The organism is Sulfitobacter sp. OXR-159 (genome assembly GCF_034377145.1).
Classification (GTDB): domain Bacteria; phylum Pseudomonadota; class Alphaproteobacteria; order Rhodobacterales; family Rhodobacteraceae; genus Sulfitobacter.
In genome coordinates this window covers 1-56397 of sequence record NZ_CP139712.1, presented here as the reverse complement: position 1 = coordinate 56397, position 56397 = coordinate 1, and the positions used below count along the sequence as shown (strand labels likewise).

Sequence of the window (56397 nt, the reverse complement as noted above, 5' to 3'; positions counted from 1 at the left end):
ACAATCAGCTGGAGGCTGTTTTCGGACCCTATGTCAGGCTCGAGACGTCGCGATCACAGGATACCGGCGGTCATGGCCTGGGGCTGTCGATTGCGCGCAGCATCATCCTTGAGCACGGTGGTTCTATCGAACTGAAAAACCGCACTGATGGGGGTCTGCGCGCTGAAATCACGCTGCCCGTCAAACAAAGCGCCGAGTCAGCCCCGAAAGAGGAAGGCTCGCCACATATGGCGCGGGTTGTTCGTCACCTCAAACCCGACTAGTTTAGTGAGGCAAGTATATGAAACGAAGATATTTCCTGACTTCTGTTGCAGCTCTTTCGGTGAGTGGAAAAACAGCATTCGCGCATAGTGACGCAGAGCACGACCGGCGCGTCGGGCCATCTGTGGTGCCCCCGGAGCAGTTGCCGCGCCAGGTTCCGTTCACCGAGGCAGACAAACCGGGAGAAATACATGTCGATCCGAACCAGTTCGCTTTATTTTGGACTTTGCCGAACAATCGGGCAATCAGGTATACCGTCGGAATTGGCCGGGAGGGGCTCTATGAATCCGGCGAGTTCTATGTCGCGCGCAAGCAAAAGTGGCCGCGGTGGACGCCCACACCCGCCATGATAGCCAGAGATCCTGACCGATATCTTCGTTTTGCGGGCGGTGTGCCCGGTGGGCTGAACAATCCACTCGGTGCCCGCGCCTTGTATCTTTACCAGCCAGGGCGTGGGGACACCTACCTGAGAATTCACGGCACAACGGATCCGAAGACGATTGGTCGACGTGTCTCAAACGGCTGTGCAAGGCTTACCAATAATCAGATCATCGAACTCTATGAGAAGGTCCCGCTCGACACGCGTGTTGTCCTGAAACCCATCGAGGTTTGAGGCAGCAGCGCGAAGACGTGTCCGTTGGCCGGGATACATATCGTTACATAATATCAGGCCCCGGACTGTTCATGAAATGCGACCAGGCGGGTAGTCTAGTGGATAGGCAGACAACAACATGAGGCCATATGATGACCCGCAAGCAAACACGTGTAACGCGTCGAGCATTCACGGCAGGTGCCGCATCGGCAGCTTTCGCGGCCCCGTCCATCCTGCGTGCGCAGGTGGATCAAACCAGTGTCCGAAGGAATATCTCATCGTTTCGTACACACGCTTGGCAAGACCACTTTGACGCTTTGGACAAGGGTATCATCATCGCAGACACCGTTACCCGCGTGATGCAACACTGGACGGCCGATGGCGAAATGCGCATTTATCCGACATCGGTTCCCTTGTCTGACGAGCTGACAAAGCGCGGCTACACGACAGTCACGTTCAAGGACCCCGAACCTGACTGGACCCCTACACCCTCCATGCGCGAACGTGACCCGTCTTTGCCAGCCTATATGCCGCCCGGGCCGGATAACCCGTTGGGCGTCCGTGCCCTGCACCTGAGTTGGACGTACTACAGGATTCACGGCACCCATGATACGCGCAAGATCGGAAGACGCTCTTCAAGCGGGTGTATCGGTCTCTACAACGAGCAAATCATCGAGGTGTTCGAAAGGACACCGGTCGGCACGCAGGTACGATTAATCTGATGTCGAAGTCCGGCATCCTGATTGCGGCGTTTTTTGTCGTCGGTGGCGCGGTTGTGATCTGGCAGCAATTGCAGCCATCGTCTTCGATGCCCGGCCACACAATGACAACGCCTGATCTTTCGCAGACGGAAGAGGGCGCGCCGATTGCAGACGTGGTTGTGCCTGCTGAATTCTCAGCAAATGCCCAATTGGGAAAGCGTGTTTTCGATGGCGCTTGCGCCGCTTGTCACGGTGCGAATGCTGCCGGACAGAATGGCGTGGCACCGCCGCTTGTCCACAAGATCTATGAACCGAGCCATCACGGTGACGCCGCTTTTTTGCTTGCCGCGAAACAAGGTGTCAGAGCGCACCATTGGAAGTTTGGCAATATGCCGCCAGTTGAAGGCGTCACGCCCGGCGATGTGAAGATGGTTGTTGCATATGTGCGGGAACTTCAGCGCGCCAACGGGATCAATTGACAGGAATGACCAACTTGAACATGAAGATATGGATTACTGCCATTGCGATCGGGACGACCGGCGTTGCTGCCTTGGCGCATTCCGGAGCAACCGGCGTGGTGCTGGAGCGGATGCAGGGCATGTCCGCGATGGCCAAAACACTCAAGACGCTATCACCCATGATGCGGGGTCAGGTACCTTATGACGCCGATGTCGTCCGCAGGGAAGCTGGCGCGATGATCGGCCATGCCGGTGAGCAAATGACGCGACTGTTTCCTGAAGGCTCGGGTGGCGGAGTGTCCAAGGCGTTGCCGTCGGTCTGGGAAAACAGCGAAGAGTTCGCGGCCCTTGCGCAAGAGTTGAGAACAGCCGCCGAAGGATTGAAGTTGAGCGCAGGCAATGGGTTGGCCGCAGCACAGGGCAACGGTAGCGAATCAATGATGGGCGGCGCCACTGACGGGATGATGGGTGGCGGGTCCGCGCCTGCAATGGGAGGGGGCATGATGGGATCGGACCTTCCCATGACGACCGAGATGTTTGCGGACATGCCGACCGACCGTGCGTTCGCGATGGTCGCCCAGACCTGTTCGGCCTGCCACCAGAAGTTCCGCAAAGAGGACAAGTGATCAGATGCGGTGGTGGCGTTGGATCATCGGTGCGGGGGTCGTCGGCGGCATCGGCGTTGTCGCGGCAACGATAGCCTGGCCGATCGGTGCGCCAGTCTCGGACCTGACCCTGCAAGGCGATGCCCAGCGGGGGTCGTATCTGGCGCGCGCCAGTGGATGCATTGCGTGCCACACCAACTTTGAAGCTGGCGGGGCGCCATTGGCAGGAGGAGCGCCGCTCCGGACCGATTTCGGGACATTCTATCCGCCAAATCTGACCACCGATGTCGAATTCGGGATTGGCGGCTGGACAGTAGAAGAGTTTGCACTCCCGGTAAGGCAGGGAATTTCCCCGGACGGAGACCCCTATTATCCCACCTTCACCTACCCGTTTTATGCAAATTACACGGATCAGGACATTGCCGATCTGTGGGCCGCGTTCCAGACCGTGCCAGCCGTGAATGTGCCGACCCCGTCCCATGAGGTGCCTTTTCCGTTCGATCAGCGATGGGGGATGAAACTTTGGCGGGCGGCTTTTCTGACAAAGCCTGACACCGCACCAGAGGCGGACCGAAGCGATGCTTGGAACAGGGGCAAGCTGCTGGTCAACGGGGCGGCACATTGTGCTGCCTGCCACACAACGCGGAACTTTGCAGGCGCACGCATAGTATCGAAGAGGTTTTCCGGCAACGACGCCTTGCCGGGAGGTGGCAAAGCACCTTCGATCCGGACGCGCGATCTTGTGTCCGAAGGCTGGACAACAGACGATATGGCTTATGCATTGCGATCTGGCATAACGCCGTCTGGCGACGTATTTGGTGGATCAATGGCCGAAGTCGTGCGCTATGGCACGGGCTTTCTGAGCGACGCAGACCTGAATGCGATGGCCACCTACCTGCTGGACAACAAATCATAATCTTGGGAACCCACGAATGATCACGCTCAATCGCCGCCAATTTCTGGCAACATCTGCTGCGTTCAGTGGTCTGTCGGCCAGCACTGGATTTGCGGGCACGCCATTCGCGACCCTGACAGCCCAGCAAAGCGACGTGCAGCTGCTGCCCGGCAACTATGGCAAGACATCGCTTTGGTGCTTTGACGGCGGCTCACCCGGTCCGGAGATTCGCGTGGCGCAGGGGGGGCGTGTCCAGCGCAGATTGGTCAACCGGTTTTCTCAGGGAACGTCGACGCATTGGCACGGCATCCGCATCGACAATGCGATGGATGGCGTTTCCGGCCTGACACAGGATGTGGTCCAGCCGGAGGAAACATTCGACTATGACTTTACTGTCCCGGATGCCGGGACCTATTGGTACCATGCCCATAATAGGTCGTTTGAGCAGGTGGGCAGAGGGCTTTACGGTGCACTGATCGTGGAAGAGGCCGAGCCTCTCGACATTGATCGCGAGGAAGTCCTGATCCTGGATGATTGGCTTATTGACCCCGAAACCGCGCAGATCAAAGACGACTTCGGAGCGCCTCATGATCTCAGCCACGCAGGGCGCATCGGCAACCTGCTGACGACCAATGGAACCTTCAATCTGGGCCTGAGTGCACGCAAGAACGAAAGACTGCGCTTGCGGCTGATCAATGCTGCCAATGCGCGCAATTTCCAACTGGGGCTGGAAGGCCTTGACGGTTGGGCGGTTGCTTTGGACGGCATGCCCCTGGCTGCACCCATTAAGGTGACGGAGCCGATGATCCTCGCTCCGGCTCAACGGATCGACCTGATCGTCGATGTGGTCGCGGATGTTGGTGAAACGGCTCATATTCTTCAGTTCGGCCGGGAAGAGGCCTTCAGCCAGGTTACATTCGAGGTCGTTGAGTGGGGCTCGAAAAATCGTCGAGACGCGCCTTTGGCCTTGCCGCCGAACGACCACAGGATGGTCGACTTGAGTGAAGCCACGATGCTCAGCCTGAGTATGGAAGGCGGTGCCATGGGGCGGATGAGGTCCGCTTCCCTTGGGGGCGAACTCAAGCCGATCGGCGAGATCGTCGAGGCCGGGTATTTCTGGTCGTTCAACGGCAAAGTGGACGGGATCAACGGTGATCCCCTTGCGCGGCTGGACCGCGGCCAGAATGTACGATTGAAGATCGTGAACGACACGGCGTTTCCGCACGCGATGCACCTGCATGGCATTCACTTCCACGAGGTCGCCGAAAACGGCACCCTCGGACCGCTGCGTGACACGACCCTTCTTGAACGGGGTCAGACGCGCGAGATTGCCTTTGTGGCGGACAACCCGGGCCAATGGCTGCTACATTGCCACATGCTGTCGCATGCGGCTTCGGGCATGATGACCAAGATCGTCGTTGGATGACCCCGCGATCCGTCTATCTTGCGTTGGGCGTAGTTACCGTTGCGGTGGCTACCATATTCCTGTGGACCCGGTCCGGCGGAACCGACCATACGGCGGAAAACCTCATCAACTCCTCAGCCGATGTGGCCGCGGGCGAAGTCCTCTATGCCGAAAATTGCGCCGCGTGCCATGGCGCAAATCTGGAAGGTGAAGAAAACTGGCGCAGTCCGCGTGATGACGGAAGCCTGCCCGCACCGCCGCATGATGCAAGCGGCCACACTTGGCACCACGCGGACAGCATGCTGTTCGCCTACACCAAGCTGGGGGGCGCCGAGGTTCTCGCGGCGCAAGGCGTTGACTTCAACAGCGGCATGCCCGGTTTCGGCGACCAACTGAGCGACGGGGAAATCTGGGACATCCTCGCATACATCAAGTCAACATGGCCGGAGCGTGAACGCGCCACGCAAGCCGAGCGCACGGCCCAGGATATTGCCTCACAAGGAGACGGATAATGAAAAGATTCTTGGCTACCACCGCACTGTTAATGCTTCCGATCGCTGCGATTGCAGACGGCATGGACGAAGACCGGATCAAGGAACTGGTGCTGGAAGCCATCCGCGAGAATCCGGGCATCGTGTTCGAGGCCGCGCAGTTGTTCGAACAGCAACAGCAGGCGTTGCAGGCGCAAGCCGCAGCGCAGGTTTTCGATACGGAAAAAGCCACGCTTGAAAATGATCCCAATGCGCCCGTTCTGGGCAATCCGGATGGCGATGTCACGGTTGTCGAATTCTTCGACTACAACTGCCCCTATTGCCGCCGGGTTAAACCTGAAATGGAGGCCCTGCTCGCTGCTGATCCCAACGTCAGGGTCGTTTACCGGGAATGGCCCATTCTGGGGGACGGGTCGGTTTTTGCCGCCCGCGCGGCGCTGGCGTCCCGAAACCAGGGCAAATATGAAGAGTTTCATTGGGCCATGATGCAACTGAAGGAACGCGCAGAGGAAGCATCGATTCTCCGCACTGCGGAAGACATCGGCCTCGATGTTGCACAGTTGCGTCGCGACATGAACGGACCGGAAATCGAAGAACACATACAGACTTCCATGCGGCTTGCGCAATCTCTGGGGTTCAGTGGCACACCTTCATTTGTGATCGGCGACAGTCTTGCGCCGGGCCTGATCCAGGCGGACCAGATGATCGAGCTTGTCGATCAGGCACGGGCCGCCGAATAAGGACAATCCTACGCGGCTGAAGCGTCGTAGCCAGCGTCAGCGATGGCTTGCCGCACGGTCGCCTGTTCCAATGTGCTTTGGACAGTGACAAGGCGAAGGTCCAGATCGGCCGTGACAACGGCTGATGGATCCTTTGCCTTGATGCCGCTTTCTATAGCGGATGTGCAGTGTCCACAGCTCATTTTCGGGACGGAAAAAATCATGAAGGCCTCCATTTTTGGTACAACCTCAGACTTGGTCGTTCCATCGGGAGGAAGGTCAAGCAAATATCAAAAAAAATTAGATACTCTCTTGAGCTTCCAGCAACTGGAAGCCCTATATCAGGGTAAGTTCAACCGAGGAGGCCCTCATGACCGACCCCAATACGATACGTCTATCCGTTTCCGGCATGAACTGTGCGTCTTGTGTGGGCAGGGTTGAGAAGGCTTTGAACGAGGTTCCGGGCCTTTCGAACGTCAGTGTCAACCTTGTGAACGAAACGGCTCAATTTCAGATGGATAATCCGGCCACCACGGGCGTGGCGGTCACGGCCCTCTCGAACGCCGGATACCCGGCACGGACGGGGCGCGTAACATTGAACGTAGACGCCATGTCCTGCGCGTCCTGTGTCGGTCGGGTTGAAAAGGCGCTTGTACGGACACCCGGCGTATTGAATGCGGCGGTCAATCTGGCAACCGAAACGGCTGTGGTAGAGTATCTGCCAGATGCCATCACCCCGGAAAAGATTGCCCGGATCAGTACGGAGGCGGGGTACCCGGCCGAGATTGCGCAGAGCGATGCGCACGAGGACCGATCGGACCGCAAGGCAGAAGAAGCCGACGCGCTGGCGCGCCGTGTCATCCTTGCCGCGATCCTGACCGTGCCGGTGTTCGTTCTGGAAATGGGAAAACATACCATACCCGGCTTTGAGGGCCTGATTGAGAGCACAATCGGCATTCAAACGTCATGGCTGATCCAATTCGCGCTTGCCACGGTGGTTCTTTTCGGACCGGGTTGGGGGTTCTTTGCGAAGGGCATTCCGGCGTTGATCAAGCGTGCCCCGGATATGAACAGCCTTGTCGCACTGGGAACCGGGGCGGCGTGGACTTATTCCGTAGTCGCGACCTTCCTGCCTCAGGTGCTGCCTGACGGTGTGCGCGCCGTCTATTTCGAAGCAGCGGCGGTTATTGTCGTTCTGATCTTGTTGGGTCGCTGGCTTGAAGCGCGGGCCAAGGGCAAGACCGGTGCAGCCATTCAGGCCCTTCTTGGTCTGCAGGCAAAGACAGCCAGGGTCCTGCGTGACGGGCAGGCGACCGAGGTTGACATCAAGGAACTGCGGATCGGCGATCAGATCCTCGTGCGTCCCGGTGAAAGGCTGCCTGTCGATGGCGAGGTCACAGAAGGATCAAGCAACGTCGATGAAAGCATGATCACCGGTGAACCCCTCGCCGTGCCAAAGGCTGCTGGCGAACCGGTGACCGGCGGCACGGTGAACGGCACCGGGAGCCTGACCATAACGGCGACGCGAGTCGGGGCGGATACCACGCTGGCGCAGATTATCCGCATGGTCGAAGATGCTCAGGGGGCCAAGCTGCCGATCCAAGGCCTAGTGGATCGCGTGACCATGTGGTTCGTGCCTGCCGTTCTGGTTCTGGCGCTTGCGACTGTGGTTGTCTGGCTGCTGGTCGGTCCCGATCCGGCTCTGACCTTTGCGCTTGTGGCGGGTGTCTCCGTTCTGATCATTGCGTGCCCCTGCGCCATGGGGTTGGCCACGCCCACCTCGATCATGGTGGGGACAGGACGCGCGGCTGAGATGGGGGTGTTCTTCCGCAAGGGAGATGCGCTGCAACATCTGGATGAAGTTGGCGTTGTCGCATTGGACAAGACCGGGACGGTCACGCAAGGGCAACCCAGTTTGACAGACCTCATCACGGCCGACGGCTTTGACCGGGCAGAGACACTCGCCCTCATCGCATCTGTCGAGGCGCAGTCTGAGCACCCGGTGGCAGAGGCCATTGTGCAGTCCGCAAAGAGCGAAGGCCTGTCCTGGCCCGATGCGACGGAATTCCGGTCCGTGACCGGCTACGGTGTCGAGGCGCTTGTCCAGGGCCGCAAGGTTCATGTCGGTGCGGATCGCTTCATGGTGCAGCAGGGCATTGACACCAGCCCGCTGGAAGACCGCGAAAGGGCCTTGGCCGAAAAGGGACGCACCGCGCTTTATGCTGCGGTGGACGGATCCCTGGCGGCCGTGATTGCCGTGGCAGACCCGGTCAAATCCTCCAGCGCCGAAGTGATCGCAGCTCTGCATGATCGAGGGATCAAGGTCGCGATGATCACCGGAGACAAGAAGGCCACGGCAGATGCCATCGCCCGCGAGGTCGGGATCGACCATGTCATTGCAGGGGTGTTGCCGGATGGAAAAGTCGCCGCCCTGGACGAATTGCGGCAAGGGAACAGCAAGATCGCCTTTGTCGGAGACGGCATCAACGACGCGCCAGCGCTGGCCCATGCCGATGTCGGCATCGCCATCGGAACCGGCACGGATGTCGCAATCGAAAGCGCCGACGTGGTGTTGATGTCGGGCGACCTGCGCGGCGTGGTGAATGCCATCGACGTGTCGCGCAAGACCATGCGCAACATACGGCAGAACCTTATCTGGGCCTTTGGCTATAACGTCGCGCTGATCCCTGTGGCGGCGGGCGCGCTTTACCCGGCCTTTGGATTGCTCCTGTCGCCGGTGTTTGCCGCCGGGGCCATGGCGCTGTCCTCCGTGTCGGTTCTGACCAACGCGCTGCGGCTGCGACGGATCAAGGCGACGATGTCGGAACAGGATCCGCCCCACGACGCGGAGACGAAATTCGCAACGCAGCCCGCAGAATAGGAGACAGGTGTGAACATCGGAGAAGTATCAGAACGCGCGGGTTTGCCAGCGAAGACAATCCGCTACTACGAAGACATCGGCCTTGTCCGGCCTTTGCGCAGCGACAACGGCTATCGCGCCTTTCGCGACAGCGACATCCACAAGCTCGCATTTCTCGGTCGCGCCAGGACGTTCGGGTTCTCGATCGAAGACTGCCGCACGCTGCTTGATCTCTATGAAGATGAGACGCGGGAAAGTGCACAGGTCAAGGCTGTCGCTCAAGAGCATCTGGCCGCCGTTGACGAAAAAATCGCCCAGCTCAAGTCGATGCGAGAGACCCTGGCTCACCTCGTTGACGCCTGCCAGGGCGATCACCGCCCCGATTGTCCAATCCTGAAAGATCTGGCCAAAGACCCGTAACGCACGATGCCTGGGCCAGACATTTATGGGGTTTCATGCCGTTTCGATATATCGTCTTGAAACCCTCCAGCGCTGGAATGTTGTTCCTCCACAAATAGAATCCATGATGGAGAGATCAGATGTCTGAAGATGCGATCGGGAAATCTCGTGGCGGGTCCGACACCCGTTCAAGTGAAGGTGCAGCACATTCGGGAGGCCATTCAGGTTCATCCTATGGCCGGTTTCTGGCGATGGTCGGCACATCGACTGCGATCATGTTCGGCCTGATGTACATCAACTCGTACTCCTTCGAACATGTCTACTGGAGCGAAACCCGATTTTACATGACGTTCATCATGGGCGCGACGATGGCGACCGTGATGCTCCTTTTCATGTTGAACATGTACAAGAACAAGGGCGTCAACGCCGCGATCATTCTCGGGTCTGTCGTGATGTTCGCCGGCGCGCTCTGGCTCGTGAGAAGCCAGGAGACCATTCAGGACGAAAGCTGGATGAGCGCGATGATTCCGCACCACTCCATTGCGATCATGACAAGCGAACGGGCCGAGCTGACAGATCCAAGGGTCGAGGCGCTGGCTTCGGAAATTGTGACGGCGCAAAACCGCGAAATTTCCGAAATGCGTTTCCTCATAGATGACATTGAGGCAAATGGCGAAGCCGGTCCTGAATGGCCACTTGGTGAAGCGGACGGTCCGGCTGAAATGGAGGGGCTTCAAGAAGCGATTGCAACCCCGGTGATTGCCGGAATCCGTCCTGCACCGCTCAAAGCCGAAGAAATAACACGCGCACTGGGGTCCGACGGACAATGCCGTTTCATTCGCGCCGTGAACGCCGATCCCATTCTGGTCACGGACGGGGCGGGGAACGGCGTCGCCAAGATATCCGGATCGCTGGTCAACTTCACGTCGCAAGACACAGTGACGTCCGGTGGCGTCCTGTCTGCCGATGGTGGCCAATTCACGCTGGCGCCGGGTGACGCGGACGGTGAAGACGCCACCCTGCTGTTTGAATTGACGGGAGAGACGCCTCTGACTGTCGGATTTACCGGGTATTGGACCTGCAACGGTTAAAGGATTTAAAGGAACGCGTCATGACGAGAGAGGCAAAATCCACCCCGAAGACGGCGGTTTTGTACCGAATGGTGATGGAGGAGCATGTTTGTCCCTATGGGCTGAAAATCGAAGGACCTGCTTGAGCGGGAGGGGTATTCGATTGAGGACCGGCCTCTGAACACCCGCGAGGAAACGGATGCTTTCATGGAAGAACACGGTGTCGAAACGACTCCGCAGACCTTTATCGGCAATGAAAGAATTGGTGGCTATGACGCGCTGAGGGAATTTTTCGGCCAGGACGTAAAGGATGACGACGAGACGACTTATCAACCCGTCATTGCGATATTCGCGGTCGCATTCCTTATGGCGCTTGGTCTCAGTTGGGCGTTTTACGGTTCGATCCTGACGCTGCGGGCATTCGAGTGGTTCATCGCGATCTCGATGAGCTTTCTTGCTGTTCAAAAACTGCAGGACGTCGAGACGTTTTCCACGATGTTTCTGAACTACGATCTGCTTGCCCAGAAATGGGTGCGCTATGGCTATGTCTATCCCTTCGGCGAAGCACTTGCCGGTATTCTCATGGTCGCCGGTGCCTTGGTCTGGATCAGCGCGCCTGTTGCACTGTTCATCGGTACGGTCGGAGCGGCTTCAGTTTTCAAGGCCGTCTACATCGATAAGCGCGAGATCAAGTGCGCCTGCGTGGGCGGCGGTTCAAACGTGCCGCTGGGTTTCGTGTCCCTGACCGAAAACCTGATGATGATATTCATGGGCGTCTGGATGTCGGCGCGTGCGATGGGCCTCTTTTAGGCCTAACCATCCGTTTTCAAAGCGGTCACAGGGTCGCCAAGTGCAGCCCTGCTCAGCGCGTCGAGAACGGCTTCGGACGTCAGAACCTCGGACAGGATGATCCCGTCTGGCGCGTTTGGCCCGTAGACGATGTTGAACGGGATGCCAAACCTGTTGTGGCTTTCCAGATACCGGGAAATGTCAGTGCTGGGCCTAGTCCAGTCTGCCCGCATCGCAACGACATTATCACCCCGCAGTTGGTCGACCACGGGCGCACGGTCCAGCACCAGCGTCTTGTTGGCCTTGCACGTCAGGCACCAGTCTGCGGTCACGTCGACAAAGACGGTTTTTCCCTGCGACACCAGTTTCGGTATCTCGGAGCGATCGAACGCGACCCAGTCCTGGCCCACCGCTCTCGTCTGCGGCGGGATTGTCAGCGCCGTCGGCACCAGAAGGCTGAGAACAGCAACCACCACCAGCGCTGTCGGGCGCGTCAATCTGCCCGGCAAACGTATTGTTGCGAGAAGAATGAAAAGGCTCGTCATAAGCAGCACGGTCATGGCCACCCGGCCACCCGCCACCCCTATCAGTACCCAGAGCAGCCAGATCGCGGTCCCGGCCAGAAGACCGGCAAGCACCCATTTGACGACAACCATCCAACGTCCCGGCCTGGGCAACAACCGGACCAGACCAGGCTTCCCCGCCAGAACCAGATAGGGCAGGGAGAGCCCAAGCCCCAGAGCCGTGAAAACGAGAATGACATCAATCGGGCGCCCGGACAGGGCAAAGGCAACCGCTGTCCCCAAAAACGGGGCCGAGCAGGGCGTGGCCAGCACCGCCGCGAAGGCGCCTGTTGCAAAATCTCCGCCATACCCGTCGCGACCGCTTGATCTGGCCAGCCGTGACTGCAACCCGGAGGGCAATGAAACTTCGAACACCCCGAACAGATTGGCAGAGAACACGGCAAGCACCAGAAACATGACGGTCAGGAAAACAGGGCTTTGGAATTGCAGGCCCCATCCAACGGTGACGCCGACGGATTGCAGAACCAGAATGATTGCGGCGAGGGCCCACATGAACACCAGAACGCCAAGCGCCGACATCAGGAACCCATTCCGGACCTCGTGCGCTGGCTTGTTTCCATGATTGAGAACCGATGTCAGCTTGATGGACAGGACAGGCAGAACACAGGGCATGACATTCAGGATCAGACCGCCAAGAAAGGCAAAGGCCGCAATCGCCAGGATTTGCGTCAGATCCGGCAGGTTCGCCATAACCTCGAATGGTGCACCCGGGATGCGGTCTGACCAAGCGGGCTGCGCTGTCACCGCGCGTGATCCATCGGTCAAAGTCAGTTGCAGGGGCGGCGGATCCTCCCCTTGCGCGAGAAGAGGCAGCTTGGCCCAAAGGGCTGTTCCCGCATCATCGGTTCGGATGTCCGGTTTGCCAAAGGTGAATTCCGGCCCCAGTTCCGGAAAGATATCCGGCTTCACAAAGGCATTCGCACTGCGCGCCGTCACATAAAGCGCATCATCCGCGATCACCGCCGTTTCGACAATGATGTCGCTCTCTTCGGGACCAAGCGGCACCCGCTGGGCATACTCCGAAATCAGGCCCGCCGCCTTCGCGTCAATCCCGGTGCCCGCCGGAATTGTCAGTGCGAGATCGAAATCATGCGGCACACAGACAGTCGAGCACGCCAGCAATGAAACACGCGCCTGCAATGTTGCGGACTGGCCCGCAGTTTCGAGAACTGCCTGAATGGGCAGGACGACACGGGTCTTGTAGCCAAAATTCTCGATGCCGAATGCCGTGAAGCGCTCAGGCGCGGGCCAGAGCATCTGTGCGCTCACCAGATTTTCCGATCCATCCCATGAAATTTCAGGCGGCAGACCCACCTCGCCGGGCGAACGCCAATAGGCTTTCCAGCCCTCGGCCAGCTCGACATCCAGGCCAAGGGAAAGGGTTCTGGAGGTTTCCGCGACCCCATTTTCAACGGAGATGAGCCGGGCCGTGATTGTTGAATTCTCGTAGGTATCGCTCGATGCAGCAAAGCCCATGGAGGCCCAAAGGCAAGCCATGAGAAGGAAGAATAGGCGCAACGTGGTTCGCATCATCTTTTGGCTCGCTTCCACCCTTGTCCCGAGATCGAAATCCGAAGCACCTCTATGGCTGCATCTCCCGGTTGGTCAACTTTACAAACGGATACAATGTCGTTTGTGAAGCCATCCCGCTGCGAGAATAACGCGACGAAGTCCGCGTTCGTAGCAGGAAGGCCAATAGAAGCTTTTTTCTTCATTGAACATTTCAATCGCAACCGCGGCCTCCAACCTTCCAGCGCTGGAAATTGAAACCAAATGCGGATGACTTAGTTGAACGCTTAGCAATTGAGAGAAGGAAGAAGAGGTGTTGTCACATTAACGGTCCTGAGGTTGCTGGTTCATTGATCTGGGCGTAGGCGGTGTCGATGCAGACACAAAAGATCAGCTACAAACGCCACCGGTTTCCGCCTCAGATCATCGCTCATATTGTCTGGCTTTACGTCCGGTTCAACTTGAGCCTGCGCGAGGTCGAAGAGCTGATGCTGGAACGTGGCGTCGACGTTTCGTATGAGACAATCCGGCGCTGGAGCGTCAAGTTCGGCCCCCTGATCGCCCACGTTCTACAGCGACGGCAGCCGCGCCCCGGCGATGTCTGGCATCTGGACGAAGTCGTTGTGAAGATCGCGGGTCGGTCATACTGGCTCTGGCGCGCGGTCGACCAACACGGCTTTGTTCTTGAGGAAATTCTCCAATCGAGACGAGACAAGCGCGCCGCAAAGCGGCTTTTGGTCAAGCTGATGAAACGTTGGGGCTTCGTGCCAAAAAGGATCATTACGGACAAGCTGCGCTCCTATGGTGCCGCAAAGCGCGAGGTCGCGCCTGGCCTTGATCATTGGTCACACAAGGGACTCAATAACCGCGCAGAAAACAGCCACTTGCCCTTCCGAAAACGAGAGCGGGTGATGCAAGGCTTCCGATCGCCGGGTGGATTACAACGCTTCGTATCTATGAAGTCTGCAACCCGCAATAGTTTCTCTGTCCCAGCCCGCCGCCGCTCTGCGCTCACCATCCGCTACCATCGGCTCGAAGCATTCGAGGCGTGGAAATCCGCGGCACAGGCCGCTTGATCAACGAACAGCTTGCCAACTTGCAAATTCGGCGAGTTAACGTGACAACACCCTTGGTTTTCATGTATGAGGGACAAGCTCGCCTCTACTGAGGAAGCTTGGAAACAGGACAATCTCGGCTTTCGATCCGTGGCGCAACTGATGGCAAGGTAGCCAATTCTCGCCTCGAACTTTCGCCGAAAATTTTGCGGTGATGAGATGTTATGAGCAGTCATCAAGATAACCGGCAGGCCAATCTGACGCGCGGCATCCGGGTCGAGATCGCCAGCCTCGTCTACAACATCATCGAGGTCGTCGTATCCGTCACCGTGGGACTTCTGACCGGCAGCGCAGCGCTGGTGAGTTGGGGCCTCGACAGTACGGTCGAGGCCACCTCGGCTGCGACTCTGATCTGGCGCTTGAAGAGTGAGGTGGACGGTGCCGACAAGCGCACGGTCCTGCACCGCAAGAAGGTCGCGCTCTACGTGGTTGCCTGTGCCTTCTGGATCGTCGTCGCGGCGATCCTCTACGAGGCGGTCTCCGCCTTCATTTCGCAGAAGGCGCCGGGCTTCAACTGGTGGGGTATCGCGATTCTGGGTGCTTCGCTCGTGGCCAACCCGTTCCTCGCCTGGGGCAAGTATCGCTACGGCAAGCGGCTCGATGCGCCCGCCCTGAAGTACGATGCCAAGGACACCATGATCTGCCAGTATCAGACGATCGTGGTGTTGGCCGGGATCGGTCTGACGCAATGGATGGGCTGGTGGTGGGCCGACCCGGTGGCGGCGCTTCTGATCGTGCCCTACGTTGCATGGGAGGCGTTCGAGGCCACGAAGGATGCGCGGTCGGTCGATCCGGACGAGGGCGAAGCTACTGCCGAGGCCTGACGTTACGCATGATGAACCGAGATTTGGGCATGGGCGGCAGTTCTCCGGTTTCCAGATCCAGATCCTGATCCGGCACTTCGTAGTCGATGGCGTTCACGAAGAAACTGCAAAACGCCTTCATCTGGCTGATCGCGATCCACTCGCCCGGACAACGGTGGTTCCTGTGGTGATCGCCACCGCCCTGCGGAATGAACTCGTAGGGAGTGACCTCCCGATCGTGAAACCGCTCGGGCCGGAACTCTTGCGGCGCGTCCCACGAACGAGCGTCGGTATTCGTGCCGTAGAGGTCGAGCAGAACCCTGTACCCTTTGGGAAAGCGATGTCCGCGCCACTCGAAATCGCTCTTCACCCGTGCCGCAACCGCGGGAAAGAACGGATACAGACGGCGGACCTCTTGCACGAAAGGTTCGAGCTGTCCCTCGTCGTCCTTCAGCTTTTGCCGCCACTCGGGATGCCGATGTAAAGCATGCGCCGCCTGAACTATGAACACGGATACCGCGACGGTCGGGCGCAGGACATTCAACAGCTCTACGGCGGCCACCCTGGGGGTCAACAACTCCCCATCGAGATCGCGCCATGTCGCGATGATATGAAGGGCACTTTCCTGCGTCGGCTGAAGCTCACCATCGCGGACCTGTTGGATTAGCCGTGCTGCCCATTTTTCCAGGCGGTGGCGCGCCAGACGCGCGCGCCAGTGTTTGGGGCCAAGGGCCCCGGCGTCCTGAAAAAGCGCTGTAAGCTGCGCCGTTCGGGTCGCCACCTCAGCTTCATTAAGCGGCACCCCGGCCCAGGCGCAGGCAGCTCTTGTGAGCATTTCGCGCACTTCGTCATAGAGGACGACCTCGTTCCTCGCCTCCCAGTCCGGCGCATAGTTGTCCAACATGTGAAGCGACGTGCCCTCAAGCGCGGCGATCCGCTCGGTCCCCATGAGTGACATGAACATCTTCTTGCGGTGCTGGTGGGCAGCGCCGTCCAATCCCTGAACGCCGCCTTCTCCCAGCAGGGACTTCTGTATGCGGCCTGGCATCGAGCCTGCGCGGATCAGCCGGTCTTCCCGATAGAAGGCTTCTGCCGTCGCCGCGCCGGTCATGCAGATCGTCTCTTGAAGGAGGATGCGGGTTTCGAACAGGTCTGTGTCGAGTGCGCGGCAGGTCTCCGAAATGAACCCATATGGGTTGCGCAGCAGGGCAAGTGTGCTGTCAAAGCCTTTCGCAGATGGTATGCCGAACATGGGTTACACCCCCGTTGTGTTTTCCTTGCGTTGACCCTGACCAGGCTTGTCCGTCGCAGAGCGGAAGCTGTCCCAGAACAGTAGGGCCGCGCCGCAGAAAATCGCCACATCCGCAAGATTGAAGGACGGCCAGTGGTATGTTCCGTAATGGAAATCCAGAAAGTCTGGGACGGCCTGATAACGCAGCCGGTCGAGGACATTGCCGAGTGCGCCGCCGATGATCAGACCGAGAGCGGCAGCCGTCAGCCTGTCCGGCGCGCGCCACAACCAGATCAGCAGCCATAACACGATCACGCCAGCAAGCGCGATGAGACCCCACCAAGGCACGATCCCGCCCAGCATACCGAAGCTGACTCCATCGTTCAGAACCCGCACGAGATTGAGAAAGGGTAGAACCTCGACGCCGCCCTCAAGCGCAGGTGTGTTCAGGGCAAGCGCCTTGGTGCCCTGATCGAGGGCGAACGCCGAGATGGCGCAAACTCCGCCTAGAACGCGGCTGTTCATGCAGTCGTCTTCAGATCGGCCCGCGCATCGCGAATGATCGCCCAGGACGAGTGCAGGAATAGCCCGGCGATACCGAAGGCAACGATAAGGTCGGGCCACGCGCTGCCCAGCCAGGCCACAAGACCGGCGGCAACGACAACCGCCGCATTGCCGATGGCGTCGTTGCGAGAGAAAAGCCAGACGGCCCGCATGTTCGCGTCGCCCTTGCGGAACGGCAGCAGCGGCAGAACGGAGATGACGTTGACGACAAGGGCAATCATGCCAAGCAGGCCCATGAGACCCGCATCCGGCGTCGTCCGTTCGAAGACCCGGACGATGGTCGTGCCGAGGACGCCGAGACCGAGGAGCCCGAGGAAGATGCCCTGGATCAAGGCCGACCGTGCCCGCCAGGCGAGGCTCCAGCCGATGGCCAGCAGGCCAAGGAAGGTGATCGCGCCGTCGCCGATGAAATCGAGCGCATCGGCCTTCACGGCCTGTGACCCGGCGATGAACCCGCCGATCATTTCAACGACACCGTAGCCCACGTTCAGGATCACGACGATCCAGAGCGCGCGTCGGTAGGCCGGGTCCTGATGGGCGGGATTCGGCGGAATGTCTCCATCGCCCTCGATCCGGTCGAAGCCGTAGCCGGTCACCGCAACGGCCTTTTCGATGTCCGGCAGGCGCCCTTCGGGTGCAGCCAGTGTCATGATGTGGGTTGCGGCCGACACTTTCACATCGCCGGGCGCTACCCCGGCCGACTGTGCCGCCCGCTCGATCTGTGCAGCATCCTTCGCGCAATCCATGCCGGAAACCCGGTATCGAAACAATGGCGCATCTGCTATCTCGTTGTCTGTGTTGGCCATGATCGCGGCTTTCCTGCTAAAGTGGATAGAAGATTCTATATATCAGCGAGAAATGATATGGCGCAAATCGTTATGGAAGACAAGACCACCACTATTGAACAGCGCGCGAAATTGCTTCGCGGCTTCGCAGATACCAGTCGTTTGACGATTCTGGACGCCTTGGCAAAAAGTCCGTTCGTCGTTCAGGAGCTCGTCGCGCACACGGGACTAACGCAGCCCAATATCTCCAATCATTTGCGATGCCTGCTGGAGTGCGGGCTTGTCGCCAGCGATCGAGATGGACGGTTTGTTCGCTACCGTATCAGCAATTCACGTATCACAACGCTATTGAGCGATGTAGATGCTCTTCTTGATGTCGTCGCAGAAGGGGTTGAGGCTTGTGACAACTATCGCGAGACGTGATTCAAGATGTCGTGGCCTTCGGCCAGGTCGTTACATCGCTCCGGTTTGGTCGTTCTTTAGATGTAGTTCTTTCGACGTGAGACACAGTCGAGATGTTACCGCGAAGGTTTTTTCAACCAATGGCGAACATCGGCCCCGCACCCAGAATACCGGATAGTCCTGCGGTGACGGGCCACGACCGAATTGCTGGCGGACTGGTCTGTTCTTGTCTAAGTAAGAACACGAAAGCCCCGGTTCGACCTCAATATTTCTCTTGAACCTACAGTAGCTTTAGGAGTTAGGGCCGCAGACGAAGAACGGCATTCGAGTCAAACAGGCCATACTGCTTCAGGCTTTCCTTACTGAACGGCAGAGTGGCCTTGTTTAAGCTTAGTTTGCCTACCTAACGTTGAAGGAGTAAGAATGATGCTGACAAGACGACATTTTCTCCAGACCAGCGGTGCGCTGTTTTCTACTCCAATCGCTGGCCCGCTACTGGCAGCCACCCGGCCCACCAAGGAGGAGAAGGCCGCCTGGGACGCGCAGGTCACACCTCCCGCTTTTGATCCAACTACGTCAAACCCGTGGGGCCTGCACCCGCGCTTTTTGCCCCAGCGGGTGGACGCTAAGGACGGGCTTGTTCCGGGAGACGTCCACGTCGATGCCGTAGCGCGCTACATCTATCACATCGAAGAAGGGGGAACTGCGATGCGTTACGGTGTGGCGATCGCCCGTGGTAACCTGTACGAGCCCGGCACGTATACGATCCAGCGAAAAGTGGAATGGCCAAACTGGACGCCGACCCAAAACATGATCGCACGCGATCCCGAGCTCTATGGCCCGGTTGCCGACGGTGTTGACCCTGGCCCAGAAAACCCTCTTGGTTCGCGGGCGCTTTACCTTTTTGAAGGCAACCGAGACACCTATCTACGCATTCACGGGACGCCCGAACCAAGAAGCATCGGCGGGCGCGCGAGTTCGGGGTGTGTCCGCATGGTCATGGCACATATCAACCATCTATACCCGAACGTCAAAACTGGTTCGACGGCGTTCCTGTATTCGGCAGAAGAAAGCGTGACCCCGCGAACGTGATCTACGCCCACCCAGTTTGCACTGGTCAATATCTCACGCCGAACGCGTAGTGCAGATCGGGTTGCCACCTATTGAGCAGAGCGGCACCAGTGTCGTTTTTGCTGGACCGCTGTGCTCATGCCAGTAACACCCATCCTCGGAACGAAGCCGAGCTGTAGTGGGGTCCTGACTAGGGGCAGCTAGGTTAACGATTTGTTCGGGAAGGTTTCCAACCGCGTCTACCCGGACAGACTTGTGGCTTGAAGCTACAGTAACTGTAGTAACTACATTTCCTTGGAAGCGATTCGAGGAGATACCTGATGTCCCTTGCCGACCTTTTCCGACCTGGACCGAAGAGAAACCAGCGCTCCAAGTACTGAATTATCCAAATTGTGGCTGCTGCACGGCTCGCGCGAAAACTCGCCACTCAGCGCGCTGAAAGGAACTTGAACACCCGTCTTTCGGTTTCCACCCTAGTAACCAAAACAAGGAGTAAGATCATGCAAGTTCACGAAATCATGACCAGCAATCCAACATGTTGTAGTACCGACACTACGATTCAGGAGGCCGCAAAGCTGATGGATGAAAAGTCGGTCGGCGCGATTCCCGTGATCAATGACGCCGGTGAGCCGGTCGGCATCATTACGGACCGCGACATCTGCTGTGGTGCCGTCGCAGAGGGAAAGGCAGCCGACACGCCGGTTTCTGACGTCATGTCGGATGACCTCCTGACAGTCTCACCTGATGAGGACGTTAAAAGCTGTTGCAGCAAGATGGAAGAAAAACAGGTGCGCCGCAGCGTGGTTACAGACGAAAGCGGCAAATGCTGTGGGATCGTGGCTCAAGCGGACGTGGCACGGGAAGCCGACGGCGCGGAAACAGCCGAATTGGTACAGGAAGTGTCGCAGCCAGAGAAGAGTTCTGGCTGCTGCTGACCCAATGGCACATGGGATCCCGAGTGACCGAACCTGTTGCGAATAAGTCCGGTCTGGCTGCACATGTTGAAAGGAAGTCAAAACGCGGCGCTTGACCGCGTTTTGATCTGCCGAACAGATAGGAAGTTGCCTGATGGCCCACGATCACGCCCATATCGACCTCGAGTCCGGCGACCGTCGAGTCTCCATCTCCATCTGGGCCAACGGTCTTCTGACCGTCGCGCAGATTGTCGGCGGCATCCTATCCGGCAGCCTCGCACTGATCGCGGATGCTCTGCACAATTTCTCGGATATGGCATCGTTGGTGATCACCTTTGCCGCTCGGAAAATCGCGCGGCGGCCTGCGGACGCGCGCATGACCTTCGGCTATGGGCGGATAGAAATTGTCGCAGCGCTCATCAACTACACGACCCTTATCCTGCTCGGCTTCTACCTGATCTACGAGGGTGGCATGCGCATGATCGACCCGCCCATCTGTGGCAGATGCAGGAGCACAAGGCGGCTTTGGACTGCCACATCGTGCTGACAGCGGACGGCTGGCGTTAAATCGAAAATATCAAGACGGCAATCAAGGACCGGCTGAAGGACGATTTTAGCATCGGTCATTCGAGTTTGGAATTTGAGCACGAAGACCGAGCCCATGAGAACGCCGACCTTTACGGTCACGGCAGGCCGGAAGAAGACGAGAAAAACCATGTTAACCAAGACACTGGCTGATCATGACGAGATGATTGCCCTTGTCGGCGAAGGCAAGCTGAGCGAAAGCGATCTGAAACGGATGCACGTCCTGCTTCAGTAGCGTCTGCAAGAGACAAGCAAGCTAGGGCCGAGACCTCAATCTCACGAGGTTCGAAGCCGGCGCATAGTCGCGTTTGGCTCTGTGAATCTGGCCTACTAGGTCAGATAAGAAGATGGTTCCGCGGAGAGGGGTGAGCCTAGCCGGAGGCAATCAATCGGCAAGCTGGATCGTGATCTAGTCCTCCCGCTTCTAAGAACGATTAAGAGGAGGAAGACCTTAAATGGACCCAAAGTTTTCGAAATCCGGCGCTACGTGGGGATATATCCTTTCCGCCCAAGGTAGGCCGTCCGCCAAACGGCAGCGACAAGAAATTTCGCTGCATGGGGTAATTGAACAGGTTTGGTGTGACCAGTTTGAAGGGCAAACTACGCGTCCTCGAAAGCATCTCATCCAACGAGAGCAACTGCTGCTGTCGCTAAATCAAGGGGATAAGGTCGTTGTGACGGCACCAGAATGCTTGGGATTGTCAGAACGTGACGTGAACTGGTTCTTGACAGAACTCGCCATTCGCGGCGTGCTTCTGTTGGTCCATTCCGGAACCATTGTTGTTGATCCGGGTGGATCGAAAAGAGACCTAGCTGCTGTAGTTGGCCGATTTCACAGCAAACTGCGGGCATGACACTGGAACGCGGAGAAACCGCTCAACAGCAATTTCCGCCAGCTTGAGATCATTATGAGGTAAAATGATGACCGAGCATTCTGTATTCACCTGATTTAGGTCATGCCAAGCGAGGATCATCACAGCTCCGCTTTCAGCAGCATAGGATTGCAAAGCCTCCGATACCTCGTATTGGAGGCAAAGGTCGAGCGCGGAGGTGGGCTCGTCCATGAGGACAACCCGCGGCCGCGTCACCAGCGACTGTGCGATCGATACGACCTCACGTTGCCCGCCTGACAGTTCCGGCAATTGCCGCTCAGCAAGAGCGGTGATGCCCAATCTGGCCAATACGTCGTTCACGGCCGTTAGCTCGGAAGTAGAAAGGCGTCAACCGCTCCCACCGCGCTTCAGCGCGAGTATGATGGATTCGTAGACCGTCAGCGCTGCATTCATCCCCGTATCCTGCGGCATGTAGCGCAAGTCCTCCGTGGCTGCATCGCTGAAGCGCACAGTCCCTGCCCCCCGCATCTGTCCTGCGATGCGCCGAAACAGCGTGGACTTACCAGCCGCATTTGCCCTCACAAGAGCCGTCACTGCCTCCTCGAATTGGCGGTGTTGTTGCCTTGCTGAGGACCTCATGCCGACCATAGCGCGCAACGAGGTTTTCAAGTTGCAGCGTCACCATGCTTTGCGCCCCTTGGTCAGAATAAGAGCGGCAAAGAAGGGAGCGCCCACCAATGCCGTGACATTGCCAATGGGCAGGACAGCGCCGAACAAGGCCTTCGAGAGCACAGATGTGGCCGAAAGGATCAGCGCGCCAGCTAGCATTGCTCCGGGCAAGAAGAAGCGTTGATCTTCCCCTAAAAGAAGCCGCTTCATAAAGAATATCTGGAACAACAAAATCATAGGGGAGGTCAAAGAGCCTCGCTGTCAGCGAGGCTCTCTCGATGTCGATCAGGACGGAGGTATCAGAAACAAGAACTTGCACACAGCGACTATGCCATGTGGTCCAAACGTTCTTCCAGTTCTTTTACTCGTATTTCGAGAAGCTCAGCCGCACGAGACAACCCAATCAACCCCTCGGAGAGGGCACGAAAGCACAACCTTTGAAAGCGGTCCGGTTCTTCTCGTTCCCAAGGAATGGAATTCGGCTCCTCGAACGGCTCATCCCGCCAACCTCGTTGCTTATAGACCTTGAAAAGGCGCGCAAATGTTGCCTGGTTGATGATCTCCAAATCCTTGCATCGATACGTCAGCGCTTGAATGCTGACGCCAAACCGATCCTTCAGACTAATGAGCTCACCAATGCTTATGTCCGTTCTGCGGGCACCAATCTCCTGCCGTAGCACTTCTGCCGGAACGAGGAACGCACCAGCAAATCGATTTGCGGCGCGTTCTGAATCGCACCCTTCGGCGACCTTAAGAACCATGTGGCCCAGTTCGTGAGCTAAACTGAAGCGCTTCCGTTCAGACCAGGTCTTCTTCTTGATCATGATCACCCGCGCGGAGTGATGCTCTTTTCGACGGACTTTGGCCGCAAGGCCATCGATCCGATCAACGTCCAGAGACAACACCTTGATCCCGTGCTCCTCGAGGAGTTCGGCAAGCATTGGAATCGGGTCATGACCAAGCTGCCAAGAGGCACGCATGTTTCGAGCCGCGTCCTCGGCATCACGAACATCGGTCACCCAGTAGGGCGCTTCGTGCGGGGCATCCCACTCCTGGCTCGAAAGATTCAGCAAGCTTTCGACAGCCAGGTACTTTTCAACCATATTGAGCGTCTTGGCTTCGATCGTCGCGATCTCCTTGGCCGACGAGCTGGCTGACTTGCGAAACTCTACGCCCTCCAACTCAAGCTCGTCATCGCTCAGTAGGAAATCCACAGAGACCTCGAGTGCTCGGGCAAGACTCAGCAGCACGCCCGATCCGGGCATGTCTTCATTGCGCTCGTACTTGCCTATGGCTTGAGCGGACACCTTGTTCTCCATGGCATCGGAAAGTGCACGGAGCGAAAGGCCAGATGCCGCCCGGGCTCCTCTGAGTCTCTTGCCAATCATAGCGTCCTCCCAGTGGGTGGTTTACATTTCACCCATATGATTGATTTTTTGTAAACTACAACGCTTTAAAGCGCGGCCTTTTGTCCCTATTTTGTAACATGAGGCCAAACGGAAGGCAAATTTGTAAACCTTCAAGTCACGCCAAGAAACGCTCAACAGGCAAAGAAACGAGAAAGCAGCCATGAAGATACCGTTTACGGGCGAGCTGACACCAAGGTTTCAGAGCATCGTCGTACTGCCTGATGGTGGGCTGGCTGAGCCAACCCTCGAAGAGCGAGGTGCATCATGAGACGTATCCTAAGCATCGATGGTGGCGGCATCAAAGGCACCCAACCGGCGGCCTTTCTGGCGGGTTTGGAAGAAGACCTGGACGAACCGATTGGCCGCTACTTTGACCTGATTGCGGGAACGTCAACCGGGGGTATTCTCGCGATCGGCCTAGCCCTCGGCATCAAGGCCAAGACCCTCCTCGAACTCTACGAAAATCGCGGGCCGACGATCTTCGGGCAAGCGGGAGACAAGAGCTGGCTCGGGCAAAAGGCCCGGGATGCGCGTGCGGCCTTCCGTCACTTGGTCAAGCCGAAGCACGAGGCATCGACGCTTAGGGACGAGCTCCACGCCGTCCTTGGCGACAAGCTCATCGGCGAAGCGGAGACCCGGCTGCTGATCCCGGCCTGGGATGCCGACCAGCGCAGCGTCTACATCTACAAGACGTCGCATCATCCGCGGCTCACAAAGGATTACCGGAAGCCGGCCCTCGACGCCGCGATGGCGACGTCGGCCGCTCCAACCTATTTCGCGCGTCACAAGACGGTGGATGATGTCGGGCTTCTCGATGGCGGCACTTGGTGCAACAATCCGGTAGGCGTCGCGACCGTCGAAGCGATTTCGATGCTCGGCTGGTCTTCGCAGGAATTGCACATCCTGAGCCTCGGCTGCGTCGACGAGGTCTACATGCTGCCTGAATCCCCCGGAAAAGCCGGCCTCGGGTTGAAGGCTCTCAGCCTTCTCATGGACGGTCAGTCTCGCGGTGCGCTCGGCATTGCCCGTCATCTGACAGGTGATCCGCATGACCGGACGGCTGTTCACCGGTACTCGCCGAGCGTGCCGGACGGTTTCTTTTCCCTCGACGACACCACCAAGATCCAGAGGCTCAAGGGGCTTGGCGCTTCGAGCGCCCGGCACGCGAGCCCCACCCTGACCCCCATCTTCTTCCAGCAACCTGCCGAGCCGTTCGTGCCCATGCATCAACTCGAACGGAACGCGGCATGAACCAGATCTTCTCGCACACCCTCACCGATACCGCCATTCAGCGGCGGGCGCAGGTCTTCACGATCCTCGAAGAAATCTGCCAGGAGCTGGAATGGACCCAAACCCAGTTCGAGAAAGCCCGAACCAGCTACGAGGCGGTCGCGGATTGGTTGGCCGGATCGAGCGACCCGATGCTTGCTTCCCTCCATGTCTACCTGCACGGCTCTGGCGCACTAGGGACCTCGATCAAACCGATCGGACGCGACGAGTTCGATGTCGACCTGATCAGTTTTATCCTTGGCCTCGGCCCAGAAATCGCACCGGCACGCCTAAAGGCTGCGATCGGCCAGCGCCTGCGCGAACACGCCTATTACGCGTCGATCCTGGAAGAAAAGAAGCGCTGCTGGCGCCTGAACTACGCCGGTGACTTTCACCTCGACATCTCCCCGACCATTGCCAATCCGAACTGCATGAACGGCGGTGAGCTGGTGCCCGATCGCAAGCTACGGGACTGGCATGCTACAAATCCTCGGGCCTATCGAGCCCTATTCGACGAAAGGGCGGCCCTGGTCCCGAGGATGACGCAGTCGATCATCGCGGCACAGCGCGATGCGGCGACGACAGAACCTTTCCCGGTACGTCAGTCCGTCAAGGGCATTCTGCGGCGGACCGTGCAGCTCCTGAAGCGTCACCGGGATCTGGAATTCCTGCATGTTCAGGAGGAGATCGCGCCGATCTCGATCATCATCACAACCCTGGCCATGCGATCCTACGAGATGTGTGTCAGGCGTCATGTTTTCGCCGACGAACTCGAGGTGCTGATCGACACGATCCGCCTGATGCCGGTCTTCATCGAGCGGCCTCTGGTAAATGGCCGCCAGATCTACGCGGTCTTGAACGAGACCACCAACGGCGAGAATTTTGCCGAGCGATGGAATGAAGAACCCGCGCGGGTCGAAGCCTTCTACAAATGGCATAGCAAGGCGCTTGCGGATTTTGAGTCCCTTCGTGACCTCGTCGGCCTAGACGCCATTGTCGGCTCCATGAAGGACAGCCTGGGTGACAAACTTGTTGCCCGAACAATGAACCGGCGGATGGACGCGCTGAACGAGGGGCGGAAGACGGGCGCTCTCGTGCTTGGTGCGGGTGTTGGCCTCACCACCCAACAATCGGCCGCTTCGACGCCCGTTCCCAAGAACGAGTTTTTCGGGGACTAGGCGCGATGGCGGGCTCGACCACAAGAAACCCGCTGACACTGCCCCAGCAGTACCTGTTCCTGCGGAAGTCCAAGACAGTAGCCGGCGAGGGGGTGCTCGGTCCGCGCCGGTTGGAATGGCATTTTCACGCACAACCTACGCCGCTTTCCCGGACGTACCAGGTCACCCTTGTCCTCGAAAGGGACGGGACGCCGGATGTTCGTGTCGTAGATCCTGCCCTGAGGTTGCTCGCCGGTGAACGCGACCTGCCGCATATCTACCATGACCCGGATCGGCTCTGTCTCTATCTGCCCGGGACCGGACAATGGGACGCCAGCAAACGTTTGGACCTCACCATCATCCCCTGGACCCACCTCTGGCTGATCTATTTCGAGGAATGGCTCGTGTCGGACGACTGGAAGGGCGGGGGAAAACACCCTGGAGAGGATGACCCAAACGAGGGCAACCGTGCGTTGCGCCGCAGCCTTCAACGACAACGTTAAAATCCGCTGTTATCCTCATTGTATGATGTGAACCAGGTTGGAACCGAGTGACTGTGGCGGATGGTCGTTTTAGACGTGAGGCAACGGCGGCGCATGATCCTGAGAACCACAGTAGGTCGGTTCGGTACTCAACAAACTCAAGTGCGTATCTACACCCTGTCAGCACAGAAAAAGGGGAACCGTGTCACCACGACTCCCCTATCGGTTTAGCTCGTTCAGTCTCAAACGCTAATCACGCGACCAGCGAGAGCCCAGCACCCGCGTCCTGCGGCTGCTCACTGCTGTCGATGAACGGGATGATCGAGAAGGTCTGCCCACCGCGCTGTTCTTCGTTCTGCACGGCGTTCACGCGCAGGTCGCCATCGGGCGTGTTGATCAGCAGCGACAGGTAGTCATTGCCCGTGCGGCTGCTTTTGGCCATCCACGCCGAGCCGACGCGGATTGGTTTACCCCGGGGCGAGCTGACCTCGATCCGGTAATCGGGGTGGGTCTCCTCGGATTTGTAGCTGTTCTCGATCAGCATGAACTCCAGATCGAACATCATGTTGGCGATGTAGCCGGTGAAGGCGTTGTCGGCGTCCATGGCGGTGAGCTCGCCCGAGATCGAGCCGGATTTCATCAGGCCGTTCGAGACCAGCGGGATGATCTCAAATTCGCCGCTTTGGGCCGCGCGCGCCTCTTTCGTCTGCACCGCGTTGACCCGGAACGGACCCAAGCCGACATCGATCTGCATCGAGATGTAGGGGTTGCCGCTGGTATTGCCGGTCTCGTTCCAGGCCGTGCCGATGCGCACCTTGCGGCCTGATTTGTTGACTGCCGTCACGTCAAAATCCGGGCTGCGTTCAGACATCTTGGCCCGCGCCTCCAACTGGATGGCGATGTCAAAGCGCCTCGAGTGGATCATGCCGGTGTACTGAGCGGCTTCGGTCTCGACATTGCGGGTGAGGGTTCCTGCGAACATGGGATGGTTCCTTTTGGATTGGCCGGTGCCTGACGTTTTTGCCAACGCATCCGGGATTGCTTTCTCGACCCCTTGAGGGATCACAAATCAGAAAGCCTGCTTTCCTTTCAGCCCCGCCCACGGGTCAAAGCTGCCGTCCGAGTGGGAATGCCCCCGCGCCTCCGGGTGCTACGCTCCTCCCCTGCCCGTCTGGTCTTGATTGGTTGCCCGGATTTTCTGCGGCGTCCTTCGATTGCGCGACGAAGAACTCCGTTTCTTTTCCGTTCAACCGGTGCCCGCCCCGGTCGGTCAGACCGATGCAGCTACCATTCGGCACATAGGTGATGAGGTACTGACCGAGCCGGTCCTTGTGGACAACGTAGCCGGTATTCGCCCAATGCAAGGTCTGGCCGGCATCAACGGCCGCCTTGATTTCATCGAGTTTCATGCGAACCTCCTCAAGAAGAATGGTGGGGAAACGACGCAAGAAGCCCGGTCGTCCAACTGGGCTTCCATGCAGCATTTGTTTGGCCAACGGCCGAGAGCTGTCAGGCACCTTGCGTGGCTTGCGTCGCGCGCGCCGCCATCCAATCCTTCAGGCCAAGAACCGTTCTTCCGGCGGCGACCTCGGAGGCCCAGGCAACCCTTGGGTCGCCGCAGGGCTCATCGCCGGAATGCCGGTCGATGTGGCCATTGGCCATCCATGGCTCAGGCTGTATCCGTCGCAGCCAGTCCGCCATGCTCGGGATGCGGCCCTGGCAGTCTTCACGGATATGCTGCTCGCCGATCCAGCGCACGGGGATGTCGCGGCCCGCACTATTGGTCAGTGTCAGGCCAAAAACCCGTTCGGCCTCGAACAGGCCTTGCGCATGGTGACGCATGGCGCGGTGCGTGAAGAGCGCGAGGTGCTCTTTCGAGGCATCGAACCAATCGTGCACAGACTGATAGTCAGACGGCACCCCGCCGAATTTCCGGGCAGAGCTTTCAGCATGATGAAGCGGATGGGCCATCTCAAAGCCCCTCGTCATAGCTGTGCGAGCATTCGACATAGCGGTCCGCGTGATCGAGGATGATGCTGTCTAGTGCTATGTCCCAGGTCAGCGTGCCATAGCCGCCCTCGTTGTTTTCGAACCCCGGGTGATGGTGATAGGCGAGCGACCAGGCGAAGTCGCCAACCTCTGTGGCAAGCGGCTCAGGCAGTTGGACCTCTGCAGGCTGCACCGTCACATCCTCGACATTGCCGGAGTCGCCATAGCCTTCGTATTCGGCAGTGACCCCGCTGATGCCAAGCGCACGTAGTTGCGCGAGCAGCTCCGTGCGGGATGCCTTCAAGGTGGTTTCACGCTCTGCGCGCCACTGAGCCGCCATTGCGGCATAGTCGATCTGGGGATTGGTCATGGGTCTGTCCTCTCATCTGAAGTTGGGGGGCTGAGCGTGGCATTGGTCTGCCCGCGCCCCGAAAGCGCAGACCGGTGAAATCCAGATCCGCGACGCCCGACCGGAAGCCCGCTTTGACTTTTCAGGCGGCTTGTTCTGCCGCTCTTGCGGCTCGCTGCCCCACGATCCGGGCCAGAATGCTTCCCGTGTCGATCCCGTCCCCATGCGGCAGGAACACCCGCAGCTGGAAGGCGATGATCTCAGTAAAGCAGCCCATGGCCTTGAGACCTTCAATCATGCCCCTGTCTACGCCGCACAACTCAAGGCGCATCTCGCCTGCGACACGGCGACGGGTCAGGGTGAGACCGCGGCCCAGATCGACAGGCGCGGTGGTGCCGAGGGCGGCGGTTAACATCTCCTGCGGTGTTTGCGGGTTGGAAACGAGGAAGCGGGCGCGCAACGCGGCTGCCCCTTCCTCGCTCAGCGTGCGCCCGATCATGGCGGTCGCCCCGTCCGGCGTGACGCGGTAGATGCGCTCATTCGTAGTCGGAATATCCTTCCAGATCGGCAGCAGCAGCCCGGTCAGCAGGTAGAGCTTGGTCGTGGTGGTTTTTGGCAGGGACGCAGCCTCGTCATCCCAAAGCCCTGCAAACTCGGGCCTTCCGATGTCTTCCCAGGCCGAAGAGACGAACCGCGTCTCCTCCAAGTAGTTCGACCCGTTTGGCCGCACCGCCTTGCGCATCAGCGTGACAATATCCTCATCGTACATCTGCATGGGGCGCGCCGAGATCAGCGCCGCGCGACCGGAGGCGCGATTGACCATCGGCAGCTTGTCGGGATTGCGCGATATGGCCGCTTCGGCGCCCAGGACATACACTGGGTCCGTCACCTCAAGTCCGATGATCCGCGTCACGGCGCCGGATTTCGGGCAGGTCCAGAGATCCTCCGTGGAGACCTGCTCGATCCTTTCGCCGCGCAGGGTTTCCACGCCGAGATCGAGCGTGCCCGCCGCGCGCGCCCGTTCAGTCTGATCAGCGATCCGGCGCATGAACTCGGCAAAGAGCGCGTTCTGCATGTGGATGGGAAGGGCAAGCACCCGGTTCAGAAACCGCTGGATCGGGGGAAGCTCCTCGAGAAGCACACCGTCCTTGTCGATCAGCCGCAGGGCGGTCCAGTCGGTGAAGTTCTCGTAGCTCATCGCCTCAGCGCGCCCGGCGGCAAGATCGGCGAAATACCCACGCAGCGCCGCCCGCGCGATCGGACTTTCGAGATTGTCCTCCTCCCGGAACATGCCCTGCGAGCCGGTCTCGCGCTGACCCTTCGTCAAGGCCCCCAGCTGGTCGAGGCGTTTGGCTATAGTTGAGGTGAAGCGTTTCTCACCATGCACATCCGAGGTGCAGACCCGGAAGAAGGGCGCGCTGACCTGGGCAGAGCGATGCGTGCGGCCGAGCCCCTGGATGGCCGCATCGGCGCGCCAGCCGGGCTCCAGCAGGTAGTGCCGCCGCCGTTTCTGGTTCTTCGCCGTTTGGGCCGCATGGTAAGATCGGCCCGTGCCGCCCGCATCGGAGAAGATCAGGATATCCTTTTCGCCGTCCATGAAGGCTTGGGTCTCGGAGGAATTGCTGCTGGCGGCGCGCTTCTCGATGAAGAGATGGCCATCTTCGGCCTTGAGTGGCCGGATCGAACGGCCCGTGACCTCCGCGACAGCCTCGTCGCCAAAGGCCCAGAGGATTTGATCGAGGGCCGAGGGGATCGGCGCCAGCGTCATCAACTCCATCATGGCCGCGTCACGCAAAGCGAGCGCCTCGCGCGAGACGACCAGCGCGCCAGTCTCATCGCGCAACGGCTCGGCCACCATGTTGCCGTCGATCTCGACCAGCTTTTGCGCATGGATCGGGAAGGCCTGTTCGAGGTAGCCCAGAACATAATATGCCGCGTCACCGTTATGCGGAGTTCGGGATTTCAACCTGTTGTTCTGCTGATTCATTTTCGGGTTTCCACTTTGGATAATCATGATGCCTCTGCTCTCAACCGCAGAAGGACATCCCCCATGAACTCCCCCTCCAACTCTCCGCTCGGCGGCCGTGCTGACGATCGGGAAAGCCTGCTTACGCGAGCCGCTTTCCCGCTTTATGCTGGACGGGACGGAAAGGATTGGGTGGAAACCGCGGTGGCAGAAAAGAGCAACATCGAGGCGGAAATGGCGCGGGTTCGAGCGCGTCTAGCCAATCTGGATGCCGAACGGCAGCAGCTTCAGCGCGAGATGGCGTCCCTCGAGGTTCGCCTCGCCGCTGAGCACGCGCCAGCCGTGAAACAGCCTTCCTTCGAGGACGCTCCGGTGACGAACAGTTCGCCGTCGCACGAAAAGGTCGATCTGTTCCGAAGTCTATTCGCCGGTCGGCCTGACGTGTTTCCTGTGCGGTGGGAAAACAGGAAGACCGAACGCTCAGGATATTCGCCTGCTTGTGCCAACGAATGGGTGAAAGGCATTTGCGGCAAGCCGAAGGTCAAATGCGGCGAGTGCCCACATCAGAAGTTCATCCCGCCGAATGAGTGCATCATGGAAAAACACCTGCGCGGTGATGATGGACGCAGCGGGGATTTTGTCGCGGGCGTCTACCCGCTGCTCCAGGGTGATACATGCTGGTTTCTTGCTGCGGATTTTGACAAGGCATCCTGGGCGGAAGACGCCAATGCGCTGCTGGAAACCTGCCGAGCAAAGGGAGTCCCTGCAGCGCTGGAGCGGTCGAGATCGGGCAACGGCGGTCATGTCTGGATCTTCTTCTCAGAACCCGTGTCCGCCCGTCTGGCGCGCCAGCTCGGATCGGTTTTGATCACGGAAACGATGGAAAGGCGGCCGGAGATTGGCTTTGCCTCCTATGACCGGCTGTTTCCAAACCAGGATATCATGCCGCTCGGCGGTTTCGGCAATCTGATCGCACTGCCGCTTCAGAACACTGCGCGCAAGGCTGGCAACAGCGTCTTTGTGGACGCGGGAATGCGGCCATTTGACGATCAGTGGGCCTTTTTGTCTTCCCTGCCGAGAATGTCGGCGTCAGCGGTGAGTGACCTCGTCGAAACGGCTGAGCTTTCCGGGCGGGTGTTGGGCGTGCGCATGCCGGTGGATGACGAACAGGCGAATGAGCCCTGGAAGATGTCTCCGTCACGCCACAGCACGCCACGACGTCTGGATGTGCCCATCCCGCAAACCATCAAGGTGACAGTCGCAGACCAGATCTATCTCGACCGGTCAGAGCTGCCTTCGGCCATGATTGCCCAACTGGTCCGACTGGCCGCGTTCCAGAACCCTGAATTCTATCGCGCCCAGGCGATGCGGCTGCCGACATTCGGCAAGCCGCGAATTGTGTCCTGTGCCGAACTGCATCCCCGACACGTCGCCCTGCCGCGCGGCTGCTTCGACGAAGCGATCGGGTTCCTGTCCGATCACGGTGCGACAGCCGACCTGGACGATTTACGTGCAGACGGAACCCGCTTGCCGGAGACGGTCCGCTTCCGTGGCGAACTTCGCCCGCCGCAAACGCGCGCGTTTGACGCCCTGGCCGAACATGATACCGGTGTGCTTGCCGCCACGACCGCATTCGGCAAGACGGTCGTGGCCGCGGCGCTGATCGCACATCGTGCACGCAATACACTGGTGCTGGTTCACCGCCGGGAACTGCTAAACCAATGGGTCGAGCGGCTGAAGTCCTTTCTGCAGATCGACCCGAAGCTGATCGGCACCATCGGCGGCGGCAAACGCAAACCTACCGGTGTGATCGACGTGGCGCTGATCCAGAGCCTGGTCCGCAAAGGCGAAGTAGACGACATTGTTGCCGACTACGGGCACCTTATCGTCGATGAATGCCATCATCTGTCTGCGTCAAGCTTTGAACTGGTCGCCCGCAGATCGAAGGCGCGCTACGTCACCGGGTTGTCGGCGACCGTCGCCCGAAAAGACGGACATCATCCGATCATCTTCATGCAATGCGGCCCCGTGCGCCATCAGGTGAGCGCCAAATCGCAGGCCGCCGAAAGCGGCATTCACCATCGGGCGCGTGAACGTCACACGAGATTCCGTTTGCCGGAGCCCCTCGCCATGGCGGAGCGCCCATCCATACCTGCAATTTATGCCGCTTTAGCGGAGGACCCTGCTCGAAACGATCTGATCTTCGACGATGTGCTGAAATCACTGGATGCCAAACGCTCGCCGATCGTGCTGACCGAACGGAAGGATCACCTCCAGTATCTTCAGGACCGGTTCTCCCGATTTGCGAAAAACATTATCGTGCTCCGCGGCGGCATGTCCGCAAAGGACCGGAAGGCCGCGCATGCGGGGCTGACTGTCGATGACGATGAGGAACGGCTGATCCTCGCGACAGGGCGCTACATCGGTGAGGGCTTCGATGATGCGCGGCTCGACACCCTATTCCTGACGATGCCGATCGCCTGGAAAGGCACGCTGGCGCAATATGTCGGCAGGTTGCATCGGCAGCATGACGGAAAGAAAGACGTCCTGGTGGTCGACTATGTCGACAGTTCGGTTCCGGTCCTGTCCAGAATGGCGGCCAAGCGACGAACAGGCTATCGGGCGCTCGGCTATGTGATGGAATAGCGCCCCGCCGGACGCGGGACGCCAAATGTTACGCGTTCAGTCAGGAACGCTGCGTGGCGATGGCCAATATCTGCATCAGCTTGTCCGAGGGTTCCCGGAACTTGCCCGGTTTGATCAACGGTGCGTGATGGGCATCCAAGAGCGCGAGCTTCTCGGTCGGGTCTGCGCGCAGATACATCTCCGTTGTCTGGATGCTGGCATGGCCGAGCCAGAGCGCGACCTTGCGGACATCGCCGGTTGCCTGAAGTGTATGCATCGCACAGCTGTGTCGTAGCACATGCGGGGTGACGTGCTTTGCGGCGATCGACGGCGCCGAGCGTTCAGCTGTCACCACATGCTGCCGGAGCCTGTAGGCGAACCCGTCCCGTGTCATCTGGCGACCATCACGGTTCAGGAATAGTTCCGGCCCCGCATCGCCTGGCCGGACAGCCAGCCACGCGCGAATGGCGGCTTGGGTCTCTTTCCAGAGCGGCAGAATCCGCTCCCGCCGACCCTTGCCAAGAATCCGCACGCTGGAAAACGAGCCTTCAGGAAAATCGCCCATTCGCACTGCGAGCAGCTCGGACGCCCTCAAGCCCGCAGCATAGGCCAGGTGCAGCATCGCCCGGTCACGCAGTCCCCCAAGCGTATAGCGGTTCGGTGCGGCAAGCAGGGCCTGGAGTTCTTCCCGGGTCAGGTAGTCGATGAGCCTTGTATCCGTGCGCTTGACGGGCAGGGCTCGGATCATCAGCGCCTGCTCGAGACAGGCCGGGTGGCGATGTTCGACGAAACGGAAGAACGATTTGATCGCCGCCAGCCGCGCGTTGCGGGACCGGACGGAATTGGCGCGCCCTACCTCGATGTGTTCAAGAAACGCCCTGATCATCTGAACATCGAGGTCTTCGATTGCGAGTTCCGAAGGGGAGCGCTTGAGCCGTCCAGCGGCAAACCGCAGCAAGAGGGTGAACGCGTGGGCATAGGCTGCGATGGTATGTCGGCTTGCACCGCACTCGCCCGGAAGATGGGTTTGCATGAAGGCCGAAAGATCGGGAGCGAGCGGGGTCATGCTGCACCTCCGATCCAGGTCTCTTCGGCGGTCGAGGCGATTATCTTCAGAAGAACCGGCGTGGCCTCAAGGTACCAATAGGTGTTGGCGATATCGACATGGCCGAGATAGGTGCTCAGGGCCTTCATGTGCCGCATGACCGCCTGCGGATCGTTCCCGCAAGCTTCCAGAGATCGCACCGCAAATGTATGGCGCAGATCGTGCAGCCGGGGTCCGGGACCAGTCGGAGTGCGATATCCGAGCTTGCGGACGATCCGGACGAAGACCACGTGGACCCTGGTCGCCGTCGGGGCACGGCCATGGCCGAGTACGAAAAGATCATCGCCGGGATTGCGCACGACGCCTCGGGCTTCGAGATAGCGGTCAAGCGCGGCGCGGGTCGAAGCATGTATCGGCACGAGGCGGCTCTTGCCGAACTTGCCATGCCGGATCATGAGACCGTCGTCGGTCAGGTCGTCGCACCGGAGCGACAAAGCCTCCGAAATCCGCAAACCTGTCGATGCAAGCAAACCGATAAGATTGTGGTAAGTCAGCGGGCTGATTGATGTCAGGCCCGGCACCAGAAGCGCTTCCCGCATGATCCGACTGATCTGGCCCTGCGTCATGATATACGGGGCGGGCCGCTGCCGTCGTGAACGGCCCAGCAGATTCAACGGCGGTATCTCGTGATGCGCATCTTCCGCATGCAGGAATACGGCTAACGCCCGGGCTTGATCGACCCGAATTTGCACGGCACCTGGCGTCGAGGCGCCACCAGCCCATTCCAATATCAGGGTAGTTGTCACGTGGCTGGCTGATCGGTCTGCAGCGAAATCCGCGAAAGAGCGCAAGGACGTCTCTTGCGCGGCAAACTTCTTTCCAAGGGCGCGGTTCAGTTGAACGAAGCGATCGACATGGGAATGCATCATGATGCGCACTCCGGCCAAGGCTGGGCCACACCTGCCAGCATCTCGATATCGACCTTGGCATAGATCGCGGTCGTATCACGCGAGCTGTGGCGAAGCGCGACACCGATCTGATCAAGATCCGCGCCGCCGCGCAACCAGGCCGATGCCAGTGAATGGCGAAACACGTGCGCGCCCGTCGGCAGACCGGTGAAGCCACCCCGGGCAAGGACACGGGAAACGATCCCGGCGATCTCAGCAGAGGACCGAAACGGAGTGAATGGCGCCTGAATGCGCAGAAAGACCCTGTCAGTTGTGACGACCGGACGCACATCTTCGATATAGGTCAGCAGCGCATCCCCAGCATCCTGTGGTATTGGTACCAAAACTTCGCGTCTGGCTTTGCCATGCAATCGCAACCGACTCGCACGCCAGTCAATGTCTGACAGCCGCAATTGCCAGATGTCACCGGCGCGCAAAGCCAGCCGCGCGAGCAGAAGGAGTATGGCGCGGTCCCGTATCTCGACAGGCGTTTTGGTTCCACAGGACGCTATTATCTCTTCAATTTTGGTTCGAGGGATCGTCGGTGGTACCGTTGACAGCTTGCGCCAAACGGCAGATGGCACAGCATACAGGAGCGACGGGGCGCATTGATTCTGAACAATCGTGAAGCGCAAGAAAGCGCGCAGAACGGTCACCGTCATCCGCACCGAAGATCTTGAGCGCTCTTCGCCCTGGTTCAAAACGATCGAGCGGATTGCCGCCGCGTTGTAGTCTTTCGGGGTTGCCCCGAGGCTATCCAGCCAGCGGTTCGCTTCGTACAAGAAGCGCCGTACGGTCTCGTGCGTCACCCCACGTTCGCGGCGCAACCATTCCGAGAACTCGGTCAGGCGCGGATCGCAGTCAGGCGCTTCAGGCGGGATCAGACCCTCATCCCTCAGGAACCGGACAAAAGCACGCGCACCACGGCGGCGGTTCTTGAGGCGCGAGCCCAGCATGTCCTTGCCATGTTTGGTCTTCTCCCCACAGCGGCAATTATGCCGTGCGAAATGATCGATGGTAGCCTCATCGATTCCGTGGGCCGGAACACGCATCAGCAGCGCCCATTCCGCGAAATGGCGGGCCTGAGTCAGCTGCGTCGAGTACGTCACCTTGCTATATCCGGTGGCGCAGAGCTTCTCTGCATGGGCCTCCAGATATTGCCCGAGCCGGGCGACTTCATTTGCAATGAAGACCACCCCGGTGGCTTCGAGATAGTTCAGGAATCTGCGTGTATCTGTGGCGTAGGCAGGCTTGCGCAGTTGCGCAGGGCTGTAGCGGCCGCAGCGGCAGTGATGGCGAAGGAACCGATCCACCGCCGATGCGTCGAGGTCTCTGGTCGGGATCTTCCGGGCGCGTGCCCACTTCAGAAAATGCCGGGCGGCACCCACGGCGCCCTTCGAGAGCCGGGGATTGTCTGCGAGATAGGCGCTGACCAGAGCGACGTCGTCGGCGTCGGCACGGCCGCCGAGCGGAGAGTTGGAGGGGGAGTTCATGGGGGATGTCCTTCTGCGGTTGAGAGCAGAGGCATCATGATTATCCAAAGTGGAAACCCGAAAATGAATCAGCAGAACAACAGGTTGAAATCCCGAACTCCGCATAACGGTGACGCGGCATATTACGTGTTATCCGGAACTCCGGATAAAACATAATCACGCGGCGTCAAGGCACCCTCAACGAGTTCATCCTCCGGGTCCATCGTCTCAAGTCGGCGCTTCAACAGATGGAGTGGTTGCCGCCCTCCCCAGACGGCATCGCAATGTGCCAAGGTCGTGGTGTTGAAAGCCACACAAAGAGGAGGACGGCGAGATGAAGGATATGATGATCGGGGTCGATCTGGCAAAGAATGTTTTTCAAGTTCATGGGGCGCTGCACACGGGGGAGATTCAGTTTCGCAAGAAGCTGACGCGAACGCAGTTTCCCGTGTTCATGGCTAAGCAGGAGCCAAGCTTGGTTATCCTCGAGGCATGTGGCAGCGCACATTATTGGGCGCGCGAGATGGAAGCGCTTGGACATGAGGTAAAACTCATCGCGCCACAGTATGCTCGCCCGTTCGTGAAGCGCCAGAAAAACGACGCTGCCGACGCCGAGGCGATTGTCATCGCGGCTCGCCAGCCCGAGATGCGCTTCGTGGAGCCTAAAACAGTCGAGCAACAATCGCGCGCGGCAGTTTTCCGTGGCCGGGAACGCCTGGTGCATCAGCGGACGGCGGATGTGAACGCCTTGCGGGCGCTGTTGTATGAGCATGGGCATGTGTTTCCTCAAGGGATACGCAGTCTTAATCGCATCACAGCGCTTGTAGAGGATAAGACTGCCGACTTGCTGTCATTGATCCGCGAGGAGTGCTTGGACCTGCTGGCGCAGATTGCAGAGAAAACGGCGCGTATCAACGAACGCACCGCGAAACTCGAGTCGCTGGCCGCTGAGTCAGACAGGGCGCGCAGGCTTCAGACTATGCCCGGTGTTGGGCCACTGACGGCCATCGCTGTAGAAGCGTTTGGACCTGATATGGCGCAGTTCAAAACGGGACGTGACTTTGCGGCTTGGTTGGGTCTGGTGCCCAAGCAACATTCTTCGGGAGGCAAAGAACGTTTGGGGCGGATGACCAAGGCCGGGCAAGCTGATATAAGACGTCTCTTGATCATTGGGGCAATGTCGCGGCTGGGCTGGCTCGGACGGCGCACAATTACGGAGGGCAGCTGGCTATCACGATTGTTGGCGCGCAAGCCCAAGATGCTGGTCGCTATCGCGCTGGCCAATAAGATGGCCCGGCAAATCTGGGCGATGCTGACAAAGAACGAAGATTACAAGGATCCGGCGCTGGCAGTCGCGGCATGATGCTCTTGTTGAACTGCTAGCGACGGTGCCAAGGGGAGTGTAAGAAGACGACGACCTGAATGGGCAAAACGATCGAATAGATCTGGATTGGGAAAACCAGTTAGGGCCTACGAGCTCAGAGCTCGCTCAACAGATTTGGACCTGATCCGCTGATCACCATCCCGGCCCGCGGCTTTTGGAAGTGCCGCATCTCGAGGCCTTACAGAAGACCGCACTCGATCACTCGCCAATAGGGTCAAAAAATTCTTGCACTACGGGCGGCAACCACAGAAGGCTCTCGCCTGTCGAGACCACCTGGATGACGCAAGCATAGCCCGCCACCAGATCCTGCTCGATGGCACGGATGATGGTTAGGGCTTTCATGCCCAACAGGAGATGGTTGAAAAACCGCTGCTTCGTGCTCTCGAAGCGGGACTTGGCCGAAGCGCGTGCGGCCGAGGCATTGGTCTCGCCCGAGGCGTCGTTGACCCCAGTCGCGGTCAGCGCCGCCTCGAGATTGTGGTGGATCGTCCGAAACGCACCCGCATAGGCGTCGTAGATCTCGATCTGGGCCGGGGTGAGCGCGTGTTCGAGCACGTCATACTCCACCCCATCAAAACTGAGGGCACGCGCCGTGTAGAGCCCGAGCGTCTTGAGATCGCGCGCGACCACCTCCATGGCAGCGACACCGCCGGCTTCCATCGCAGAAACGAAGCTCTCGCGGCTTGGGAAGGGGTATTCGGGGCCCTGCCCCCAGAGCCCCAGCCGCGCGGCATAGGCGAGGTTGTGGACGCTCGTCGCACCCGTGGCCGAGATGTAGAAGACGCGGGCGCGGGGTGCTGCCAGTTGCAGCCGGAGGCCAGCAAGGCCCTGCTGGGAGGGTTTGACCCCCCTGCCCTGCTCAGACCCTGCCGCGTTCTGCATGGCATGGGCCTCATCAAAAGCGAGGACGCCTTCAAAGTCTTCGCCCATCCAGTCGAGGATCTGGCTCAGTCGCGTGGTGCCGCATTTGCCCGCGGACCGCAGCGTGGCGTAGGTGACAAAAAGGATACCGTCGCCCTTCGGGATGGGCTGGTCCGGTTTCCATTTGGAGAGCGGCTGGATGTCGGCGGGCGAGCCGCCGAGATCGGTCCAGTCGCGGATGGCGTCCTCGATGAGCGTGGCGGATTTGGAGACCCAGATCGCCTTCCTGCGCCCGGAAAGCCAGTTCACGAGAACGAGCCCCGCGCATTCGCGGCCCTTGCCGCAACCGGTGCCGTCGCCGAGGAAATAGCCAAGGCGATAGGCCCGTGCATCCGGGTCATCATCGGCGCGCGTCAGCTTGGTCTGGTCGTCATCGATGGTGAACCTACGGGGCAGGTCGCGCCCATGGGCATCATGCGCCATGATGATGGTTTCCAGCTGCGCCTCGGAGAGATGTCCCTCCTCGATCAACCGGGCGGGCAGGCGCAAGTCATCACTGCCCGTGTTTGAGGGCATGGGCGGGGCAACCGAGGCCATGGCGATGCTCTCGACGAGCGGCGTAGGATGTTCTTGCGCACCCGCGATCTCGACCCGCTGCGGACGGTAGCGCGCATAGATGTCCGAGATGGGCGTGTTGTCGCGCGGGATATCAAGGCTCGTGAAAGTTAGCGGGCGGACGGCATTGGCCCGAGGCTTGGAGGCGGCGACAGGCGCAGCGGCGGTCTTGCGCGGAGCAGAGGATAGAACGGTCGGCCGCCTGTGAGGGATCGTCGCTGCCTGTTGTACAGGGCGCATCTCGGTCCGGGTTGAGGCCACAGCATCAACATATGCCAAGGCTTCATCCAGATCCCGCACAGGGACGCGGATCATTTCGCCGTCCTCCTGCACCTTGTCGAAGACCATCAGCTGGGTTTCGACAGAGGTGCCGAGCTTGCGGTAGACCTGCCCCGGCATCGTCAGCGCCAAGCGTGGCGTCAGGAGACCGCAGGCGCGGGACCAATGCGCGGCATCGCGTTCGGGCGTGAATCCCGGCGGCATGATCGCCACCAGCCGCCCGCCGGGCGCGAGACGCTTTGCAGCCCCGATGAGATGTTTTGCAGCGATGTGCTTGTCGCGGGAACGATCGACCGAGGAGGCGAAGGGCGGGTTCATCACCACGACGTCGGGTAGAACCGGCGTCTGCAGCAGATCGTCGATATGCTCACCGTCATGGCCCGTCACATCGCCGCCAAAGACCGCGCGCAAAAGGCTCTGGCGAAAGGGCTCGATCTCGTTGAGCACAAGGGTGGCACCGGCCCGGACGGCGAAAGCGGCCAAGGCGCCGGTGCCCGCCGAGGGCTCCAGAACGGTCTCGCCCTTGCGGACCGCAGCCGCCCGCACGGCCAAGGCGGAAAATGGCAGTGGCGTGGAAAACTGCTGCAGCCGGATCTGCTGCTCTGACCGGCGGGTTTCCGTCAGCAGCCGTGAGGCAAGCAGCTTTGCAGCAGCGATGTCACCTGCCGCGTCGGCCCCACGCAGCAGCACCTGGACGGTCGCGGCCTGCATCAGGTCATAGGCCATGCGCCAGTCCCAGGCACCGCCGGCATCGCTGCCATGAAACGTCTCGCGCATGATACGCGCGAGCGCTGAACTGCGCAGGGGTTGGTGGTCGATCTCCGTGCCGATCTGCGCGAGGGCAGAGGCGAGGTTTGCGTCGGATTCAACAGGATTGGGGAGCGTTGAGCGGTGCTTGGACATGGGGGTTTCCTTTGGATCAGGGTCTGAGTTCCAAAGGACAAAAAGCCCGCTCTACACTTTGAAGGCGTAGAGCGGGCAATTTCTTAGCGGAGGGCCTGCACGCCGATCATGGCCACTGCTGCGCAGCATGAAGTACGCGCAAAATGGTCACCATCTCAGGGCTTTCAGCATAAACCACGATGTAGTTTGGCCGAACAACCATCTCCCTAGTCCCGTCCACACGGCCCGCGCGGTACATCTGAGGGCGTTCTGGAAGGAGGGACGTCTTGTGTTCAATCTCGTCTTTGAGAACTTGGGCGGCATCCGGGTTGTCGTCAGAGATGTAGTCAATGATTGCCAACAAGTCGGCGATGGCCGTGGCTTTCCATTCAAGATTTGGCAAGGCGCTTCCCGTCAATCAATGCCTGGGCGTCTTGCATCGCCTTGGCATGGGGCGTTGTGGGCCTTGGATCGTCCAGCGCTTCCTGTACCTTCGCCCGGAACCAGGCATCATAGGCATCCGGATCAGCGGTCAATCCGGCAGGCAATCCGCCTTCTGCGGCCACGCGGGTCAGAAGAATACGCACCGCATCGGAGAGCGTCAGACCGACGCCCGCAAGTGCGTCCGAAGCCTGTGCTTTCAGCTGATCGTCAACACGAACATGAAGCATGGATGTTTGGGCAGGCATGGATGGTCCTCCAGTTGATGGGAGTGATGTATCTCATTTGAGATACGGTTTCAAGTCGGCATTATGTGCGCGCGTGGTTCCGTGGTGTTGTCTCAGCGAGAAACTCAACCACCCTGCCCCGCCAGGAACTCCGCCAGCACCGGGCTAGCCGCACCTTTCGCGGAGCTGAGCAGCTCCGAGCCCGCAAGCGAGGCCTTCGACAGGCGTACGAGCCCACCAGTTTCCTCGATGCGGTAGCAGCGGCGTTTCTGCCGACCCCGCCTGTAGTGTGTCGCGGTGACGATCTGGCAGGTGCTGCCATCGGTGAGCGTCACGGGTGCTGCGAGCCTGATCTTGTCGCCTTCCTCGTAGTCAGGGATCGAAGCCCAGTCCCGGCAGCGCTGGCGCCAGTCCTGGGCGTAGCTGTCCGGGTCTTTCAGGTCGGAGAGGAGCTCGATCAGCCCAAGGGGAGCACGAGACTCGTTCGGGCCAGCGCTTTCCTCCATGTCCTTGTAGCCCCAGCAGCCGTCATCGTATCGGGTGAGGAAGACAGCTCCGAAAGTGATGGAGCCATCCGCATCGGTGACATAGGTCGCGTCTTCGACAGGGGTGCCGTCGCGATTGGTGACCCTAGCCGCTGCATACCAGGTGGAGCCGACCTTACCGGCCTTGACCAGTTCGGTTTTGCGCGTGTCGCCCTCGAAGGTGCACAGCCGGGCAATCTCCGCTTTCTCGTCCGCGTAGGTCTGGACGCGGCAATCGGTGTAGAAGAGCCATCCCATTATGCCGCCCTCCGGTCATCGATTTCCATCAATGCATCGAGCGGCACGCGGTAGGGCTGCATGACGTCGAAATCCTCGCAATTGCCGCAGTTCTGCACGATCGCGAAGGTGTCGCAGGCATCCTTGAGGATGACCCGGAAGGTGCCGCCGAGGCCTGACGGCACCTCGTAGGTCCCGCCGATGAGATAATCCGAGGCCCGGCGCACGAAGACGCGGATGCTGTGGCCATCGGTGGCGAGCCGGATGGTCCCCCGCCCCCGGTCGATGAGCACCTGCACGTCATCCAGGATGTCGGTGTAGAACTGGCCTGTCAGATCGCGAAACGCCATGCGGCGCTGCGCCATCCAGTCGGTATCCCGAAACGGGTTCATGCCGTCGGCGAAGGCAAAGGAGGGATCGGCCTGTTCGGTGGTGACGATACGGGTGGTCGTACCATCGATGCCGTTCGAGCGCAGATGCACGCCATTGCCGACGATGAGGATCAGGGCCGGCCTGTCCACGGGCCCGTTCCAGTTGGGCAGGAAGGTTTTGCAGGCGCGCGCATGGGCGATCTGCGCCGCAACAGCGGAGGCAGAGAACTTGAGAATAGCCATGGGGATGTCTTTCGGTTGGGTATGAGAAGATCGACCCGCGCAGGCGTCATGGCTCGCGCGGGTCGCGTGAGGACTCAGGCCGCTTGCGCGATCTCGCTGTCAGGCTCGGGAGATTGCGAGGCATGCTCCGCCTCATCACAGGCGACGCCGGCGGTCTGCATCATGGGCGGGCACCAGGCGGCCACAGCAGCGCGCTGCGCGTCCGTGAGCGTCGCGAAAGGCTCGGCGAAGAGCTTGTCGCAGAAGGCGACGATCTCTTTCTTGCTCGACGAGGCCAGCGTCACCGCCTCCTGGGCCAGACCCAGATCTTCGCCGAGGATCTTCAGAAGCCAGGCCTTCTTGAAGCGGTTGAAGAGCGCCGCATTTGGCGTCCAGTGGGCGCGGATGTCGGGCATGATCTCGATCTCGAAGTCATGCATCAGGCTGTCGCGCTGGCGGTCCCGTGCGAAGCAGGACTGCGTCGTGCTGGCGGTCGCATAGGCCACGAGCTTGGCCTTCTCGCCGGCCTCCAGCGCGCGAAACGCCGCGAACTGATCGGCGGGCGAACGGTTGTCATCGAGCCAGGAGAGGTCCAGCGCATCATGCGCCGCCGCCACCTGCTCAAGCGAGGTCTCGTCGATCTCGTCCATTTTGGCATGGCTGCGGTATTCCTTGCGGGCATCGATCTTGATCGCCTGCGTGACGCTCATGCCGCTGGCCAGAACATCACTGACCAGCTTGAAGAGCGTCAGATCGAGCGTGGCCTCGGGATGCAGCGCCATCGCGGCGCCGAGGGCCATGGCCCGCTCCGTCTTGAGGTCCTCTGCCAACGAGGCCGGGTAGCTGATTTCACCAGCGTCGGGGGCCTCCTCTCCGGTGGTGTTGGTCGACGAACCGCGCGCGCCCTCCCCTTTCACGGTGTCCTCGGGGCGCACGAGGCCGATATGGAGCGTAATCTTTCCACCCTGCCACGACGCGATCACCCCGGACCGCGCGAGGTCCTCGGCGCTATAGGCCTCCTGCAGATCGCGCGCTTCGTCTTCCAGAGCATCCACGCGCTCGTAAAGGGCATTGTAGGCATCGTCTTCGAGCCCCTCATCCTCCATCTCGAGCTGCAGTTTCTCAAGCTCGGCGGTGATCTCATCGATGCGCTTCTGGCTCGCCTCATCCGGCTCGATCGGGCTGGGATAGACTCGGCCATAGTCGGCCATGGTCGCGTAATCGTAGCGGACCACCGAATCGGCCCAAGCAAAGCCCAGCTTTATGCGGGCCTCCTCGGCGGCGGCCGCGAGCTTCTCGAGCAGGATGGTTTCGACCAGCGCAGCGTCTTCCAGCACCGAATGCTCTTCCAGGAGATCGGCCGCGATCGCTCCGCCGCGGGCCTCGTATTCCTCGCGCACGAAGGTACCGATGTCGTCGCTGACCTGCACCCCGCGCGATTTGAGCGCCTGACGGACGGTGTAGGCCTGCAAGTAGCTGTCTTCCTTGGTGAGCGCCTCGAAGACCTCGCGCTGCACTTCCTGGCTCGGATGCTCAGCAAAGGCCTTCATCGTGTCGAGTGTGATTGTCTTCGCGCGAGCCGCCGCGCGAATGTCGGGATGAATGAGACCGTAGCGCAGGCGGCCTTTCACGGCAGCGACTGTGGTGCCGAAGGTCCTGGCGATGGTCTCGGGGGTCTGGCCATCGACCTCCATCATCCGCGCGAAGGCCTCGAACTCGTCAATCGCGTTCATCGGGGCTTGCGTGATGTTCTCGGCGAGCGACAAGGCCGTGGTGACGTCGCAGTCGTCCCGGACGAGACGGCAGTCCACCTTGGTTTTCGCCGTGAACCCCTTGACGGCCTTGTCCGCGACCAGCTCTTTCAGCGCGGCATAGCGCCGGCCACCGGCAAGCACGGCATATTTGCCGTCGAGCTTCTGGACAAGGAGCGGCTGGAGCAGGCCCAGTACGGCGATGCTGGCCTTCAGATGGGCGATGTTCTCGGGGTCGTAGGTTTCCGGGGAGTTGCTACGCACATTGGCTGGATGGGCAGTCAGATCGCCGATGGCGACGGAGACGGGTTTGAAGCTTGCGGTCATGGGATGTCCTTTTCGATGGGTATGGTGAGATCCGCGCGTTCACGCACGTGACCAATCCCCGGCTTCGGGGATCAAAAGGACAAAAGGCCCACTCTCCCCTTGAGGGGTCGGTGGGCCTTCATTGCCTGAGATGTCGGGGGGGTGTCCCCTGCCCTACCAGTCGCGCGCCAGCATGATGGTCAGCACGCGCATGGTGGTGGCAGGATTGTCCGGGGTCTCAGCCCCGTAGCGGAAATCCGAATCTGCCTCATAGAGATCGATCTTCCAGAACACGGTCTCGCCTCGGATCTCGACCGCGCCAAAATCGTGCCAGCCCTCGGGATCATTCTCTGGCTCGAACGTGGCAAACTCACCAGTCGCCTTCACCGCCTCGGCCATGAAGCCATCGCCGGCCTCCATAAGCGAGCGGGTGACATGCATCCGGCCCTGGATGGGCTGCGCGGGCGGCACACCAAGGCACGCGAGCTTGCGAAACGCGTCGTTTTGCGCCGCGATCACACTCGGATCCGGGCGGTATGTATGGGTTTGTGCGGTCATGGACATGGGGATCTCCTTTGAGAGGTTTGAAACACCCTTCTCAAAGCCCGCTTCCGTAATGGGGCGGGCCTCTGTCAACGCGAATTACCCATGCAGGATGAAGCCCCAAAGAACCTATGGCGGGTGGGGGAGGTGAAGCTGGTGGTGGCCAACCATTGTAGCCATATTTGTGGCTATATATGAATTTTCTCATATGTGTATACAGCCTCACCTCCTTCACCTTCTTTACCCACTCCTTTATTTTCAAATAGTTAGATAGAGAAAATAGGGTGAGGCAGAGGTGAGGGAGGTGAGGTAGCTCTACAACCTGCATTCCCCAGGTGGCGTGTCGTTTGAGGTGAAGATCGCCTGTATCCGATCGCTAGACAAGGATTTTCTGCCGCAAGCGGCACCTGCGGTCGCGCAGACTGCTGGATCTGGACGGATCAGACCGCGAAGCCGCTGTTTCCTTGCCCAGGGGCGGCGTTTTTCAGCGCAGCGGACAGATCTGTCCAGCCGCTTTCGTTCAGTTTGAGCGTGGATCGCGATCATGCGCATAGCGGTGGCGCTCGCAATCGGCGGATAGCGGCGAGGATGGCGCGTACCATCGTGCCGGTGACAGCGACCTCGGCCAGCTGGAAGGTGATGGTGCGGGCGTGACGGACCACACGTGCCCCGATCTTGATCAGCTTCAGTTGCAGGCTGGTCAACGACCAGTCGGCCATGGCTTCGGGCAGCTCGATGCAGCGCAAGAAGGTGGCCAGGTTGTACGCCAGGGCGTGCAGTTGCAGCCGCACCTCATTGTCGCGGAACTTCCGGCACGACAGCCGCGTCCAGCGAAAGGCGTATTTGCCCTCTTTGATGTGCTGCTCGGCGGTGCCGCGCTGGTTGTAGAACCGCACCACCCAGTCCGGCTCCATCGGCAGGTTGGTGACGATGAAGCCGACACGCGGGAACAGTTCGCCCGGATGCCATTCGATCTTGGCGATCACCCGGCGTTCCTTGTCCCAGGACGCCGCCTGATACTCGAATTCCTCGAAGAACCGCTTGACCTTGGTCAGTGACGGCCGCCCGACAGGGCGCGTTAGCCGATGCGCGATCTTGTCCTTGAGGACCGCGTTTGCGGGCAGCCGGATGGCGTAGAAGAACCGCGCTTCTTCCAATCGCTCATAGATCGCCGGGATCGCGTAGGCAGCATCGGCCCGGAAGAACCTGCCACCAAGGTCGCGCTCCGCGTAGCGCGCAATGACGGGGTCGAGAACATCACGCCAGCCATCGGCGCTGTGGACGTTGCCATGGCGCAGGGCGCAGCGTTCCAGCATCCCGAACTGGTTGAACAGAAAGTTGGGGTGATAGCAGCTACAGTCGAAATGGCCATTCCAGGCGGACCCTTCCTGGTCGCCATGGGTCGGGCTGACCGAGCTGTCCATGTCCAGAACGATGTACTTCAGCCCGTTACGGTCATGGAACCGGTCGATCCATTGCCCGTTCAGGTCGGCCAGCGCGGCACGGTTCCCGGCCAGAGCCAGCGTCTCGGTCTCGAACCGTCCCATCTGCGATGCCGAGGCCGCTTGTGCATCGACCGCTCTGCCGCCGACAACTTGGCGCATGACCGGATCGCAGGCGAGACGGTTGGCGTCGTTGACATCCTCGTATCCGGCCAGCCGCCCAAAGACTGATTGCCGGAACAGGCCGTCGAGCCGATGGACCGTGTTCTTGCCAGAGCGAGTATCGCGCAGCGCCGCTGACGCCAAATCGGACAACCCGAGCGCGTCATCAAGCTCGCGCATCACCAGAAGGCCGCCGTCGGAACTGAGCTGCGTGCCGCGAAATTCCAGCCGCACGCGAGGGTCGAAATCCACCCGATCTGCCCGTTGCAAGCCCGCACCCTCTGGGTGATCCATGAAACGCGCCCCTCGCAGCCTTCAACACCATGTTTTATATAGGAAATATAATGGTCAGGACAGCGAAATCAGCGCCTTACTTGGGAAATGTGGGGTCAAGGGTTTCGGGCAAGTCAAAAATCCCGGCGAAGATCTCAACTTTCACCGAGTTTTAAGGCACAGATTCAGAAGCTTTCTTTTTCTTTTTCACTGCACCCGCACGTCAGGACTGAAGGACACCCCTTGCACGGGCTTCGCTCTTCCGTCCGTAGTCAGCCGCATGGCTGCCACTCTATGCCTGGTCCAAATCTGGTCCTGGGTGCCCATCTTTTACGCGTATTCAGCGTTAGCCGATAACTAGCGGGCTTTCGGCATCTCCAGGAACCTCGTCCCGGCAAGGGACCTCGTCGTACCTGTCGTCAGGTGCAGTGCGTTCCTCCGTCAGATCAAGTTCTGGAATTATTTTACTCAGACCGTTGCCGGGGAGCTCTGCACATGGCGGAATGGTGTGCCGTCTCGCCACATGCGGTGCAATACAACGCCAATACGCCGCGCAAGTGCAATCAAGGCCCGTTTCGATCCACGCCGATGGGCCACTCTGAGCGCCCAGGCCTGGAGCCAGTTTGGTGACCCACGGTGCATCAAGATCATCGCCGCTTGATACAAGGCCGTTCGAAGGGCCCGGTCACCGGCTCGAGTAATTTGCCCGACAATGTCCATCTCTCCGGATTGCGTACGTCTCGGCGTCAGCCCCACCCACGGACCAACATCCTTCGATCGCGCGAACCGGGTCGGATCGTCGATCGCGGATTTGACCGTCAGGGCGACGATCCGACCGACGCCTGGCATCGTCATCATCAGACGGCAAACGTCGTCTTGTTTTGCCAGATCCGCGATTGTCGCATCCAATTCAGCCAACTCGGCGCGCAACTGCGCACGCGCGCGCAAAAGGGCCTCTGTCGACGCCGACAGGATTTCATTCTGCTCAACCAGTTCCCTCACCCGGGCCTCGTACCTGATCCGGGTGACGTGTCCCAGCTTCAGACCGAAGTTCCGCAAAACACCCCGCATGGAAAGCTCAAGGTTGATGATGGCCTGCTGAACTGACTTGCGCGCTGTCAGCAACGCGCGGATTTCCTGGGAGGACACCGATTTGCGGTGCACGGGCCTGTACCATCCCATTTGAAGCAAGCGCGCAATGCCCTGAGCATCGCGCCGATCGGTTTTGATCGGCATGGCTTTCAAAGCGGCTTTCACCAACCGCGTTTCCATCAAGACCACGTCAAGTCCGGCCTCTTCGATGCCCTTACTCAGCCATTGGGACAGTGGTCCGGCTTCAAGACCGATCGCATCGACCGCGTACGGCAATGACGTCATCGCACGCACCAGCGCCTCAGGCTCGCTGGCGGCCTCCAACTCCTCAACAACCTTCCCTTGCGGCCCCAGCACACAAATCGCCGTGCTTGTCAGAGATACATCTAGTCCGATAAATACATTCATGTCGTTGCCCTTCTATTCTCAGGAATTGAGGCGCATGGAAACATACGACCTCGTAGACGCGCTGCAGGCGCATCAAGGGCAACGGCACTCCACATCATGCTGTCAAGCAAGCGAAACGTGCTCGATTCGCCGACAGCCCCATTACGGCATCTTTCACTTTTCCGCGTGGTGAACCAAACCTCCCCAACCCAAACAGATCCAAGTGTCCGTTCAGCGGGACTTTGCTGCCGTTCGACAATCTGATCCAGAACCGCTAATCAACGGCATGCGCAAAACCATCGTTGATACACTTGCGACAGTGATCTTTTTCACGTTTGTCGCATCGCTTACCGAATTGTTCGTCGCAGGTATGGAGCCCGGCGAAGTTCTGAAGACGCGACTGACAATGATACCGCTCATGCTGTTCACAGGGCGACCGTACGGACTCTGGCGAGACTGGTTTTTTAGCACAACCAAGCCCACGGTTTCTTGGAGCAAAACTCTGATCGACGGGCTCGCCTTCTTGTCGTTCCAATTGCCCGTTTATGCCGTAGTGCTGTTTTTCGTTGGAGCTGACCGAAGCGAAATTGTTTTGCTTCTTGTATCAACCGCTGTGCTGATGTTCGCAGTCAGCCGACCGTTCGGACTGTTCCTCGATGCAGTTCGCAAAGTTTCTGGTGTGACCTAGCCTGAATTTCGGTCACGCATTCGATGTGATATTGGACTCAAAGCGGCCATATTCCGCTTCGCAGCAATAGATCTGTCAGGCGGCCTCGGCGCTGCGCCCTGCCCGTCTCCGATCTGGCGATCAGGTAGTCGCAAGCGCGCTGCGCGTCCGCGGCGTGCCGGAAGATCGCGCCCTTGTCCGACCGAAGAACGCGCAACCAGTTGTGGAGGTAGGCGGCATTCATCTCGAGCGTATGCGCGGTGAAGCCGAGCGTCTGACCCAGGAACACCGAGGTCAGTTCTGCGACGATCTCCTCGCGCGCGTAGGAGGTGATGCCAAACTTCGAGAACCCGAAATCACGGTTCAGTCGATGGGGGGCCTTCGTGGCATGGGCCAGCTCATGGGCCCAGACCCCGTAGAAATTGCGCGGGTCCTGGAACCGCGTGATGGATGGCATGTAGACCTTGTCCACGGGCGGCAAATAGTACGCCTCCGTCCCCGTGAAGACGGTCGTGATGTCGATGGCATCGAAAAACGCCTGCATGTGCGGGATGGGCTCGGACGGGGGATGTTCAGGCACCGGGTCCGGCTCGGGATGGAAGCTATCCGGCAAACCCTCGATCTGGCAGGCGTTGAATACGCGATAGGATTTCTGGAAGCGGAAGATGCGGGCTTCCTCGGAGCGATCATCGCTATCGCTGCGGTCGTCCTCGCCGCCCGCGTCTTTCCGGCTTTGGCCGTAATAGACGACGACAGAGGATTTCTCGCCCTTGCGGACCTTTGCGTCCAACGCATTGGCCTGCGGCAACGTCATCCAGAAGGGCGAGCTGTGGCCCGCCATCACGGTCCGCATCGTCAGCAGGAAGTTGTTCACCCCCTGGTAGGGTTCTCCGCCCACGCGCAGGGGACGAGAGCTGCCCCCTGCGGTCCATGGCTTGCGCCACGGCAGGACGCCGCGCTCGATGATGCGGATGATTTCGTTTGTGATGACCTCGGAGGCATCGAATTTGGGCGTGCGGGATCGGGCCATGGCTGGCCTCCTTTCGAGTATTGGTGAGAGGGAATGGTGATCAGATTGACTGACGGGGCCTCGGATCGTTGGCGATCCTGGCACCAAGCACTTCGACCATGTCGACGTAGGTGGTCAGCGGGACGGACTTGCCAGGACCCCAGGGTTCAGGGTCGACCGATCCGTCCCGCGTCACCCGCGGCAGGTTCGCAAAGGCAATCACATCGGTGACGGGTCGGATATCGATGAAGGGCGTCCCTCGAGGGACCGCAAGAACGGCCAACGGAAAGCGCTCGATCGGCGCGAGGGTCGAGACGGTGGTCCAACCAAGATGGATGAACGTGCCGCCCTCTCCGCAAATCACATGGGCATTCGGCAGCGTCGCCGCCTGCCTGAGATAGCCGAGATCACGCAGGACCGTCTCGCGCTCGAGCCGTTGTGCCTGCCCCGTCTGGCCGGTTCGGCGTAGTTCCTTGTGTCGCCACCACGAGGCAGCGGTCGCGCGCAACACGCGCAAGACACCTATTTGCATGGGAATGCCCTTCGTCAGGAACGACAGACCGGAATCCGGCCCGGACCCATCTGAGGGCCCCCAAAGGCCCTCATTCGTCAGTCACAAAACCCGAAGGACACTTTCTCTTTTTCCGGCCCCTTTGGGCACACAACAAAACCGAAAAGCTCGGCCCTTCTGCCGAAGCCATTGATTTCATGCAGCAATTCCAGATCGGCAGGCAAGATCGGCAACGCATATCGGCAAAACCTTGCTTGAAAGTACGAAATGTGTTTATTTTTCAATTACTTTGCAAACATGGAAGATCGGCAAAAATGCTGGAAACACCCGCCAGAATCGAACCCTGCTTCTTCAAGGAGCATATTCCTACAGAATTGGCAGACCTTTCGGTCGACATCCAGAGGGAAGCCACCAGGCTGGGACAAGGGCTGCATCCTGACAGCGCAGCCGAGCTTGCCGATCTCGTCCGCGTGATGAACTGCTACTACTCCAACCTGATCGAAGGACACAACACACGCCCCCGCGACATCGAAAGGGCGCTGGCTGGCGCCGAGCTTGAAGAGGAAACCCGTCCTCTTGCCCTGGAGGCACGCGCTCATGTCATTGTTCAGCGTTCCATTGACGAGATGCATCGCAAGGGCACCCTGCCCCGCCCCACATCCGTCGCATTCCTGACTTGGGTCCATAAGAGCTTCTACGATGAGATGCCTGACGAGTTTCGGGTCATCGAACATCCCGATGGCACACAAGAGCCCATCGTTCCGGGGCGCATGCGCCAGGATGACGATCGGGAAGTTGCGGTCGGACGCCACCTACCCCCCTCATCATCGCGCGTTGCGGCATTCATGGACCATTTCGACAGACGGTTTCAGATTGCGGCGCGGTCTTCGAGCGGAAGGATCATCGCGATCGCCTCTGCACATCACCGGCTGAACTACATCCACCCTTTCCCGGATGGTAACGGCCGTGTCAGCAGGCTGATGTCTCATGCCATGGCCCTGACAGCGGGGATTGGTGGCCAAGGGCTCTGGTCCGTATCGCGTGGGCTGGCCCGCGGGCTGACCGACCGGGGTGAGTACAAACGGATGATGGATCTGGCCGACAGCCCACGCCGCGGAGACCGCGACGGACGGGGAAACCTGTCAGAAGCGGCACTGAAGACGTTCAGTGAATGGTTCCTAAAGGTGACGCTCGACCAGATCACTTTCTCAGCAAGATTGTTCGATCTCGGCGGATTGGACCAACGGTATCGTCGTCTCGTTGCAGATACCATCGATGACAAGCGAGCGCCGGAACTGATTTCGGCGGTTCTTCGGCATGGCGCACTGGAACGTGGTGACGCGCAGATTGTGCTCAAGACGTCCGAACGTACTGCTCGCAACACACTGAGTAAACTGACCGCCGCCGGATACCTGACTTCTGCCTCACCGAAGACGCCAGTTCGGCTGGCGTTTCCGTTGGATTATCGAGAGCGGCTCTTTCCAAACCTTTTTGGTGATGGTGACCTCCCACAATAACTCTAGGGATTTAGGGTGTAATGCCTGACCGCATATTTCTTCCATGGCCGGCGAGATTTCCAACAAGGCTCGCTCGTGTGTCACTTGTCCACCGCGGTGGACATCTGCTGGTCTGAGATAAACTGAAGAACCACCACGCGCCGCTAGGTGCGTTTGGACAGTTGTGGTTGCCATAAGCGCTGTTTCCCGTTCGAAGTCCACCGCGGTGGACATTAGACGGTTTGCTCATTGGTTTTGGACAGTCGCTTGATCAAAGCTAATGGGTCAAATTGGTTTTGTCTTTGACCCAGGGTGATACTGTAAAAATACGCTCCAAAATCCCTGATGCGTTTTCCGAGCTGTAGCATGATGAAGATCGCGCATGACGTTTTCTGAGCTCCTACAGCATTCTTGGCTTTCTCGAAAGTTTCTGGGTGAATGCCCATCATGGGTGCAAGTGTTCGAGCATGGTTTTCAATGTCCAACCAGTTTCTAAGTCTCTCTGTGGAGAACGATGTCGCCTGATCGCAGACTGAGGTAAGCAAGTCTGGTTTCAGGGCCTCATCGCCTATGTTGCTATCTAAATCTTTTTTTTCTTTTTTAGACTTAGATTGATGCCGGACAGTTTGTCCGTCATTGGCGGGCAATTCCATAGTTTCAGGTGGGTCATCCGGGGTAGATAAACTCTGGAATTCTGCATCTGTATTGGCGAGCAGAGCGTGGTATTCGGGGAGGCTCAGCTTCCTGCGTAGAGCTTTCCGTGCGTGGTTGATGAATGTGTTGCTGGGATCATGCTCTTCCAAATGGGCGAGCTTAGTAAGAATCTGTTTGCGAATAAATATCCGATCGCGCCGGTTATTCTCTAGCTCTTGCGCGATGGCGATAAGCTCGCTCGCACGTTGGAGCAGGGGGGTGAGAGACAATCCATAACTGATGCACTCGCCGCCGGATGAGCGTACGCGGTAGCGCTTTCGGTTCGAACTGTCATTGCGCTTGATGAATCCGAGCTCAACGAAGCGGTTGATGTGCCTGCGGAGTGTCCGTTCGTCGATCCCGCCAACGCGCTGGCAAATGGTGTAGTTGGACGCAAATACCGTTTCGCCGTTGCCAGGTTTCAAAAAGCTGAGCATTGCTTGAAGGGTCTGGATGTGGCCAGGGCGAAGCCCGAACACGCTGCGCGCGTCTCTCAGGGCCCGGAAGATGGTCCAGATATCGATTTCAGATGCGGGAATTGAGCCGCATGATGCATCTGCACCAGCAGCCTCGATTGATAGTTTTGTAAATGCCATGATTTGATCACGATGACCGTTTGGCCCACAGCTTCCCTGTCTCCTCCCAAGATTCTATCTGGGAAAAGGCAGTAAAAATCGGTTCACCGAATCGGTGACTCTTGACCGGTTTGCTGGAGGTTGCTACATCATGAGTGCAAATCGAATGATGAGGGCTCTCCAGGGGAAACTTTGGGGGGCTCTTTTCTTTCTGGTCTTCGCTTTTCTCCTTTGCTCGGGTTCCTCTATGTGGCTTGGGTTAGGACCCAGAGCCGCTCTCATTCCGCCACTCATCGAAGAGTTGCAAAAGCGTAGCTTCCGCACGTTCCTCGAGCCACTGGCCGAATTCCGGGTTGTCCTTTTTGGCGATCTTGATGGCGATCGCTTTCTGATCGACTGTCAGCGTTCCGACAGTGTCGCCGCTCTCATTCTTGACGACGGACGTCACGCCGCGACTGGTCGGTTTCTTGTCTGCACGCGCCTTGTGCGAGCAAGCAGAATAGACTGCCTGAAATCTCTCGGGGCTTGGAGTGTCGTCGGGCAGGGCGGCGATCACCTCTTTGGCCGAATTCACCAAGTCTACCTTTCCCGATAGGGCCGCTAAATCACCCCACTGCCGTCTTCCGATGCCATGTGCCGGCCCGATAAGCTGAACAAGCCCATCAGGCAGTTGATCGATAACGACCCGGTGGTTGGACACGCCTTGCCGGGTTAACCCCAAAGCATCCTGAATGACGCCGGGTTTGTACCCAATTTCCTGCATCTCTCTGATAAACAGAGATTTTTCGATGAAAGACGGATCAAGTCGAAGGTTGTTTTCTTGACCCTGTGCGATAAGCGAGGCGTCGTCGTCCAATGTGCGAACGATTGCCTTGACCGTTCCTCCGATTTTGCGGATCGCTGCCAGTCTACGGCGGCCGTAGATGATGCGGTATCTGTCGGGTTGGCCCGATGGGCGGACCATGATCGGCACTTGTTGGCCATGCTTGCGAATGCTCTCGGCAAGCTCGTCGATACTCGTATCTTCCAGCACCAACCGATCGCGAAGGCCATCCATGTCAATCTGACCGGGTTCGATGTCCCGGATCGAATTGGCCGTGATTTCGCGCAAGGAGTCCCGCAAACCGCCAACAGAGCCGGGCAGCTTTGCAGTTTTTTGCAGGGTAGGGGAGGGAGCCGCGCTCTCTTTTTCGTCCTTCGGAGGTTGGTTGAAAATGTTTCTGGCCATCAGCGACGCCCCCATGCCATTTGGATCGTCTGCTCCAGTTCATCGGCAACGCCGTTCACGCTGGTCAGAGCGCGATCAATCGTTTTCCTGATGAACTGGCCGGGATCAACTTCATAGACGGTTTGCTGGGTCATTCCGGCGTCAGAGATTGCGGTAGACTTCAGCATGGGTTCAGTCATGACCTGGCCGGCGAGAATTGATCTCAGGTAGCCAGCCATTTGGGTCTGTGGCCCATCTGACGGCTCATACCTTGTGATCAGGAATTTGACGAAATCCCATGTCACACGGCGTCCAATCGCTTCTTCAACGGCCTTTACCGTTTCTGACGCAAGTTTCAGGAATTGGCTCATGGAAGCGATATCCAGCATTCCTGGCACGACCGTCACCAGGAGCCCTGTAGAGGCCGCCAATGCCGTGAGAGTCAGAAAGCCGAGTTGAGGAGGGCAGTCGATCAGTACGATGTCGTAATTTGCCTCTACCTCCTCAAGTGCCAAGGCGAGGCGCTCCGCAAAAATGGGCTGCATCCGACGGGCGAGCGCGTTTGCTGTCTCGGTTTCGTACTCCGAGAGCATCAAGCCGGCCGGAACCATGTCGAGTTTGTGAAAGTAGGTCTTTTGGATCACGTCAGAGAGCGGAACCTGATCCTCATATCTCAGAGCATCATAGATTGTTCCGCCCTCGGCGAACTCGAGCTCAGGCCGAAAGCCGAAAAATGTGGTCAAACTTGCTTGCGGATCGAGATCCAGGACCAAAACACGGTAGCCGCGCAAGGCATAACGCTGTGCAAGATGAATCGTCGCTGTTGTTTTCGACGAACCACCTTTGAAATTGACGACCGATAGCACCTGAAGTCGGTCGCCATCGCGTCGACCTGGCCGATACGATTCGGCGTTCTTTCCTGTGCGCCCCAAGATGTTGCGCAATTCGTCCACTTCTTGGGCTGTGTAGAACCGGTGCCCGCGGTTATCAGTATGCACTTCCGGGAAGCTACCGTCCTTGTGCCGGTTGCGCAGGTTAGACGTGCTTACGCGCAGGAGACCGGCAACTTCGGTCGAGCTGAAACGCCGCAAGGCTTTACGCTCTTCGGGTTCGAAGGCGATCTTCATCTGCCGATCCAAGGACTCGGCCAGATTGTCGGCAAACGTGCCGATGTCAGAAGAGCCTATGCCTTGCGCATATCCAACGTTTCGATCATCCAT

The 56397-nt window shown here is 59.3% G+C and carries 53 protein-coding genes and 4 pseudogenes (1 of these 57 only partly in view); 27 read left to right on the top strand and 30 right to left on the bottom strand.

The annotated features are described in order from the left end of the window. The 9 genes from T8A63_RS21750 to T8A63_RS21710 all read left to right on the top strand — a co-directional run. Positions 1–263, top strand: partial view of an ATP-binding protein gene (locus T8A63_RS21750; protein ID WP_050672446.1) — the 3' end only. Its footprint begins 1180 nt before the window's first position; the window shows 263 of its 1443 coding nt (coding positions 1181–1443); the start codon falls outside the window, past its left edge; its stop codon occupies positions 261–263. Between the two features lie 17 nt (positions 264–280). Continuing rightward, the gene (locus T8A63_RS21745; RefSeq protein ID WP_005619183.1) at positions 281–874 is read left to right on the top strand and encodes a L,D-transpeptidase; all 594 of its coding nucleotides are present in this window, start codon (positions 281–283) and stop codon (positions 872–874) included. A 128-nt stretch (positions 875–1002) separates the two neighbouring features. After that, a complete protein-coding gene (locus tag T8A63_RS21740) occupies positions 1003–1575 on the top strand; it encodes a L,D-transpeptidase (RefSeq protein WP_043847205.1) in 573 nt (190 codons plus the stop codon). Further along, on the top strand, positions 1575–2033 hold the full coding sequence (locus T8A63_RS21735; RefSeq protein ID WP_005619178.1) for a c-type cytochrome: 459 nt from the start codon (positions 1575–1577) through the stop codon (positions 2031–2033). The genes T8A63_RS21740 and T8A63_RS21735 overlap by 1 nt, the downstream gene beginning before the upstream one ends. 5 nt (positions 2034–2038) lie before the next feature. Beyond that, entirely contained in the window at positions 2039–2638 is a 600-nt protein-coding gene (locus tag T8A63_RS21730; protein WP_009824484.1) for a c-type cytochrome, read from the top strand. 4 nt (positions 2639–2642) lie between these two features. After that, positions 2643–3533, top strand: a complete 891-nt coding sequence (locus T8A63_RS21725; protein ID WP_322346718.1) for a cytochrome c — start codon at positions 2643–2645, stop codon at positions 3531–3533. Positions 3534–3549: 16 nt separating this feature from the next. Beyond that, positions 3550–4938 (top strand): multicopper oxidase family protein, encoded by a 1389-nt coding sequence (locus tag T8A63_RS21720; protein ID WP_050686572.1) that lies wholly within the window; start codon positions 3550–3552, stop codon positions 4936–4938. Beyond that, positions 4935–5429 carry a c-type cytochrome gene (locus T8A63_RS21715; protein WP_005619169.1) on the top strand — a complete coding sequence of 165 codons (495 nt, stop codon included), beginning with the start codon at positions 4935–4937 and terminating at the stop codon, positions 5427–5429. The genes T8A63_RS21720 and T8A63_RS21715 overlap by 4 nt, the downstream gene beginning before the upstream one ends. Beyond that, the gene (locus T8A63_RS21710; protein ID WP_050686574.1) at positions 5429–6148 is read left to right on the top strand and encodes a DsbA family protein; all 720 of its coding nucleotides are present in this window, start codon (positions 5429–5431) and stop codon (positions 6146–6148) included. Before T8A63_RS21715 ends, T8A63_RS21710 begins: the two co-directional genes overlap by 1 nt. Positions 6149–6156: 8 nt before the next feature. On the opposite strand, the gene T8A63_RS21705 is transcribed toward T8A63_RS21710, so the two are convergent. Continuing rightward, a complete protein-coding gene (locus T8A63_RS21705) occupies positions 6157–6351 on the bottom strand; it encodes a heavy-metal-associated domain-containing protein (RefSeq protein ID WP_043847225.1) in 195 nt (64 codons plus the stop codon). A gap of 146 nt (positions 6352–6497) precedes the next feature. Between T8A63_RS21705 and T8A63_RS21700 the strand changes: the two genes are divergently transcribed. From T8A63_RS21700 to T8A63_RS21685, 4 genes and pseudogenes are all read left to right on the top strand, one after another. Continuing rightward, positions 6498–9008 carry a heavy metal translocating P-type ATPase gene (locus tag T8A63_RS21700; protein ID WP_043847201.1) on the top strand — a complete coding sequence of 837 codons (2511 nt, stop codon included), beginning with the start codon at positions 6498–6500 and terminating at the stop codon, positions 9006–9008. A gap of 9 nt (positions 9009–9017) precedes the next feature. Then, positions 9018–9407 (top strand): Cu(I)-responsive transcriptional regulator, encoded by a 390-nt coding sequence (cueR, locus tag T8A63_RS21695; RefSeq protein ID WP_005619161.1) that lies wholly within the window; start codon positions 9018–9020, stop codon positions 9405–9407. 119 nt (positions 9408–9526) lie between these two features. Next, positions 9527–10477 (top strand): DUF305 domain-containing protein, encoded by a 951-nt coding sequence (locus T8A63_RS21690; RefSeq protein WP_050686576.1) that lies wholly within the window; start codon positions 9527–9529, stop codon positions 10475–10477. A 68-nt stretch (positions 10478–10545) separates the two neighbouring features. Next, positions 10546–11266, top strand: a pseudogene (locus T8A63_RS21685) (MauE/DoxX family redox-associated membrane protein). Between the two features lie 2 nt (positions 11267–11268). Here T8A63_RS21685 and T8A63_RS21680 read toward each other — a convergent pair. Beyond that, positions 11269–13359 carry a protein-disulfide reductase DsbD family protein gene (locus tag T8A63_RS21680; RefSeq protein WP_081285562.1) on the bottom strand — a complete coding sequence of 697 codons (2091 nt, stop codon included), beginning with the start codon at positions 13357–13359 and terminating at the stop codon, positions 11269–11271. Between the two features lie 353 nt (positions 13360–13712). Here T8A63_RS21680 and T8A63_RS21675 point away from each other — a divergent pair, with 353 nt between their 5' ends. Beyond that, positions 13713–14414 carry an IS6 family transposase gene (locus tag T8A63_RS21675; RefSeq protein WP_065331824.1) on the top strand — a complete coding sequence of 234 codons (702 nt, stop codon included), beginning with the start codon at positions 13713–13715 and terminating at the stop codon, positions 14412–14414. 203 nt (positions 14415–14617) lie between these two features. Further along, entirely contained in the window at positions 14618–15277 is a 660-nt protein-coding gene (locus T8A63_RS21670) for a cation diffusion facilitator family transporter (RefSeq protein ID WP_082849320.1), read from the top strand. Here T8A63_RS21670 and T8A63_RS21665 read toward each other — a convergent pair. Genes T8A63_RS21665 through T8A63_RS21655 form a run of 3 tightly spaced genes read right to left on the bottom strand, consistent with a single transcriptional unit; the run spans position 15261 to position 17857 of the window. Continuing rightward, the gene (locus tag T8A63_RS21665; protein WP_067631015.1) at positions 15261–16508 is read right to left on the bottom strand and encodes a cytochrome P450; all 1248 of its coding nucleotides are present in this window, start codon (positions 16506–16508) and stop codon (positions 15261–15263) included. The two genes, T8A63_RS21670 and T8A63_RS21665, sit on opposite strands and share 17 nt — an antisense overlap. A gap of 3 nt (positions 16509–16511) precedes the next feature. Further along, on the bottom strand, positions 16512–17012 hold the full coding sequence (gene lspA / locus T8A63_RS21660; RefSeq protein ID WP_067631017.1) for a signal peptidase II: 501 nt from the start codon (positions 17010–17012) through the stop codon (positions 16512–16514). Next, on the bottom strand, positions 17009–17857 hold the full coding sequence (locus T8A63_RS21655; RefSeq protein WP_067631019.1) for a cation transporter: 849 nt from the start codon (positions 17855–17857) through the stop codon (positions 17009–17011). The genes lspA and T8A63_RS21655 overlap by 4 nt, the downstream gene beginning before the upstream one ends. 72 nt (positions 17858–17929) lie before the next feature. On the opposite strand from T8A63_RS21655, the gene T8A63_RS21650 reads away from it, so the two are divergent. From T8A63_RS21650 to T8A63_RS21625, 5 genes and pseudogenes are all read left to right on the top strand, one after another. Then, positions 17930–18259 carry an ArsR/SmtB family transcription factor gene (locus T8A63_RS21650; protein WP_236627323.1) on the top strand — a complete coding sequence of 110 codons (330 nt, stop codon included), beginning with the start codon at positions 17930–17932 and terminating at the stop codon, positions 18257–18259. A gap of 405 nt (positions 18260–18664) precedes the next feature. Then, positions 18665–19330 (top strand): L,D-transpeptidase, encoded by a 666-nt coding sequence (locus T8A63_RS21645; RefSeq protein WP_067264455.1) that lies wholly within the window; start codon positions 18665–18667, stop codon positions 19328–19330. 479 nt (positions 19331–19809) lie between these two features. After that, positions 19810–20244, top strand: coding sequence for a CBS domain-containing protein (locus T8A63_RS21635; protein ID WP_067631023.1), 435 nt, complete (start codon positions 19810–19812; stop codon positions 20242–20244). A gap of 133 nt (positions 20245–20377) precedes the next feature. Beyond that, positions 20378–20961: pseudogene (locus T8A63_RS21630) on the top strand (cation diffusion facilitator family transporter). Next, positions 20885–21043 (top strand): hypothetical protein, encoded by a 159-nt coding sequence (locus T8A63_RS21625; protein WP_201721941.1) that lies wholly within the window; start codon positions 20885–20887, stop codon positions 21041–21043. The pseudogene T8A63_RS21630 and the gene T8A63_RS21625 overlap by 77 nt, the downstream one beginning before the upstream one ends. 574 nt (positions 21044–21617) lie before the next feature. On the opposite strand, the gene T8A63_RS21620 is transcribed toward T8A63_RS21625, so the two are convergent. From T8A63_RS21620 to T8A63_RS21610, 3 genes and pseudogenes are all read right to left on the bottom strand, one after another. Continuing rightward, positions 21618–22001, bottom strand: coding sequence for an ATP-binding cassette domain-containing protein (locus T8A63_RS21620; protein ID WP_271694222.1), 384 nt, complete (start codon positions 21999–22001; stop codon positions 21618–21620). Positions 22002–22319: 318 nt separating this feature from the next. Then, positions 22320–22514 (bottom strand): annotated as a pseudogene (locus T8A63_RS21615) (iron chelate uptake ABC transporter family permease subunit); the annotation flags it as partial. A gap of 122 nt (positions 22515–22636) precedes the next feature. Then, on the bottom strand, positions 22637–23698 hold the full coding sequence (locus tag T8A63_RS21610) for an XRE family transcriptional regulator (protein ID WP_322346774.1): 1062 nt from the start codon (positions 23696–23698) through the stop codon (positions 22637–22639). Between the two features lie 285 nt (positions 23699–23983). Between T8A63_RS21610 and T8A63_RS21605 the strand changes: the two genes are divergently transcribed. The 3 genes from T8A63_RS21605 to T8A63_RS21595 are packed head-to-tail and all read left to right on the top strand — an operon-like array spanning position 23984 to position 26648. After that, positions 23984–24970, top strand: a complete 987-nt coding sequence (locus T8A63_RS21605) for a CBASS cGAMP-activated phospholipase (protein ID WP_322346772.1) — start codon at positions 23984–23986, stop codon at positions 24968–24970. Further along, positions 24967–26166: a nucleotidyltransferase gene (locus T8A63_RS21600; RefSeq protein ID WP_322346770.1), complete on the top strand. Its 1200-nt coding sequence runs from the start codon at positions 24967–24969 to the stop codon at positions 26164–26166. Before T8A63_RS21605 ends, T8A63_RS21600 begins: the two co-directional genes overlap by 4 nt. Positions 26167–26171: 5 nt before the next feature. After that, a complete protein-coding gene (locus T8A63_RS21595; RefSeq protein WP_292069321.1) occupies positions 26172–26648 on the top strand; it encodes a hypothetical protein in 477 nt (158 codons plus the stop codon). Positions 26649–26880: 232 nt separating this feature from the next. Here T8A63_RS21595 and T8A63_RS21590 read toward each other — a convergent pair whose 3' ends face one another. The 5 genes and pseudogenes from T8A63_RS21590 to T8A63_RS21570 form a co-directional block, all read right to left on the bottom strand. After that, complete coding sequence (locus T8A63_RS21590) at positions 26881–27609, bottom strand: DUF736 family protein (RefSeq protein WP_322346767.1); 729 nt, start codon at positions 27607–27609, stop codon at positions 26881–26883. 124 nt (positions 27610–27733) lie between these two features. After that, positions 27734–28036, bottom strand: coding sequence for a hypothetical protein (locus tag T8A63_RS21585; protein ID WP_322346766.1), 303 nt, complete (start codon positions 28034–28036; stop codon positions 27734–27736). A 100-nt stretch (positions 28037–28136) separates the two neighbouring features. Beyond that, positions 28137–28598: a DUF6915 family protein gene (locus tag T8A63_RS21580; RefSeq protein ID WP_037275576.1), complete on the bottom strand. Its 462-nt coding sequence runs from the start codon at positions 28596–28598 to the stop codon at positions 28137–28139. A gap of 1 nt (position 28599) precedes the next feature. Beyond that, on the bottom strand, positions 28600–28986 hold the full coding sequence (locus T8A63_RS21575; protein ID WP_037275579.1) for a DUF6878 family protein: 387 nt from the start codon (positions 28984–28986) through the stop codon (positions 28600–28602). Between the two features lie 121 nt (positions 28987–29107). Further along, a pseudogene (locus T8A63_RS21570) lies at positions 29108–30892 on the bottom strand (strawberry notch C-terminal domain-containing protein); the annotation flags it as partial. Positions 30893–31165: 273 nt separating this feature from the next. Here T8A63_RS21570 and T8A63_RS21565 point away from each other — a divergent pair. Then, positions 31166–33577, top strand: a complete 2412-nt coding sequence (locus tag T8A63_RS21565; protein WP_416153270.1) for a TOTE conflict system archaeo-eukaryotic primase domain-containing protein — start codon at positions 31166–31168, stop codon at positions 33575–33577. A 40-nt stretch (positions 33578–33617) separates the two neighbouring features. Here the strand turns inward: T8A63_RS21565 and T8A63_RS21560 are convergent, their stop codons facing one another. The 3 genes from T8A63_RS21560 to T8A63_RS21550 are packed head-to-tail and all read right to left on the bottom strand — an operon-like array spanning position 33618 to position 37041. Next, positions 33618–34622, bottom strand: coding sequence for a tyrosine-type recombinase/integrase (locus T8A63_RS21560; RefSeq protein WP_269368007.1), 1005 nt, complete (start codon positions 34620–34622; stop codon positions 33618–33620). Continuing rightward, positions 34619–35530, bottom strand: coding sequence for a tyrosine-type recombinase/integrase (locus T8A63_RS21555; RefSeq protein ID WP_322346762.1), 912 nt, complete (start codon positions 35528–35530; stop codon positions 34619–34621). Before T8A63_RS21555 ends, T8A63_RS21560 begins: the two co-directional genes overlap by 4 nt. Beyond that, the gene (locus T8A63_RS21550; protein WP_322346761.1) at positions 35527–37041 is read right to left on the bottom strand and encodes a tyrosine-type recombinase/integrase; all 1515 of its coding nucleotides are present in this window, start codon (positions 37039–37041) and stop codon (positions 35527–35529) included. Before T8A63_RS21550 ends, T8A63_RS21555 begins: the two co-directional genes overlap by 4 nt. 313 nt (positions 37042–37354) lie before the next feature. Between T8A63_RS21550 and T8A63_RS21545 the strand changes: the two genes are divergently transcribed. Beyond that, positions 37355–38383, top strand: a complete 1029-nt coding sequence (locus T8A63_RS21545) for an IS110 family transposase (RefSeq protein WP_067629787.1) — start codon at positions 37355–37357, stop codon at positions 38381–38383. A gap of 219 nt (positions 38384–38602) precedes the next feature. On the opposite strand, the gene T8A63_RS21540 is transcribed toward T8A63_RS21545, so the two are convergent. The 9 genes from T8A63_RS21540 to T8A63_RS21500 form a co-directional block, all read right to left on the bottom strand. Then, complete coding sequence (locus tag T8A63_RS21540) at positions 38603–41062, bottom strand: strawberry notch-like NTP hydrolase domain-containing protein (protein WP_322346759.1); 2460 nt, start codon at positions 41060–41062, stop codon at positions 38603–38605. A gap of 106 nt (positions 41063–41168) precedes the next feature. Beyond that, positions 41169–41444: a type II toxin-antitoxin system mRNA interferase toxin, RelE/StbE family gene (locus T8A63_RS21535; protein ID WP_071974127.1), complete on the bottom strand. Its 276-nt coding sequence runs from the start codon at positions 41442–41444 to the stop codon at positions 41169–41171. Continuing rightward, positions 41431–41730 (bottom strand): type II toxin-antitoxin system RelB/DinJ family antitoxin, encoded by a 300-nt coding sequence (locus T8A63_RS21530; RefSeq protein ID WP_044353023.1) that lies wholly within the window; start codon positions 41728–41730, stop codon positions 41431–41433. Before T8A63_RS21530 ends, T8A63_RS21535 begins: the two co-directional genes overlap by 14 nt. 104 nt (positions 41731–41834) lie before the next feature. Next, positions 41835–42491, bottom strand: coding sequence for a DUF6927 domain-containing protein (locus tag T8A63_RS21525; RefSeq protein WP_322346748.1), 657 nt, complete (start codon positions 42489–42491; stop codon positions 41835–41837). Next, entirely contained in the window at positions 42491–43084 is a 594-nt protein-coding gene (locus T8A63_RS21520; RefSeq protein WP_322346746.1) for a regulator, read from the bottom strand. The genes T8A63_RS21525 and T8A63_RS21520 overlap by 1 nt, the downstream gene beginning before the upstream one ends. A 74-nt stretch (positions 43085–43158) precedes the next feature. Continuing rightward, the gene (locus T8A63_RS21515) at positions 43159–45141 is read right to left on the bottom strand and encodes a ParB/RepB/Spo0J family partition protein (protein ID WP_322346744.1); all 1983 of its coding nucleotides are present in this window, start codon (positions 45139–45141) and stop codon (positions 43159–43161) included. 153 nt (positions 45142–45294) lie between these two features. Then, positions 45295–45684 carry a DUF3768 domain-containing protein gene (locus T8A63_RS21510; RefSeq protein WP_322346742.1) on the bottom strand — a complete coding sequence of 130 codons (390 nt, stop codon included), beginning with the start codon at positions 45682–45684 and terminating at the stop codon, positions 45295–45297. Positions 45685–46205: 521 nt separating this feature from the next. Then, positions 46206–47561 carry an IS1380-like element IS1247 family transposase gene (locus tag T8A63_RS21505; protein ID WP_006473457.1) on the bottom strand — a complete coding sequence of 452 codons (1356 nt, stop codon included), beginning with the start codon at positions 47559–47561 and terminating at the stop codon, positions 46206–46208. Positions 47562–48008: 447 nt separating this feature from the next. Then, positions 48009–49040, bottom strand: a complete 1032-nt coding sequence (locus T8A63_RS21500) for an IS110 family transposase (protein ID WP_095587668.1) — start codon at positions 49038–49040, stop codon at positions 48009–48011. Positions 49041–49242: 202 nt separating this feature from the next. On the opposite strand from T8A63_RS21500, the gene alaE reads away from it, so the two are divergent. Next, on the top strand, positions 49243–49707 hold the full coding sequence (gene alaE / locus T8A63_RS21495; RefSeq protein WP_322346740.1) for an L-alanine exporter AlaE: 465 nt from the start codon (positions 49243–49245) through the stop codon (positions 49705–49707). A 37-nt stretch (positions 49708–49744) separates the two neighbouring features. On the opposite strand, the gene T8A63_RS21490 is transcribed toward alaE, so the two are convergent. Together T8A63_RS21490 and T8A63_RS21485 are read right to left on the bottom strand one after the other, a co-directional pair. Beyond that, a complete protein-coding gene (locus tag T8A63_RS21490; protein ID WP_322346739.1) occupies positions 49745–50716 on the bottom strand; it encodes an ArdC family protein in 972 nt (323 codons plus the stop codon). A gap of 40 nt (positions 50717–50756) precedes the next feature. Next, positions 50757–51227 (bottom strand): hypothetical protein, encoded by a 471-nt coding sequence (locus T8A63_RS21485; protein ID WP_322346737.1) that lies wholly within the window; start codon positions 51225–51227, stop codon positions 50757–50759. A gap of 293 nt (positions 51228–51520) precedes the next feature. On the opposite strand from T8A63_RS21485, the gene T8A63_RS21480 reads away from it, so the two are divergent. Beyond that, complete coding sequence (locus T8A63_RS21480) at positions 51521–52723, top strand: Fic family protein (protein ID WP_120352462.1); 1203 nt, start codon at positions 51521–51523, stop codon at positions 52721–52723. A 212-nt stretch (positions 52724–52935) separates the two neighbouring features. Here the strand turns inward: T8A63_RS21480 and repC are convergent, their stop codons facing one another. The 3 genes from repC to repA form a co-directional block, all read right to left on the bottom strand. Further along, the gene (gene repC / locus T8A63_RS21475; protein ID WP_322346735.1) at positions 52936–53991 is read right to left on the bottom strand and encodes a plasmid replication protein RepC; all 1056 of its coding nucleotides are present in this window, start codon (positions 53989–53991) and stop codon (positions 52936–52938) included. A gap of 238 nt (positions 53992–54229) precedes the next feature. Beyond that, positions 54230–55198: a plasmid partitioning protein RepB gene (gene repB, locus T8A63_RS21470; protein WP_254694015.1), complete on the bottom strand. Its 969-nt coding sequence runs from the start codon at positions 55196–55198 to the stop codon at positions 54230–54232. Next, positions 55198–56397, bottom strand: coding sequence for a plasmid partitioning protein RepA (repA, locus tag T8A63_RS21465; RefSeq protein ID WP_120352459.1), 1200 nt, complete (start codon positions 56395–56397; stop codon positions 55198–55200). The genes repB and repA overlap by 1 nt, the downstream gene beginning before the upstream one ends.

Bases quoted from the DNA above. Each gene is read 5' to 3' on its own strand.
- T8A63_RS21740 (WP_043847205.1), top strand. From the start codon at position 1,003: ATGATGACCCGCAAGCAAACACGTGTAACGCGTCGAGCATTCACGGCA.
- T8A63_RS21565 (WP_416153270.1), top strand. From the start codon at position 31,166: ATGGCGCGGGTTCGAGCGCGTCTAGCCAATCTGGATGCCGAACGGCAG.
- T8A63_RS21490 (WP_322346739.1), bottom strand. From the start codon at position 50,716: ATGGCCCGATCCCGCACGCCCAAATTCGATGCCTCCGAGGTCATCACA.
- T8A63_RS21730 (WP_009824484.1), top strand. From the start codon at position 2,039: ATGACCAACTTGAACATGAAGATATGGATTACTGCCATTGCGATCGGG.
- T8A63_RS21745 (WP_005619183.1), top strand. From the start codon at position 281: ATGAAACGAAGATATTTCCTGACTTCTGTTGCAGCTCTTTCGGTGAGT.
- repA (WP_120352459.1), bottom strand. From the start codon at position 56,397: ATGGATGATCGAAACGTTGGATATGCGCAAGGCATAGGCTCTTCTGAC.
- T8A63_RS21670 (WP_082849320.1), top strand. From the start codon at position 14,618: ATGAGCAGTCATCAAGATAACCGGCAGGCCAATCTGACGCGCGGCATC.
- T8A63_RS21645 (WP_067264455.1), top strand. From the start codon at position 18,665: ATGCTGACAAGACGACATTTTCTCCAGACCAGCGGTGCGCTGTTTTCT.
- T8A63_RS21600 (WP_322346770.1), top strand. From the start codon at position 24,967: ATGAACCAGATCTTCTCGCACACCCTCACCGATACCGCCATTCAGCGG.
- repC (WP_322346735.1), bottom strand. From the start codon at position 53,991: ATGGCATTTACAAAACTATCAATCGAGGCTGCTGGTGCAGATGCATCA.
- T8A63_RS21520 (WP_322346746.1), bottom strand. From the start codon at position 43,084: ATGGCTATTCTCAAGTTCTCTGCCTCCGCTGTTGCGGCGCAGATCGCC.
- T8A63_RS21720 (WP_050686572.1), top strand. From the start codon at position 3,550: ATGATCACGCTCAATCGCCGCCAATTTCTGGCAACATCTGCTGCGTTC.
- T8A63_RS21680 (WP_081285562.1), bottom strand. From the start codon at position 13,359: ATGCGAACCACGTTGCGCCTATTCTTCCTTCTCATGGCTTGCCTTTGG.
- T8A63_RS21700 (WP_043847201.1), top strand. From the start codon at position 6,498: ATGACCGACCCCAATACGATACGTCTATCCGTTTCCGGCATGAACTGT.
- T8A63_RS21675 (WP_065331824.1), top strand. From the start codon at position 13,713: ATGCAGACACAAAAGATCAGCTACAAACGCCACCGGTTTCCGCCTCAG.
- T8A63_RS21690 (WP_050686576.1), top strand. From the start codon at position 9,527: ATGTCTGAAGATGCGATCGGGAAATCTCGTGGCGGGTCCGACACCCGT.
- T8A63_RS21540 (WP_322346759.1), bottom strand. From the start codon at position 41,062: ATGTCCAAGCACCGCTCAACGCTCCCCAATCCTGTTGAATCCGACGCA.
- T8A63_RS21625 (WP_201721941.1), top strand. From the start codon at position 20,885: ATGAGAACGCCGACCTTTACGGTCACGGCAGGCCGGAAGAAGACGAGA.
- T8A63_RS21595 (WP_292069321.1), top strand. From the start codon at position 26,172: ATGGCGGGCTCGACCACAAGAAACCCGCTGACACTGCCCCAGCAGTAC.
- T8A63_RS21500 (WP_095587668.1), bottom strand. From the start codon at position 49,040: ATGAATGTATTTATCGGACTAGATGTATCTCTGACAAGCACGGCGATT.
- T8A63_RS21555 (WP_322346762.1), bottom strand. From the start codon at position 35,530: ATGATGCATTCCCATGTCGATCGCTTCGTTCAACTGAACCGCGCCCTT.
- T8A63_RS21525 (WP_322346748.1), bottom strand. From the start codon at position 42,491: ATGGGATGGCTCTTCTACACCGATTGCCGCGTCCAGACCTACGCGGAC.
- T8A63_RS21585 (WP_322346766.1), bottom strand. From the start codon at position 28,036: ATGAAACTCGATGAAATCAAGGCGGCCGTTGATGCCGGCCAGACCTTG.
- T8A63_RS21610 (WP_322346774.1), bottom strand. From the start codon at position 23,698: ATGATTGGCAAGAGACTCAGAGGAGCCCGGGCGGCATCTGGCCTTTCG.
- T8A63_RS21590 (WP_322346767.1), bottom strand. From the start codon at position 27,609: ATGTTCGCAGGAACCCTCACCCGCAATGTCGAGACCGAAGCCGCTCAG.
- T8A63_RS21650 (WP_236627323.1), top strand. From the start codon at position 17,930: ATGGAAGACAAGACCACCACTATTGAACAGCGCGCGAAATTGCTTCGC.
- T8A63_RS21545 (WP_067629787.1), top strand. From the start codon at position 37,355: ATGAAGGATATGATGATCGGGGTCGATCTGGCAAAGAATGTTTTTCAA.
- T8A63_RS21515 (WP_322346744.1), bottom strand. From the start codon at position 45,141: ATGACCGCAAGCTTCAAACCCGTCTCCGTCGCCATCGGCGATCTGACT.
- T8A63_RS21635 (WP_067631023.1), top strand. From the start codon at position 19,810: ATGCAAGTTCACGAAATCATGACCAGCAATCCAACATGTTGTAGTACC.
- T8A63_RS21705 (WP_043847225.1), bottom strand. From the start codon at position 6,351: ATGATTTTTTCCGTCCCGAAAATGAGCTGTGGACACTGCACATCCGCT.
- T8A63_RS21605 (WP_322346772.1), top strand. From the start codon at position 23,984: ATGAGACGTATCCTAAGCATCGATGGTGGCGGCATCAAAGGCACCCAA.
- T8A63_RS21505 (WP_006473457.1), bottom strand. From the start codon at position 47,561: ATGGATCACCCAGAGGGTGCGGGCTTGCAACGGGCAGATCGGGTGGAT.
- T8A63_RS21575 (WP_037275579.1), bottom strand. From the start codon at position 28,986: ATGACCAATCCCCAGATCGACTATGCCGCAATGGCGGCTCAGTGGCGC.
- T8A63_RS21530 (WP_044353023.1), bottom strand. From the start codon at position 41,730: ATGCCTGCCCAAACATCCATGCTTCATGTTCGTGTTGACGATCAGCTG.
- T8A63_RS21725 (WP_322346718.1), top strand. From the start codon at position 2,643: ATGCGGTGGTGGCGTTGGATCATCGGTGCGGGGGTCGTCGGCGGCATC.
- T8A63_RS21510 (WP_322346742.1), bottom strand. From the start codon at position 45,684: ATGTCCATGACCGCACAAACCCATACATACCGCCCGGATCCGAGTGTG.
- T8A63_RS21710 (WP_050686574.1), top strand. From the start codon at position 5,429: ATGAAAAGATTCTTGGCTACCACCGCACTGTTAATGCTTCCGATCGCT.
- lspA (WP_067631017.1), bottom strand. From the start codon at position 17,012: ATGAACAGCCGCGTTCTAGGCGGAGTTTGCGCCATCTCGGCGTTCGCC.
- repB (WP_254694015.1), bottom strand. From the start codon at position 55,198: ATGGCCAGAAACATTTTCAACCAACCTCCGAAGGACGAAAAAGAGAGC.
- T8A63_RS21715 (WP_005619169.1), top strand. From the start codon at position 4,935: ATGACCCCGCGATCCGTCTATCTTGCGTTGGGCGTAGTTACCGTTGCG.
- T8A63_RS21665 (WP_067631015.1), bottom strand. From the start codon at position 16,508: ATGTTCGGCATACCATCTGCGAAAGGCTTTGACAGCACACTTGCCCTG.
- T8A63_RS21735 (WP_005619178.1), top strand. From the start codon at position 1,575: ATGTCGAAGTCCGGCATCCTGATTGCGGCGTTTTTTGTCGTCGGTGGC.
- T8A63_RS21560 (WP_269368007.1), bottom strand. From the start codon at position 34,622: ATGACCCCGCTCGCTCCCGATCTTTCGGCCTTCATGCAAACCCATCTT.
- T8A63_RS21485 (WP_322346737.1), bottom strand. From the start codon at position 51,227: ATGCAAATAGGTGTCTTGCGCGTGTTGCGCGCGACCGCTGCCTCGTGG.
- T8A63_RS21480 (WP_120352462.1), top strand. From the start codon at position 51,521: ATGCTGGAAACACCCGCCAGAATCGAACCCTGCTTCTTCAAGGAGCAT.
- T8A63_RS21655 (WP_067631019.1), bottom strand. From the start codon at position 17,857: ATGGCCAACACAGACAACGAGATAGCAGATGCGCCATTGTTTCGATAC.
- T8A63_RS21580 (WP_037275576.1), bottom strand. From the start codon at position 28,598: ATGGCCCATCCGCTTCATCATGCTGAAAGCTCTGCCCGGAAATTCGGC.
- T8A63_RS21550 (WP_322346761.1), bottom strand. From the start codon at position 37,041: ATGAACTCCCCCTCCAACTCTCCGCTCGGCGGCCGTGCCGACGCCGAC.